This is a genomic window from Mesobacillus selenatarsenatis SF-1 (assembly GCF_000813125.1).
Taxonomy (GTDB): Bacteria; Bacillota; Bacilli; order Bacillales; family Cytobacillaceae; genus Mesobacillus; species Mesobacillus selenatarsenatis.
Genome location: NZ_BASE01000016.1, coordinates 1 through 50,278 on the forward strand (window position 1 = coordinate 1; position 50,278 = coordinate 50,278).

Below are 50,278 nucleotides of genomic sequence, written 5' to 3' on the forward strand. Positions count from 1 at the left end.
TGATTCCTCTGTTTTTTTTGACAGCTTTGATGGTGCTGAGGACAAAGCTGTCATGATTACACAGTTATTTTGACAGCTTTGATGGTGCTGAGGACAAAGCTGTCATGATTACACAGTTATTTTGACAGGTTTGATGATGCTGAGGACAAAGCTGTCATGATTCCACGGTTATTATGACAGGTTTGATGATGCTGAGGACAAAGCTGTCATGATTCTTCTGTTTTTTTGACAGGTTTGATTGATGAAGTGGACAAAGTTGTCATGATTCCTTTGTTCTCCAATGTCAAGTCGATCTATCACATCCTAATCCGTTAGTTTGTGATTTCGCTCACTGTTTCACATGATGATTTTCACAGATTATTCACAATTACCCCTCGTACCATGTGACTTAAATCACTGTGTTGACGCGTTTTCACCATTAACATAGTAAATATATCAGGTATGAACAATTTGTGAACTGTCTGAAACCGTATTTACGATTCCAAATTGTTTTGTATTATGAGAATGTACTTATCATTTATAAACGAACATTTTATACGAAGGGAGTGGACCGGAATGGCTCAGCCTGGAATCGGGAAGAAAACACAAACAAAGGTGGAAGACCAATCTTCCTTGAAAGGAACACTTGCATCCGTTTTCTTGTTAGGATTCTTTTTAATCGTTACTTGGGTAGGCGTTTATTTCTTATTTGTTGATCGTTTTTAAGAGAGACCAAAAGGGGAGAAAGAAGCTATGCACATTCATAAATTTGAAAAAATCTGGCTGATATTCGGAATTACGACCTTGATCGTATTCCTAAGTGTAATTGGGGTCAGCGCTTTCTATTTAGGCAACCAGCCACCAAGCTGTCTTGCAACAATCAATCCTGAAAAGGTAGATACTACAGCACCTTTCGATAAGCCGGGACTGAAGAAGGTTGAAGGAAAAGAATGGGATTACGAACTTGTTTTTGTAGCATCCGCATTTGCCTACAACCCTGGACAGGTAGAAGTTCCAAAAGGAGCTAAAGTAAAAGTGATTGCGACTACGAAGGATGTAATTCACGGCTTTCAGGTTGCAGGAACAAATATTAACATGATGCTTGAGCCTGGCTACATCAGTGAGTATGTCACAACGTTTGATAAAGCCGGCGATTATCTGATTGTTTGTAATGAGTATTGTGGTGTCGGCCACCACATGATGTCGTCTAAAATCGAGGTGGTAGAATAATGAATACAGAATCAGTAAAGACAGTTGTTGACCGCCGAGACGGCAAATTGGCAATGGCCCACTTTTATGTCGCTTTCATCGCTCTTGCAATCGGTGGTCTTGCAGGGTTGCTCCAGACACTTGTCCGCTCTGGGAAATTCGAATTACCTTCATGGACAGGATACTACCAAATCCTGACCATCCATGGTGTCGTACTTGGACTCGTGCTTACAACATTTTTCATTATGGGATTCCAGCTCTCTCTTGTGAGCAAAACATCCGGAACATTAACTGATAAACAGCGAAAGACTGGCTGGATTGGTTTCTGGACGATGACGATCGGTACTGTAATGGCTGCTATCATGATCCTGACAAACCAGGCTTCTGTTCTTTATACATTCTACGCACCATTACAAGCCCACGCACTCTTTTACTTAGGACTTACACTTGTAATCGTCGGAAGCTGGATTGACGGTGCCGCAATCATCATGGCTTACTCTTCATGGAGAAAAGCTAATCCTGGAAAGCCTAGCCCGCTGCTGACTTTCATGTCACTTGTCAACACGCTTATGTGGATCGTAGCAACGATCGGTGTTGCTGCAACAGTACTATTCCAATTGCTTCCTTGGTCACTGGGCCTTGTAGAGCGTGTAGATGTTCTCGTTAGCCGTACATTGTTCTGGTATTTCGGCCACCCTCTTGTGTACTTCTGGCTATTACCTGCATATATGGCTTGGTACGCAATCGTACCAAAAATCATTGGCGGAAAGATTTTCTCTGATTCATTAGCAAGGATGTCGTTCATCCTGTTCTTGTTGTTCTCGATTCCAGTAGGTTTCCACCACCAGTTGATGGAACCAGGTATTGACCCAGCATGGAAGTTCCTTCAGGTTATTTTGACATTCCTTGTTGTTATCCCATCATTGATGACCGCATTCTCATTGTTTGCGACATTTGAAATGTTTGGACGTTCTAAAGGTTCTACCGGCTTATTTGGTTGGGTGAAAAAGCTTCCTTGGGGTGATGCCCGATTCGCAGTGCCATTCATCGGTATGCTTGCATTTATCCCTGCTGGTGCTGGCGGACTAGTCAACGCTTCCCACCAGTTGAACCAGGTAGTACACAATACAATCTGGGTTACAGGACATTTCCATTTGACTCTTGCAACTTCTGTCATCCTGACTTTCTTCGGGATTTCTTATTGGCTAGTCCCTCACCTTACTGGAAGGGTTCTTACAAAAGCCATGAATAAACTTGCGATTATCCAGGGGATTGTTTGGGCAATCGGAATGACATTCATGTCTGGCGCAATGCACGCAGCCGGCCTGCTTGGAGCTCCACGCCGTTCATCATTCTCTACCTATGGCGGTTCAGAGCAAGCTGCTGAATGGATTCCTTACCAGATTGCACAGGCAGTCGGAGGATCAATCCTGTTCCTTGGAATCATCCTGATGCTTTACATCTTCATTAACCTTGCATTCTTCGCACCTAAAGGTGAAGAAGAGTTCCCTGTTGGAGAAGTTGCTGATCAGGCTGAGAAGACTCCGATGGTATTTGAAAACTGGAAGCTATGGCTTGGCATCACTGTTCTTTTAATCCTGTTCGCATACACAATACCGTTCATCGATATGATCGAAAATGCACCTATTGGATCGAAGGGATATAAATTCTTCTAAAAGTTCTCTTTTTGAGTCTACAATGCAAAAAATGAACCAAAACAGGGTATGAAATTGTAAAAGATTTCACACCCTGTTTTTTATTTATAGGCTCTATTAAACTTGGCTGTTGATTTTCGTTCCATGCGCTTAGCTTTACGCGGGGAAGAATTATGTAAAAGACCAACTGCCGGCTTTTACAAAGATCAAATTCTTCCTGGCAGTCGTGGGAGCCTCCTCAGCTCTTTAAGCGCCTGCGGGGTTAATTGGTCCCTCACGTGGACCATTTCAACCTAGGTCTCCCCATGACTTGCTTATCCCGCAGGACATTGATTAGCTTCCTCGAATTTTCCCCACGCACGACGGAAATGCGATAGCATTTTCGGAGGAGTCTTCGCGCCTTCTACTACACTCATCAGGAGTTGAAAAATAACATTTTTCTATAACAGAGCTTATTTATTATCAGCTTTCACCCAAAAAACAGGATGCCTCGGCATCCTGTTTTTCATTTTTACAACTATTCAATTAAAAATCAGCATTTCCTGGTGTACGAGGGAATGGAATGACATCGCGGATGTTCTTCATTCCGGTTAGATACATGACAAGTCGTTCGAACCCGATTCCATAGCCAGAGTGCTTGGTGCTGCCGTACTTTCTAAGCTCTAGATACCACCAGTAATCTTCTTCCGACATACCAAGTTCTTTAATTCGATTTGCTAGGACTTCTTCTCTTTCCTCACGCTGGCTGCCGCCGATTAACTCGCCAATACCGGGAACCAAAAGGTCTGTCGCGGCAACTGTCTTGCCATCCTCATTCGCGCGCATATAAAATGCTTTAATTTCTTTCGGATAGTCGGTTACGAAGACAGGACGCTTGTAAATTTCCTCGCTAAGGTAACGTTCATGTTCCGTTTGCAAATCCGTACCCCATTCAACAGGGTATTCAAATTCCTTGCCTGAGTTCTTTAATACTTCAACAGCTTCGCTATAAGTAACCCTTCCGAAATCTGATTCTAATGCATTCTGCAATCTTTCAATAAGCGTTTTATCAATAAAGCTGTTAAAGAATGCCATTTCTTCTGGTGCATGCTCAAAAACGTAATCAATGACATACTTGACCATTTCTTCTCCAAGATCCATGATATCCGGTAATTCTGCAAAGGCAACTTCTGGCTCGACCATCCAGAATTCTGCGGCATGTCGTGCGGTATTTGAATTTTCCGCCCTAAATGTTGGACCAAAGGTATACACATTACGGAAAGCAAGAGCAAAGCTTTCTGCATTCAATTGACCGCTCACGGTTAAGTTGGTTTCTTTGCCGAAGAAATCTGCACTTTCATTCACTTTTCCGTCTTCATTTTTTGGAAGCTGGTTCAAGTCCATTGATGTTACACGGAACATCTCCCCGGCTCCTTCAGTATCGCTTCCGGTAATAATTGGTGTATGTACATAGACAAACCCTTTGTCTTGAAAGAATTTATGAAGGGCATATGACGCAAGAGATCTTACCCTGAAAACGGCTGAGAACGCGTTGGCTCTCGGACGTAAATGAGCGATAGTTCTCAAATATTCAAGTGTATGTCTCTTTTTTTGTATAGGATAATCTGTATCCGACAATCCCTCGACCACAATTTTTGTCGCTTTAATTTCAAAAGGCTGTTTCATGTCAGGAGTAGGTACAAATTCACCTTCTATTAAAACAGAAGAGCTGATAGGCAACTTTGTAATTTCTTTGAAGTTATCAAGGGTATCTTCAAAAACAACCTGTACACTCTTAAAGAATGTTCCATCGTTCAACTCCATAAAGCCAATGGTTTTAGAATCGCGAAGAGTACGGATCCATCCTGTAATTTGAACAGTTTTGTCTTTAAAATTTTCTTGATTCCTGTATAAATCTTTTACTACCGTCTTAATCATAATTAGCCTCCTCAGAGTATTTTTTGCAATAAAAAAAGCCTTCTATCCCCAAAATAGGGACGAAAGGCTGAACTTCCGCGGTACCACCCAAATTGTCATAAAATGACCAACTTTACTACTGCTATCCCAGTCTATAACGTGCTGGAAACGTCTAAGCCTACTCAAGTTATCTCTTTCGGTTAGAACTCAAAGGTGTTCTTCATTTATGCTGCATCGCCAGGCTTCCACCGTCCCCAGCTCGCTATCGAATATAGCAAAAACTACTTTCCTTTTCATCGATTTAAAAATATGTAGTTATCAAAAGGATTTTTACTGTAATAATTTATCACAAAACATAATCCTTTGTCTAGTTGCCTCTAATTTATATGCATTTTGTCTCAAGAGATTAAATCACACAGTGAAGGGCTTTTTTTGCTTCCTGATCGGAATTGAGATATTGATCGATACTACAGATATGATAATGAGTGCTGACCCAAGCAGCTGCATACCACCCAATCTGTCACCGTACACCATCATTCCTAGTATGGTGGCAACGACGGGCTCCAGTGTAGCAACTACTGCAGCTGTACTGCTTTCCGTTCTTTCAAGGCCCCAGGAGTATGCAAAGTAAGCGAGCACAGTTGGGAATATCCCCAAGCCTAATGCATAAAGCCATATATCGCCAGTGAAAATAACTGCTGCCTTGCTAACAATTCCAGTGGTCGGCAAAAGTGCCCCGCTTGCGACAATGAATGTATATAATGTGACAGTAAAAGGATGATAACTCCTCAAGGCAACTTTACCAAAAATACTGTACAGCGCATAACCAAATCCTGCTCCAAGACCAATCAGGAGGCTGATGACAGAAAATGAAGTCCCCCCCTGCCCTGTGATTCCTGCGGCAAGTGTACAGCCAATCACCGTCAAGATAATCGCCATAAGTTTTTTTCTATTAATCTTTTCCTTCAGGAAGAAAAAAGATAAGATCGCCACGAAAGCAGGAGAAGTATACAGCAGGGCGACAGCTATTGGAATATTCATTAGATTGATGGCCGTAAAGTACGACCAGTTGAAAAAGACAATACTGAATATTCCTGTGCCAATAAAAAGATACAAATCTTTCACTTTAATCCTTAAATGATTACGATAGTTTGCTAAACCCACCAGAATCAGAATGACGGCAGCTGTCACCACTCTAATTGCCACGATTTCCATTGCACTGAATCCGGCAGTAGTAAGGCCCTTTACAAAAAAAGCAATCAGACCCCACATCGCCGCCGCAAATGCAATCATTATATAAGGTAATTTCCTGGACAATAGGTTTCACCACACAAGAAAAGATGGCAGAAATATTGCCATCTTATTTTACTAAGGCTCTTAATTTTTAAAAAGATTTATCTTAGACTAATTGATATACCTTATTGTATTTTTCGTATAGGTAATCTACCAGGTATTGGGCGTTGAGTCCCTCACCTGTTACATCTGTCAAAATTTCAAGGGGCTTTTTCATTTTTCCATGCTTATGGACGTTCTCCGTCATCCATTCTTTAACAGGCTGAAGATTTCCCTGTTCTAGCAACTCCTCATAATTCGGTAAATCTTTCAGCATGGCATTCTTGAACTGAGCGGCATACATGTAGCCTAATGCATAAGAAGGGAAATAGCCAAAGCTGCCTCCTGCCCAATGGACATCCTGTAGGACTCCCTCTGCATCATTTTCAGGCCTGATTCCGAGATACTGCTCATATTTATCATTCCAGATCCGCGGAAGATCCTTAACTTCTATTTCATCGTTGAACAAGCCTTTTTCAATCTCATATCGCACCATTACATGCAAAGGATACGTTAGCTCATCGGCCTCAATTCGGATCAAGCTTGGTTTGGACTCATTGACTGCACGATAGAAATCCTCTACTTCCACTCCGGAAAACTGACCTTCTGAATACTCCTGCAGCAAGCTGTAGTTGTGCTTCCAGAAAGAGTAATTGCGCCCAACAAAGTTCTCATAGAAGAGCGACTGTGATTCATGGATTCCCATGGATGTGCCAGAACTCAAAGGAGTGCCGACTAGCTCTTCAGAAATGTTTTGTTCATAAAGAGCGTGTCCGCCTTCATGAATTGTACCGAAAACAGCTGTCCGGAAATCTGATTCATCATATTTTGTCGTAACCCTTACATCTCCAGGGTTAAGCCCCATCGCAAACGGATGGACCGTTTCATCAAGACGTCCAGCATCAAAGTCATAACCCATTTGTTTCAGGATTTCGAGGCTGAATCCACGCTGCTTGTCTTTAGGAAAGTTCTTGAACAAGAATCCTGTTTCAGGTTTAGTTTTTGAACTGGAAATCTGCTGAACGAGTGGAACAATTTTTTCACGAAGGTCGCCAAATACCTGATCGAGGACCTCGACAGTAACACCAGGCTCATACATATCTAGCAGTGTATTGTATTTATTTCCTTCATATCCCCAGTAACCAATGAATTTCTTTGTCGTATTAACTAGTTTTTCAAGATAAGGACTGAACATTTCAAAATCGGACTCAGCCTTCGCTGCTTCCCAAACTGTTTCTGCCTTTGATTGAAGAATCACATATTCTCGATATTCATCAGCAGGGATTTTCTTATTACGGTCATAATCCTTTCTGCACTCATCCAGTGTTTTACGGGTAATTTCAGATAAACTTTGTTCATTTGAAAGACGTGCTATGTATGATGCCATTTCTTCTGAAGTTGACATGTTAAACAGCTCGGAAGAAAGTACCCCAATCACTTCTGAACGCTGCTCTGCCCCTTTTTTCGGAGCTCCTGTCCTTAAATCCCAATAAATTAATGATAGCGCCTCACCATAGGCAGCCATTTTTTTGACATAATCCAAAAATTTCTTTTCTGTCTGCTTTACATCACTCATCATTTTCACCTCATTTTTCTCTTTCCTGTTTATCTTATCATACTTTTCTGAAATTTAGGTTTGCGAAAAATAAAAACAACAGGCGAACCTGTTGTTTCAGAATCAGAGGATGTTTTTTTTCGGTTACTTCGTTTTTCCGATTGCCACACGCCATGTTTTTGGGCCTTCTTCAAGGTACTCCCATGAAAATGCTTCCGGACGCTCCATCATGAATTGGTATTGAAGCGGTCTAGGGTCATGATCATTGACGATTTGCATGAATTCTCCCTTTTTCAGAGAATCAAAGTTTTGGAATATAGTAGAATGTTTTTCCCTTGGTGCATAATCAGGTACATTAATAATAACGTTGAAAGTCATTTCCCTCTCTCCTTTATTTACTGATTTTCTTTACATTTTCATTATATAAATACTATTATCCCCTTGTAGTGAGCGTGGTCACAGTTTGACTATGACTTCTTTCATCAACAGGATAAGTAATATTTGAGAATTCATCTTTCAAAAAAGAGGAACTTATGTGATTAGAGAGAACTCTAAAATGGGAGGGGTTTTTTTTGAAAGAGTTAGTAGGGAGCTGCGATCATTGTGGAAAAGAGATTTTTTGCATGGATGGTTTTTTGAATGGTGTACATAAAGATGGGAAAGTACTTTGTTTTGAGTGTGAAAAGAAGGGGAACACAAAGCATAATAAAAACCGCAAAGCGATGACGCTTTGCGGTTTTACTATTAATCTTCATCAACAGCCAAATCTTTTACTGGCAGCTGTTCTTCTTCTTTATGTGTCACTTTTCGGAGGTTAAAGAGAGCTTTTACGCTGAATACTGCCAATGCAGCTACACCAATCAAGAAGATTGTATCTGGGATCGCTCTCAGTGTCAGCAGCATTTCAACCGTTTCCTGCTGTAAGAACTGAGATGAACGTGATGCTGCATAACCATTGAAGTATGCCTCTTTTAACTGTAGGTATCCCACTGGCAGCAATGACAGGAATACCATGCCAGCCAAGCCTACGTTCAGCATGATGACAATGAATTTAACCCACCTGTCACTCCACTTTTCAGGTTTAACAATATTGCGCAATGAGTAAACCAATACTGCCCCTGCGAACATACCGTACACACCCATCATCGCTGCGTGGCCATGGGCCGGTGTCAGGAACTGACCGTGTTCAAGGAAACTCACTGCAGGAAGGTTGATCAGGAATCCGAGTACCCCTGCACCAACCAGGTTCCAGATTGCTACAGAAATCAAGAACCAGAAAGTACCTTTGTAAGGGAAATCGACTCCCCCATCTCTCATCATTTTGTACTGCTCATATGCTTCCAGAATCAGCAAGGTCAATGGGATGACTTCAAGCGCCGAGAAAACAGATCCTAGCGCAATCCAGGCTTCGGAAGAACCATTGTAATAATAATGATGGCCGATTCCAATGACCCCTGCTCCCATCAACAAGATCAACTGAAAGTATAATGCTTTAATTGTTGATTTTTTCGTGACAAGCTTCATTTGTACCATCAGGAAGCCTATGACAACAACGGCGAAAACTTCGAAAATACCTTCAACCCAAAGATGGATGATCCACCAGCGCCAATAGTCAGCGAAGGTAAAGTGTGTACCTGGATTGATCATGAAAGCAAAGAAGTAAAAAGCTGGTACAGCAATTGCTGAGTAGAACAATAAGTGAATCAAGCCGCCTTTGTCTGATTCCCTCTTCAAACCGCTCTTGATACCGCGGAATACGATGAACAGCCAAATCAGCATTCCGGTTGCAAGAATATACTGCCAAATGCGTCCCAGCTCCAGGTATTCCCAGCCCTGGTGGCCCAACAAGAACCAATTGTTACCCAGGTAGCCGTTTGCACCAAGCCATTGGCCATTCATGCTGCCGGCGACAAGAACAACCAATGCCCAGAAAAGAATGTCAACAAGTAAACCCTGACGTTTCGGTTCATGACCGCCGACTAGCGGAGCGATGAAAATTCCCATTCCAAGCCAGGCCGTTGCAATCCACAATATCGCGAGCTGCAGATGGAAACCTTTTGTAATGTTGAATGGCAGGATATCATGGACCCATTTCATTCCAAAGAAGCTATCGGGCTCGATATAATAATGCGCAAGAAGCGCTCCGAACATTGCCTGTACAAAGAACAGCACAGATACAACCGCGAAATATTTACCTGTCTTTATCTGTGAAGAAGTAAGCGGCAGCTTCCTCAAATCAATTATAGGGAAGTTCCCGGCTGTATAAGCTTCTTGCATTCCCAGGTGATATCGATAGAAGATAAACAGGATCAAGCCCACGAACAAGATCAATATTGTCACACTCGCCCCGCTCCACCAGATTGCCGAAAATGACATTGTGTTTCCTGCGTCCTCATAATATGGCCAGTTATTGGTATAAGTAATATCATCGTTTGGTCTCTCTGTACTTGAAAGCCAGGCAGTCCAGAAAAAGAAATCAGCAATTTGTTCAATCTGATCGCCTTTCGAAACCCAGGCGCGTTCACCGTCCGGCATATGCTTTTCCTGGATTAACCCTGGTTTTAGACCCCACTGGTCACCTTCAGTAAAAATAGTATGATAGAATTCCCTTACCTTATCGTGCCCATGTATTTGTGCATCTGTCAGCACCAGCTTATCAGTATCCGGCACATAACGATTTTCACGCATTTCCTTCATGACATTGTCACGGATGATCGTTTGTTCATCACCCGATAAATCTTTGAAATCTTTACTATATTTTTCTTGTGACCTGAAGTCATGCATTCCGTCAGTATAAATCTTCAGTGCCTCTGCTGTATAATCCGGCCCCATATAGGATCCATGCCCTAACACAGTTCCATAATCCATCAAACCATATTTCTGAAAGACAGCCTGCCCTCCCATGATGTTTTCTTTTGTTAAAATTACCTCTCCCTTTTCGCTTGTGACTTCAAGCGGTCTCGGAGCCATATCTTTAAAGATCCAGTAACCTCCTGTCAGGAGTACTGTAAAGCTAAGTAATAATGTAATGATGAGTACGGATTTCAACAGTGAGTTTCTATTTTTCTTAACCACTGCCTTCGTGGATGTTCCATGCTGGATTTCCATCTACCATACATCCCCTTCCCTGTTTGATTTACAACCTAAGCATAAAGGGAAGTGGAAGTTAAGTTTGTGAAGTTCCTCATTTGTTTGGTGTGATTTTTCACACAGCAACGATAATTAATTTCATAAAAACGTCAAAATATGATTCAGGTCACTTAATGCTCCCGGATAGCTTGATACAATTCATGGTAGATAATTAATCCATTTTATTGAGGAGCAGATTAATATGCACATATCACAAATCAGGCAGCAATTAAAAGAAGTTCCTATTTTCAAAGAATTATCAGCAGATGAGATGGATCCGATTGTTGAAATCGCCCAGCCAAGATTCTTTAAAAATAAAATGTATGCTTTCATGCAAGGAGATCCGCTTGACCGGGTTTTCTTCATCTATTCAGGAAAGGTTAAAATTTATAAAACAGATTCATCAGGCAGAGAACAAATTGTTTCAGTCCTTGAATCAGGTGAAATGTTCCCTCACGCCGGCTTCTTCAGAAAAGGCCAATATCCTGCACATGCGGAAATAATGGAAGACACACAGATGATCATCGTACCTATCTCAAAATTCGAGGAAATACTTGTTGCCTACCCCGAACTTTCTATTAAGTTATTCCGTGTCCTTGGCGAGAAAATCGTCGACCTGCAGGCTAGACTCGAGGAGCAGATTCTTCATAATACGTACGAACAGATCATCATGCTGCTGCTCCGCCTATGCAAGACAAATGGAGAAAAGAGCGAACAAGGATTTAAATTAACAACCCATTTTACCAATAAAGAATTCGCCAACATGATTGGTACCTCCAGAGAAACCGTCAGCAGAACCATCAACCATTTAAAAAAGAAAGATTACTTAAGCTTGGATTCTGACGGTTACTATTTAATCGACCATGAAAAATTGCATCAGGAGTTGTTTTAGCAGGAAAAAGAGTTTTTTCTACGGTTAAGTGATGCGCATCACTGAAGAAAAGAGTGAAAATGATTATCATTTAATCATACCAACTATAGTATCGAGGAGCTGAATGATATGGAACACAAGACGATTGAATTGGATGTGCGTGAGGATATCAATAACAAGCTGGAGCCTTTCCAAAAAATCATGGAATCTATTGGCGATCTGCAATTGAATGACAGCCTGATCCTCCATGCTCCTTTTAAGCCTGTACCGCTCTATGGCGTTTTAAAAGCAAAGGGATTTGAACACGAAGTCGAAAAAATCGAGGCAAAACATTATAAAATCACTTTTACCAAAAAGGGAGGGAAATAGGATGATACTGGACAATAGAGGTCTAGAACCGCCACAGCCGATGATGAGGACGCTGGCAAAGCTTGAAGAGCTTGAGGCAGGTCAGACGCTTATCATCATCAATGACCGCCGTCCGATGTTTCTCTTCGAACAGCTGGATGAACTTGGGTTTTTATATTTGACCGAACAGCAAGAAGATGGCAGCTATCGCGTGACTATTTCCCGAAAAGCGGGGTGATTCAAATGTTTCAGCAAAGCAGTGGAAACGAAACTAATATAAAGCTTCCTTTTTCATTTATCGGCTTCAGCATGCTGGCGTTAATCCTTTCACAGCTGCTGATCCTGCTGAACGGTGACCTTCTTGTTTCCGGCGTGTTCCGATTGCCGGCAATCTGGTCTGCTGCACATCTTTTCGTGCTAGGCTGGGCCCTGATGGTAGCTATGGGGGCGATGTACCAGCTGGTGCCTGTCGCATTCCTGACACCGATTTGGAACGAAAAATTCGGCTTTTGGCAGTTTGCGGTAACGACTGCAGGTATTGTATCTTTCGCAGCGGCGCTGTACCTTCGTCCACAGGATGCCTTGATTCCTGGGATCCTGACATTGCTCGGAATTTTGATGTTCATTTTTCAGATGTTCATGACGCTTAAAAGCCAGGCAAAACCAAATATCCTGACTTTGTTCGTCGGGACTGCACTTTTTTCTCTCCTGGCTACAATTACACTTGGTATCACACTGGTCCTTAGCATGAAGACAGGTTTTGCTTCAGAATATTATCAAGCCATTTTTAAAACCCATATCCTGCTAGGTACTGTCGGCTGGTTCTCATTCCTGATCTTTGGCTTTTCTTATAAAATGGTGCCGATGTTTTCGCTTTCGCATGGTTATTCGATGAAACCTGCACCATATGTATTTGGTGTTTATGTTGTTGGAATGATTATTCTGATCTCATCATTCTTAACGGGCAGCCACCTGTTCGAAGTTTTGGGAACTCTCATGCTATTTGCCGGGTTCATGATTTTCACCTGGCATGTCAAAATGATCATCAATAAGCGTGTGAAGAAGAAGCTTGACCGTCCATTCATGTTCGCCTTATTTGCGATTGGCTGCGGGACTTTAATCCACTTTGCCACTTTTGCTGGAAGTGCCGCAAATCTTCTTGCAAAAATGGCAGGGCCGATTATTTTATTATATTTAGTATCCTGGATTGCATTCAGTATCATTGGTTATCTATATAAGATCGTTCCTTTCCTGTGGTGGACTCATAAATACAGCAAGGAAATCGGTAAAAAGAAAGTTCCTGCGTTAAAAGACATGATGGATGAGAAGCTGGCACTGCCGCTTTTCATCATGTTCACTGCCGGGACGATACTTCTTTTATTGTCATTCATTGTCAAGCTTATGCCTGTCTTTTACATCGGCCAGGGATTGATTGTTATCGGGGCTGTCCTGTTCAGCTATATTATCGCCAAAGTGGTAACTATATAAGGAGGAGTTAGAAATGACTGAATTAAAGGAAAAAATCAGAGAAAATTTAAAAACTGTGATCGATCCAGAATTGAATATTAATGTTGTGGACCTGGGCTTGATTTATGAAGTCGACGTTCCAGAACCTCGCACAGCAAAAATTTTAATGACACTCACGACTCCAGGCTGCCCTCTTCATGACAGCATCGCCAGCGGCATTAAGTATTGCGTACTAGGCATGGAAGAAATTGACCATGCAGACGTACAATTGACGTGGGAGCCAGCCTGGACTCCAGACCGCATGACGGAGGATGGAAAAAGACTGCTTCAGGGGTTTTAATTTAGACGCCCACATGCATCAAAACTTGTTAGAGTAATATATGAAGTATTCATATACCAGGGCAAAAAAAAGAAACGCTTGGGATTCAAGCGTTTCTTTACATGTTTATTTAGCGTTTGAAAGGCCAAATGACAATGCCTGACGAAAGTTGTTTTCTGCTTCCTGCAATTCTGCCAGTTGGAGTTCATCAGTCTGGAATTCATTACGCAAAGCCTCGGTACTAGTTGAAAGAGCTTTTGAGATCCGTTGGAAGTCGATAAAAGAATAATTCATTGCCATCCCTCCATTCCATAAAAAATGCAAGTATAAATGTATTTTATTCCCCTGCATCCTTATTTATTCCACGAAAATAATTGGTCGTTGTATTTAAACATGTGCCTAAAAACAAACAAAAGCCTCCTGTTCAGTGAACTGCACCCCTGATGTTAGACACATAGTCTAACATCTGGAGGTGCAGTTTTTATTATGGCTAGGTTTACTGCGGAAGAGAAGATACAAGCTGTAAAAAGGTATATAGATGGGACAGAGGGATATAAAACGATTGCGAAGGCAATCGGAGTTTCCCACGGGGTTTTCTTCAATTGGATCCAACAGTATCAACACCATGGAGAACAAGCTTTTGAAAAACGCTATACAACTTATACTGTGGAAGATAAACTGGAAGTACTTCAATATATGATCGAAAATGGGACGTCTGTTAGGGAAACAGTTGCGATTTTCAATATTCCAGCTCCTTCTACACTTACAATGTGGCATAAACAGTTTCGACTTGAAGGAATAGACGCCCTGAAACCAAAGAAAAAGGGACGTCCATCCATGAAGAAAGATAATAAGAAGAATATCCATAAACAACCTGAGGAAGGTTCTGTTGAATCACTTCAAGCTGAAGTGGAACGCCTTCGAATGGAAAACGCCTATTTAAAAAAGTTGAATGCCTTAGTTCAAAACAAGGAAAAATCACCAAACAAGACAAAACGCAAGTAGTCTATGAGCTAAGGCACGAATTTCCGGTGAAGTCACTATTGAAGCTGGCAGGAATTCCGCGCAGCACTTACTATTATTGGGTTCAACAATTGGATAAGCCTGATAAAGACGCTGAATTAAAAACGCTTATTCAAGAGATCTATGATGAGCATAAGGGCCGATATGGATACCGTCGTATAAGAGATGAATTGCGCAATCGCGGCCATATAGTAAACCATAAAAAAGTACAAAGAATCATGAAGGACCTGGGCTTGAAATGCATGGTCAGGATGAAGAAATATCGTTCCTATAAAGGGGAAGAAGGCAAGGTTGCCCCAAATATTTTAAACAGAGATTTCAAAGCAGAGCAACCTAATCAGAAGTGGGTAACGGATATAACCGAGTTCAAATTATTCGGGGAGAAGCTATACCTATCGCCGATGCTTGATTTATTTAATGGAGAGATTATCGCTTATACTCTTGGTTCACGACCGACGTATTCCCTAGTCTCAGATATGTTAGATCAATCATTCATAAGGTTAACGGAAGGCGATGAGTTGATGATCCATTCAGATCAGGGCTGGCACTACCGAATGGAGAAGTACCAACTTAAACTAAAGAAAAATAACATCACACAAAGTATGTCCCGTAAGGGCAACTGTTACGATAATGCGGTAATTGAGAACTTCTTTGGCATCTTGAAATCAGAATTTCTGTATTACACCGAATTTGATAGTATCGAGCATTTTAAGCAAGAGCTTAAGGAGTATATAGATTACTATAACCACAAAAGAATAAAGGCAAAATTAAAAGGCATGAGTCCAGTACAATATCGGACTCATGCCCTCCAAGTTGCCTAAGAAATAACCTGTCTAACATTATGGGGTCACTTCACAGCAGGAGGCTTTGTCTTTATATCTCAACTCTTGGAGGGCGTTTGCCCCAATATTGGTAGTAGTCTGTTCTGATGAATCCATTAAACAGCTTCCGTTTCTTTGTTGCCGGTTTTCCGTATACTTGTTCAAAGTCCTCATTGGATGTCAGGATATAGATAGACCATGTGTCAAGTGGAGCAAAGGCTTTGCCCATTTGGCTGTACATTTCTTCAACAGCTTTCTTCTCACCCAATCGCTCACCGTATGGTGGGTTGCCAACAATGACGCCATACTCTTTTTTAGTCGTAAAGTCCTGCACACGCATTTGTTTAAAGGAAATCAAATCGCCAAGCCCTGCTTCAAAGGCATTCTCTTCTGCGATTTTCACCATACGGTGGTCGATATCCATGCCGCTTATATCTAACGGCTGGTCATAATTTGCAAGGTCCTCTGCTTCCATCCTTACCTCGTCCCAAATAGAATCAGGAAAAATTGGCCATGCTTCTGAAACAAATTCTCTGTTAAACCCTGGTGCGATATTTTGACCGATTAACGCAGCTTCGATTGGAATTGTTCCAGAACCGCAAAACGGATCAACGAATGGTTTGTCTGGATGCCAATTTGTCAGCTTGACCAGGGCTGCTGCAAGTGTCTCCTTCAAAGGAGCCTCCCCCTGGCCAGATCTATATCCCCGCTTATGAAGACCACTGCCGCTGGTGTCGATTGTCAAAGTCACGACATCCTTTAACAAGGCAACCTCTATTTTGAACAATGGCCCGTTCTCTTCAAACCATGTAGTATTTTTATAAGACTTTCTCATACGTTCAACAATAGATTTCTTGACGATCGCCTGGCAGTCAGAAACACTGAAAAGCTTGGATTTTACAGACTTACCCGAAACAGGAAATTCAGCATTTTCCGGTAAAAATTCTTCCCATGGAAGGGCCTTCGTCTTTTCAAATAATTCGTCAAATGTATAGGCTTTGAATTCGCCAATCTTGATTTTGATTCTGTCTGCAGTACGCAGCCACATATTACTTCTAGCTATTGCCCTGGCATCACCTTTGTAAATTATCTTCCCGTTTTCTACTTGACAATCGTATCCAAGGTCACGGACTTCTTTTGCGACGATTGCTTCAAGACCCATCGCAGAGGTCGCAATTATATCAAAATTCTTCATCGTTTCACCCTTTATAATCAATATCTTATGTATCCCTTAATTAAGTTGCCCAATAGACTTAATATACATAAAAAAAGCTCTCCTGGCAAAAGGAGAGCTTTAGTAAACACTCAAACAAATCCATTAATAACGTTCTGTAAGCCATGTTTTGTACCTTTGTACTGCAAACGACCATAGGTCTCGTACTCCGGTGGTAATCATCTATCTACAGATGAGAACTCATCTGTCCTTCCCTTCGTTCAGTTCCTCCAGGAAAGTGCCCCTACCATCGTTTGGGTTTCTCGCTCGTGGGGTTTACCTCGTTCCACCCTTTCGATTTCTCGAAAGGCTCCGTCACTGTGGCACTTTTATAGGTATTCATGCCATATCGTTGCCGACTTAGGCATTTTCCCGGCCGTCAGCCGAGCGTGAGCCCGACTGCCCTGGCTTATGAATTGGCCAGGCACGAACACTACAGGCATCTCAGCCTGTGCGAGCATGGACTTTCCTCTGCAGCAGAGCTGCAGCGATTACCCGAACGTTATTAACAGCTACAAGAAACATTATATGAAATATAGGTTTGAAAAGCAATGGTAATACATTTCAAAAACTAGCAGATACTGGATTAATCGTAAAGTTTATCGCCGAAAACATGCTTTTCTAGATTCGAAAGCCTCTTAAGGATATCGAAATTCGTTGTACCAGCTGCCTGTGTGCTTGGCCGGCGCGAAGCTTCATCAAGCTGCTTTTTAAGACGAAGATTGTCCTGTTGCAGCTCTTCAATCTCCAACTGCATCACTTCATAATCCTTAATGATCATATCAAGAAATTTATCAACATCTTCTGGTTTGTAACCACGCATCGCTGTTTTGAATTCTTTTTCCAGAATATCTTTTGCAGTTAACTGTATTTTATCGGATAGCATTCCATTCACCTCATATACCCCAATCGTCACATTTATTTTTTCAAAAACAAAGCGATTTGTCAATTTTTCTTTTATTAAGCTTGTTTATGAGGTCACCGCAAGCAAAATTCATGCTTAGAAACCCTGCTGTTTCAATTGTTCCTCTTCAACAGCCATTTGTAAATCATACAATGTAATTAATCTTATATCATAATCGTTTGCTTCTTGATATTTTTTTGCTGTTTCATATATAAATTTTGGACTGCCTTCTTTTTCAGGATCATAAAGCAAGACCAACAGGTCGCTTTTTTCAATAAAAAATTGGTTCTTCAACCTGAATTGCCACGGTTTTTCGTAAGGCTTTTTAGTGATGGAATCAACATGGTCAGCTCCAGCAAGCACTGATTCATACCACTCCTTATTGGCTTCTTTCCAAGTTTCCTCCTGATTCAGGAAAGGAGTGAATACAGAAAGTTTAAGGTCGGGATATTCTTCCTGGAGCTCGAAAACTGCCTCGCCAGCCCATAATTCGACACCTAGCTGTCCGCTTATCATCACCCATTCCAGGCCTTCCTCAATTAAAGGAAGCAAGCTTTTTTTTATCGCAATTTTTATGTATTCTGCTGACGGATGATCATGCTGGAACACGCCAAGTTCAAAAGGTTTATAACCAGATATCGCAGCTACTTTTACCATATAATCTCCTTTGAAACCTTTGTTAATCAGGACTCCATATTGAAGGTATTCCCTAATAACAGTAATTATTACACATTAAAATCTTAAAAAAACAAGGGCTGCAGGAGCCCTTGTTGAAGTCATTTTATCGACCAAATCCTGGACCGCCAAATCCTGGTCCGCCAAATCCTGGACCGCCAAATCCCGGGCGCGGTCTCGGGCCAACTGGAGCCACTCCGCCTGGTACCGGACCAGGTCCGCCATAATGATTCTGGTGTGTCACCTGATTAACCGTGGACTGTGTCTGCGGGAAATAATGAACATGATCATAATTGATGTGGTTTACGTTTGTAGTATGTGTTGGATGAACATGCGGAACCACATTATTTGTAAAGTTATGGTTTGTACAGCACTTTGTAGGATGAACTACTGTTGGCAATACATGTGTCGGCTTGCAGTGCATAGTGCATAACTCCTTTCATTTAGACTTATTGTTTACATTATCAGCCTATGAAGAAGTGATGCGTCTTGTACTAATGAAAACACCTATTTTTCAAGAGAAATTGCAGTACAAGCACCTAGTGATTTAATTAAAATCACCTAAAATCATCAAATGAAATTCTTAGAGGAATGTGTAAAAGTTGTCCTTCAACCCGCTGAAAATAACAGCAATGAGGGTGATCACAACAAAATAGAGAACTAAAACCGCTTTATACATCAAACCAGCCCCGTAAAATTATATTGTTTTTAAAACACCATACAATTTTACATTTTACAACGTCGAAACCATACATACAACAGGATATTACAGGATTTAAAAGGATAAATGTTAAAATTTTGTTACAATTCAAGATTACTTGACGAAACCTAGTATAAAACTAGTTTATTTTGGCGAATTTTGCGCTTGCCCGGGAAATTCTTTTCGGGAAATCCTCTGTATCCTTTTTTCGAGCTCCTGGATAAAAATCATGTCTTTTTTTGTAGCACCCTTTTCTTCCTGATGAAGTTCCTGAGCGAGACGGCAATACTCTAGAGCCAATTCAAGCTTTTTTTCACGATGTTCGAAGTGTTTGGCCAGTTCGATACATGCCTCTTTACTCTGCATTTTAGTCCCGTTGGCTGCACTTTCTTTCCATAAAGCGACTGCCTTATCCCATTCTTTATTTTTTTTATGCTCAAAAGCAAGTGCATGCTTAGCTGAAATCTCATCTTCATTTCCACCGCCCAGAAGACCAGTGAATGCTTGCTTCGCTTTATCTGACTCACCAAGATAGGAAAACCAGCGTCCCACTTCGTAAGTTTCCCGTGATGTTCGGGTCTCGTCCCTTCCCAGAATCTGGAATGTTAAATGTGTATAGAGAGTCAATAATGACAGGATATCGGTTTCATTATGCTTAATAACACCCAGCAATCCTTCAGGGTTCTTCCTCTCAAGGAAGTCAAAATAAATCATTGGTGCCAAGAAGCCCGGAATGTCATCCTTCCTTTCAAGACCCAATATCTCCTGTTCCACTATGCTCAATTTCATCCGCTCGATCTTATGCTTCCATAATCTTCTCGCTGCATGATACAAATCAAAATGACCAAATGAAGGCAGCTTGGGCACATGGTCACGGACAAGGGTGTGCCTCGTTTTGACTTGTGGCCAATCGAATGCCTTGCCATTGTATGTAACTAATGTCGTGTAATCGGCATTCATCAAAAAGCTCTGGTAAAGAGCCACTTCTGCTCCCGGATTCGGCAGGATATGCTGTTTCAACTTCACTGTATCCCCTGATATGGACGCATGGCCAAGCAGGAAGATGGTGTTGCCAGCCCCTCCCCCAAGACCGGTTGTTTCGGTATCAAAAAACACCAGGTCCAAGGGGGTGTGGCCGGCTGCAGAGAGCGGATGCTTCGTCCCCTCCTTGTTCCAGAGCGAAACAGCCTCGAGCAAATCGCCGAATCGGTAATGCCCATGCTGGTGATCAAGCGGATAACTTACTTCCCTGACTAGACAATATTGTCCATCAAAATAGAAGGGGGAAACCTGTTCCTGCTCCCAGACCTCAAGAAACGGGATTTCTGGGGTTTTTTCAGCTTTGACCGGTTCGGCCTTTGGCTTATCGATCCCGCTTTTTATATGGGGTTTCAACCTGTTCAGTTTATTCTTGAGACTCATATTCCCCCTCCTTTCCTAAACAGTAGCTTTAAGGAATAAATCCAGTAATTTCACAACATCATTTTTAGAATGGATGGATGTAGTATCCGTTCCGATGCAAGACGGGCACCCATCGGAACACTGGCAATTCTTGACCATTTGTTTTGTTTGGTTCAGAATTTCTTCTATTCCTGAATAAATTTTTTCGCTTAATCCTATCCCCCCAGGGTAGCGATCATAAAAGAAGATGGTTGGCTTTTCATTATGTGCAGCCTTGACCTGAGGGACTACATGGACGTCAGATGGGTCGCACATCACGAATAACGGCGCAATATGCTTTAGTGCCTGAGAAGTCCCTATCAACCCTTCCTCAAGACGGTCATGGCCAAATTCGGATAACTCTTTGTTCAGTGATATCCATGATGAGCTTGTGTGAAGCTCCTCTTCCGGAAGATAAATCGGTCCAGAACCGATATTCTCATGGGTTTCAAACCTGATCTTCTTGAAAATCGTTGCCATTGCTCTAACGCTGACATCTCCAAAGCCGATTTCTGTTTCATCATTACCCCTGACCTTATCTTCCTCAAGAACGCTCAACTGAACAGCGAGATTGGCATCGGTAAAATAATCAACATCGACTTCACGGACATAAGCCTTTTTTTCCTCCCAATCAAGCTCTTCCACCTGGAATTGGATTCCTTGATGCAGATAAATCGCTTCTTCGTGCAGCAGCGTCATGGCTGAAAAAGTATCCATTTCTCCAATCACTCTGACATTGGCTACATCTGACTGGTCGATGATCACGACATTTTCCTGTGATGCCGAACGGAGGCTGATATTGTGTGCCGGGAATGCATCATTCATCCAGAACCATTTGTCTCCGTTTTGGTGAAGAATACGCTCCTCAGTCAAATATTCAAGTATCTCCTCAATTTCTGCAGCACCAAAAGTGTCTCCCTTTTTGAATGGCAATTCATAGGAAGCACACTTGATATGGTCGATCAGAATAATCAAATTATCAGGATTGATCCTTGCCGTTTCCGGACTGCGGTTGAAAAAGTAATCAGGATTCTGGATAACGTACTGATCCAGCGGACTGGAGCTGGCCACCATGATGACAACCGACTCCCCGTGGCGGCGTCCTGCCCGGCCTGCCTGCTGCCAGGCACTGGCAATCGTTCCAGGGTAACCGTTCATGATGCATACCTGAAGCTGGCCGATATCGACACCTAGTTCAAGAGCATTCGTGCTAACTACCCCATATATGTCACCTGAACGGAGGCCCTTTTCAATTTCGCGCCTTTCTGTCGGAAGGTAACCGCCCCGGTATCCTCTAATTGCTTTTGGTCCCAACTTGTGTTTGACCAAATCCTGAAGATAAGTAAGCAAGATTTCAACCCTCACCCTACTTCTTGCAAACACGATTGTCTGGATCTTATTTTTCAAAAACTCACCTGCGAGCCTTCTGGTTTCAAGTGTCGCACTCCTGCGGACATTCAGCGGGATATTGACAACTGGAGGATTATAAAATAAGAAGTGCTTCCGGCCTGAAGGTGCTCCATTATTATCGATCAGCACCATATCCTTTTCAGTCAGCCCCTCAGCCAGTTCCAACGGGTTCGCAATCGTCGCTGAAGTACAAATGAAAACGGGATCACTTCCATAATAATTGCAGATTCTCTTCAGTCTTCTAATGACATTTGCTACATGGCTGCCGAAAACTCCCCTGTAAATATGCAATTCGTCAATGACGACATACTTAAGATTCTCAAAAAGTGAAACCCATTTTGTATGGTGCGGCAATATCGCAGAATGGAGCATGTCCGGATTTGTAATAACGATATGCCCTGCCCTCCTAACCTTCTGACGGATATTGGAAGGAGTGTCCCCGTCATATGTATAGCTATTGATCGCCAGCTCCGCCTCCTGGATCAGCTCGTTGATCTCACTCTTTTGGTCCTGGGCCAGTGCTTTTGTAGGGAACATATACAGCGCTCTAGCATTCGGATCATTTATGATAGATTGAATTACTGGCAGGTTATAGCACAGTGTCTTTCCCGATGCAGTCGGTGTGACAGCCACAATGCTCTGCCCCTTCATGATTTGATCATATGAAGACTTTTGATGTGTATATAGGCGGGAAATTCCGCGTCTTTCTAATGCTCTTTTCAGAATCTCGCTTAATTCTTCTGGCATTTCTTCAGACTGTGCTTCTTTCTCATCAATCGTATGCCAGTGGACAATATTTCTCTTTACCGATTCACTAACCTTTAATTCTTGCAAAATCTCTTGCATGCTTTTCCGGACTTTCATAGCGTTCACCTCGTTATTCTTATTTTAGCGAATAAACGTTCGTTGCAAAAGATAAAAGTTCAATAAATCTAATTGCTATTTTTTGGCATACATCACTTGATATCCACAATTCAACCACCCTCGAAACAATCAGTTATGTCATTTAATACAACCTTTTGCTAAAATAGAGTGGACAAACAGCTAATAGAGGTGTTTCTTTTGGATAAAAATGAAATTAAAAGTGTCCTAGCCAGGTTTTCACTGTTCAGGGACCTTGAAGACCATGAACTTGAAAAGATTGTAGATATATCAATTTCACGAGAATGGAAAAAAAACAGCCATATTTTCATGCAGGGCGACCCGCTTGAAAATGTGTATTTTATTAATGAAGGAAAAGTGAAGATCTATAAAAGTGATGCCAATGGCCGGGAGCAAATAGTGGCTATTCTTAAAAAAGGAGAAATGTTCCCACACGTAGGTTTTTTCAGAAAAGGCGGGTATCCAGGTTATTCCGAAGTATTGGAGCAGGCAAGTCTTGTTGTCGTACCGATTTCGCAATTTGAGAAAGTTTTGGTTGATAACCCTCACTTAAGCATCAAGGTGTTCAAGGTACTTGGAGAAAAAATCGTTGACCTCCAAGAAAGGCTTGAAGCACAAATCCTGAACAACACATACGAACAGATCATAAAGCTTTTGATCAGGCTAGGTGAACTTCATGGAGAAAAACAGGAAGATGGCACGATTTTGTTAAAGGCTGATTTCACAAACAAAGACCTCGCCAGTATGATTGGGACGACCAGGGAAACGGTTAGTAGAACGCTGACCAAAATGAAAAAGGACGAACTTATTACGACTGATTCCAATGGGAACATGATATTAGACCCGGACGTATTGATGGATGAGCTTGTTTAATTTACTAGTAGATGGGCAAACCCTATAATCCTTTTACTATCAAAAAATTAAAAGAACCATAATAAAACGCCCGGAGCAAATTGCTTCGGGCGTTCCTATTTTTATTCAGTTTTGCTTAACCCCATCATTGTTTCCAAATCTTCCTGTGCAGTTGTGATCAACTTCAGGTTGAAGGTTTCCTGAAGAACTTCCATCACTCCGTCAGAAATGAATTCTGGCGGCTTAGGTCCAATGCGGATATCCTGGATGCCAAGACTGAACAAACCAAGCAGGATCGCTACAGCCTTTTGCTCGAACCAAGAAAGAACGATACTTACAGGCAACTCATTCACATCACAATCAAACGCATCAGCTAATGCCTTAGCGATTTTTACAGTAGAGACAGAGTTATTGCACTGGCCAAGATCCAAATATCTAGGGATGTTTGTTCCAGGAACCACACCATAATCTACATCATTGAAACGGAACTTTCCGCATGAAGTTGTCAGGATAACAGCTTCTGGAGGAAGCGATGTTGCTAGCTCACGATAGTATTCTCCGCCCTTTCCTGGTGCGTCGCAGCCAGCAATGACGAAGAAGCGCTTGATTTTACCAGACTTTACCGCATCGATAACTTCAGGCGCAAGCCCGATCACTGTTTCGTGGTGGAAGCCTGTCACTAATGTTTCTTCAGATTCCATATTTGCTTCAGGAAGCTCCAAAGCTTTTTCAATAAGCATTGTGAAATCATCATTTTCTATTTTTCTTACATTCTCTAGGCCTGTAACTTCATAAGTGAACATACGGTCGGCATATGAACCTTTGATTGGCATTACACAGTTTGTCGTAGCCAGGATTGCCCCTGGGAACTTTTCAAACAGGCGGCGCTGGTCGAACCAGGCTTTTCCAATGTTCCCCTTAAGGTGCGGGTACTTTTTCAATGCAGGATAACCATGGGCAGGAAGCATCTCGGAGTGAGTGTAGATGTTGATGCCTTTTCCTTCTGTTTGTTTAAGTAATTCTTCAAGCGCGAACAGATTATGTCCTGTTACAACGATACATTTTCCTTCAATCTTATTTTGGCTGACTTTTACCGGCTGAGGGATACCAAGGCGGCTCGTATGCGCTTCATCCAGAAGCTCCATCACGCGAACCGCTGATTGTCCAACTTTCATTGCCATATCGATATGTTCTTGTACATTAAAGTTAGAGTTAGTTAAAGTCATATATAATGCTTCATGGGTTGTTGCGTCAACAAAAGAATCAGTGAATCCAAGCTGGTTGGCATGCGTTCTATATGCTGCGATCCCTTTCAAAGCAAAGATCATTGTGTCCTGTAGACTTGCGATTGTTTCATCTTTTCCGCATACACCAACAACTGTACATCCTCCTGTTGGCGTTTGTTCACACTGGTAACAAAACATATGTGTATTCCCCTCTTCTGCGTTATTTACTGTAACAGCATACCGAGGATAAAATTCTGGTTATGTGACCTAAATCACACTAAAGGCATTTTTCACAAAGTGTTCAAAAATGTTAGGCGAAGTGATGACTTCTCTCTAAGGTAAAATTTACACATTCTTGAACAGGGACATTCATCCCGCCATAAGCTATTATAAGAAATTTCTGCAGAGGAGGATGTACATCGATGGCAACCAACCATCCTGACCGCCCAAAAAGGCATGAAGCCCTTGAACAATGGTTTAAATCCATGAACCAGCTGATGCAGGAAAAGCCAGTAAAAGGCATACTGCAAAGCATTGATGATTTTTTCAGACAGCCCTTTCCACATTCACACTTCAATGTTGAGGTGCATGAAACAGAAAAGGAATATATTGTGACAGCAGAATTGCCAGGAATTAAAAGAGACCAGATTTCAATTAATATTATCAATAACTCCCTGACAATACTGGTCGATCAAACTGACGTCACTTCGGAAATCAATGACATCGCCAAAACGGAGAGGCACATGGCTTCGACGCGGCGATTAAGCAGGACGATCCCCTTTTCAGTCCCTGTCAACGAGAGAAAGACCCGTGCTTCCTATCGCGACGGACTGCTTGAAATCAAAATCGCAAAAAAGCAAGGCAAAAAGATTGATATTTTAAGTGATCAAGAGTGATTTTCCGAATTCATGAAAACGAACAAAATAAACAAGCAGGCTGCCTAATGCCTGCTTGTTTTGTTTATCCTTTTGGACCCTATTTAATTAGACCTTAAACATTCCGCCGAGACCTTTGACGAGCGAAGATACCTGGGTCACGGCATTCATCATCTGTCCTGCAGTATCTACCATTTTATTGACATCCAAATTGCCATCCTGGCTTTTGAAAGAGTTCATTATGGACTGCAGGCCAGAAGGCTGCTTAGGCATGAACGCATATTGTGGATATGGGTTGAAGTTCTGATAATCCGCTTGTGGGTTATAGTACCCGTAGATTGGGTCTCCCTCAGGTTCAAGCGGGTTTTGGAAAAGCATCTTAGAATAGTCATTCTTGCTTCCAGCCATCGGGTTTGGCTGATTCCAATAAGGATTTCCTTGTTGCATATTTGGATTCATAGGGTTGCCCTGTTGCAGATATGGATTCACCGGGTTCTCCTGCTGCATATATTGGTGTTGCCAATTTCCTGGCATCGCATTCCAATATGGATTGTTATACTGTTGAGGGAGCGGTTGCTGCCGGTTCAAACCTTGGTTATTCCCATATAAAAAATTCGGATCGTGATTATATTGATATTCCCACCATTGTGGATGATTGGTATTGGTCTTATTCCTGCGGCCAAACATGGCGAACATCCTCCTCCAAGTTTTCATTACGATATTATATGTTATTGCCGCCCAGTTGGTGATAAGGCTGGAAGGTACTTCCGTTTTTGTCTAACGATGAAATATGTTGTCGGAAGTTTCAATTTTTGAAAAATAGATGACCATTCCAATTTCATGATACGATTATTTCAAATGATGGAGGAGGATGAAAAATGAACGTTCACGAACTAAAAAATCTATTTGCTGAGACAAAAGAATACACTCCGGAACATGTAAATGAATTGCTCGATTTTACTAAAAAATCGTACATTCAGAATGAAATTACCATTTTAGAATACCGGAACCTGGTTCGTGAGCTGGAATTGCAAGGAGCTTTCATTCCCGAGGATCAGAAAGAAATATCCATATAAAAAGATTGAAGCACCAGTTCTCTGGTGCTTCTTTACTTTCACTTCCTTGTTTTCTCGACGGCAATGATCATGCTGTTCAATATGAATTCAACTGACTGAATTTGATCAAGGAATCTTTTTTTGCTTGTTTCAGGAAAAAAAGCCTGGACAGAGATGACTTCCAAATAGTCCGCCGCTGTTTCAATTTGATTAGCATGAAGATTCTTTGGTCTATTTTCCCTAATCCATTGGCCTGCTGATTCTCTCCACGCATCTGATGCCAATTTCACCTCATCAGCGAATGGCTTAACTTCTGAATGAAAGTCACCCCTTACTCCCTCTTCCTTTGAAAGTTGAAATCGTTTATGAGCCGTTTCCACATCAACCAGCAGTTTTTTGGATAATGTAAGAATGTTATTTTCCATTTCCACTTTAATCACACTTTCTTTAAATCTATTTATTTTTTGTTCATGGTTATTATCTTTCTTTATGACCTTATACAAAAAAGTAGCCTTCTGTTAAGAAAGCTACTTTAAAGATGAATCCATTCTAATATAAATTAAAAACTCAATTCAAGTTTTAGAGAGGATTGCTCAGATTTTGCATGTAATTCAGATTTTATCAACTTAGGCAGCTTGCCTTCCATTCTATCTAAAAAAATGCCTGTTTCTCTTAACTGTGATGAATGTGTCAGGCACATCGTTTCCCGGACTTCCATTAAAGATTCATGCAGGTTGATATCCGTCTCTTCAAGGCTATGGGCCATATCAGTCAACATCCCTAAAATCTCTTCTTTTTCAATTCCTGGTCTCATCGGTCAATCTCTCCCAACTATAGTTATTTTAAGGTCTGTCAGTATGCACCCTGCTGAACGACAACGAATCCTCTATAAGGAAATATAGGAACTTAACTTGTAAATTCTACTTCTTGCTGAAACCTCCTTCACCGTTGACAAAACTAGAAGGAATTCGCCAAACAAAGTGCTTTTCAGCATCAATCTTTACAGCCTTCGACATTCAATTGCCGAATGAAAAAAACGCAAATGAACAAACTAATCTCGGGAGGTGTTCACATGAATAAAAAACAACAGAAAACCGCGCAGCAGCCTAATAAAACCGCTGAGAAGAAAACAGGGTATGGCGACAAAAAGCTGGAGGGACCAAACCGTCCAGCAGAGTGAGCCGTAAAGCGGAAGAGCCTCGATCAGCCGCAGCTAGACAAGCGACTCGAGGGGCTTGGTGCAGGAGCTGGTTTAAACAAAAAGCAAGGAGATCCCTTGCTTTTTTGTTTGGATCAATTTGAAGTGAATAATTCCTTCACCGATATCATCGCATGTAATTGTTTTTGCTTATTTTTGTACCATTCCGTCAAGTGAACAGGATGCTTATGGTTGAGTTCCTGGCTAAACCACTTTTTGTGAAATTTCCTCTCCTTATACCAGTCACCTTGTAGATGGAAATGATGCTGAATGATTGGATAGGTACAGCGAAGGAATGGCGTATCTCTTTTTTTATCGAAAGGAAAGTACTGTTCATAATCATGTCTTGAAGCAGTATGTTCTGTTTGGACCGCGAATTCCAGAAATAACGGATAATACCTGTGGTCAAATAATATTGACGCAAGTCGCTTTCCAAGGTTTATTCTTTTACTGACAGATTTAAATCCATTCACACTCGCCCCGTAGAGTTCTCCCTCACACGTTGGAAAAAGGACCGTACTAAAATGCAGATAATCTTCGAAGGAAAACATCAATGTGTTAAATACTCTCTTTTTATATACCGGATGCCTTATAACAGGATTATGGATCACATTCTGTTCATTGATGATCAAAGCTGTCATTAGCCTTTTTTTATCTCCCCGCTCCCAAAATACCTGCCATTCTTTTTCCATAAATGTTGATACATCAAGGAATTTCAGCAAGTGAAACATTGGTGTGCTTTTTTTCGTCGAATAAGAGTATAAAAGGAGCTGCGAAAAGGCATCGCGGAATATCAGCCAATTGGCTCTTTCATATGTGAGGAACAACCGCTGGCGTATTGGGGGATCGAGCATCTTGGGGAACCAATCTCCCTCAAGGTCGCACATATTATAGCCGCCATTCCTTGAAACCATGCTGGCCAGGAACGCCCAAATCATTTCGGGATATTCCAGATAAAAATTAAGATACGCTCTAGTTCTTGAGATGTTGTCCAAATTCAGGTCGTCAGTTTCCAGCCTTATTTTTTGTATGATCTCGGCTTCATGGTCAGACAGCAGATGAAATTGAGGATTTTGGGTTATTGACACACCTTTTCTCTTCCTTTTCTATAGGTTCTTTATAGGGTGAATTGAAATGAGGCTTTTTATTCAACCAAAAACCGTTGATATTTGGTATGATATAGAGTAGTCTGCGAGGTGGTCAGCTTGATATTCAATTATCCAAATGGGAAGAAATATACGCCAAATACAAATAAAGAGCCAGCAAAAAAAGCCAGGGTGCAAAAAAATGCAGCTTATAGTAATAGAGGAATGACATTGGAGGAGGACTTGAATGATACAAACTCCTACTATGTTGACCGGGGAATAGCAGTCATCCATAAAAAACCGACACCCGTTCAAATCGTTAATGTGGATTATCCCCGCAGGAGTGCAGCTGTTATAAAAGAGGCATACTTTAAGCAAGCTTCTACTACAGACTATAATGGAGTTTACAAGGGAAGGTACATTGATTTTGAAGCTAAAGAGACTAAATTTTCAACTTCGTTCCCGTTGAAAAACTTCCATGAACATCAGATTATCCATATGAAAGCTGTGCTTGTGCAAGGAGGAATATGTTTCGTCATCCTCCGGTTCTCCTCGGAAGAAGAGATATACTTGCTGGAAGCGAGCCATTTGCTGACTTTCTGGGAAAGAATGAAAAATGGCGGCAGGAAGTCGATCACAAAGGAAGAAGTCATTGAATTCGGCCAACAGATACCCCTTGGCCTCCACCCAAGGATTGACTATATAAAAGTTATCGATTATCTTTATAAACTTAGTTAGTTTTTTTATTGCGAGAAAGGAATGAACTATAAATGGCACAAAAACCTCAAACTAGAGAGGAGCGCCGAAGACAACAGGCAGCCAAGACTAAGAAAACAAAAGGCAAGAAAGCGAATAAAGGAATGTTCAAGAAAATTTTCCTTACGCTGATTGCCCTTGGCATCATCGGCATGTTGACCGGAATCGCTACCTTCGCATTCATGATACAGGATACACCAAAACTTGATGAGTCCTTGCTCAAAGACCCTATATCTTCTAAGATCTATGATAAAGATAAAAAGCTCGTAACAGAAGTAGGCTCGCAGAACCGGGATTATGTAGCATATGAGGATATACCAAAACTAGTGGAAAATGCCTTTTTAGCTACAGAGGATGTAAGATTCTATAAACATAATGGTATAGACGTCATCCGTCTTGGAGGAGCCGTTATAGCAAATATAACTGACGGCTTTGGATCCGAAGGTGCCTCCACCATTACGCAGCAAGTTGTCAAAAACTACTTCCTTGGCTTTGAAAAAACGATCTCAAGGAAAGCACAAGAAGCATGGCTGGCTTACCAGCTTGAACAAAAGTATACAAAGCAGCAAATCTTTGAAATGTATGTAAATAAAATTTATATGTCAGAAAATATGCACGGTGTCCTGACTGCATCAAAAACCTATTTTGGAAAAGATGATTTAAGTGAGCTTGAGCTTCATGAAGCCGCCCTGCTTGCAGGTATGCCTCAGAGCCCTAATAATTACAATCCTTTTACGAACCCTGAAAAAGCGGAGAAGCGAAGGAACACTGTATTATATCTGATGCATCAGCATGGCATCATTTCACAGGAAGAAAAAGAAAATGCACAAAAGATTCCTGTTGAATCCAGCCTTGTTAAGGAAGAAAACAGAAAGAATAAGAACGAAGAACCATTCGATGCCTTTGTTGACATGGTAATCGAGGAAGTTACAGAAAAAACCGATTTTGATATTTTTTCCGATGGACTTGAAATTTATACAACATTAGATCAAAATGCACAGAAACATGTGGAGAATATCCTGAATACAGATGCAGCTGTTCAATTCCCTAATGATGAAATGCAGGCAGGCATCACACTGCTTGATACGAAAACCGGGGAAATACGGGCGATTGGCGGCGGCCGGAACCAGCAAGTCAAGCGAGGCTTGAACTACGCAATTGATGTAACGAGACAGCCTGGGTCTACGATTAAGCCCATCCTTGACTATGGTCCTGCAATCGAGCATTTGCGCTGGGGCACCTACCATATGCTTGAAGATAAGCCTATGACCTATTCAAACGGGGATCCTATCGGAAACTGGAACGATAAGTATAACGGTATAATGACTATGAGAACTGCCCTGGCAAAATCGATCAACATCCCTGCCCTTCAGGCCTTCCAGGCTGTAGGTAATGATAAAGCGAGGGAATTCGGGATGAAGCTGGGATTAACACTAGACGATCCTTTTTATGAATCAGCTGCAATCGGTGCTAAAGAAATTGCGCCAATTGAAATGGCCGGAGCATATGCAGCATTTGGTAACAACGGTTTCTTTACAGAGCCGTACTCAGTCAAAAAGGTTGTACTACGGGACAAGACAGAAATTGATCTGACACCTGAGACAGAAGTGGTCATGAAAGATTATACCGCCTTCATGATTTCCGATATGCTGAAGACGGCGATCAAGCAAGGTACAGGAGCAACTTACGCAAACATTCCAAACCTTCACGTTGCCGGAAAAACAGGAACAACGAACTACACGGCGGAAGATATCAAAAAATGGGGAATTAAAAATGGTGGTGTCCCTGATTCCTGGTTTGTAGGCTATACAACAAGATATACAGCATCCGTCTGGACTGGTTATAGCGACAGAAAGACGGCACTGTACGGTAATGAACAAAAAATATCACAGACTCTGTTCAAGAATCTGATGACCTATGTATCTAAAGACGTAGATACACCTGACTTTACTGTTCCAAAGAGTGTTGAAAGAGTTAAAATCGAAAAAGGTACCATGCCTGCAAAGCTTGCAAGTGAATATACTCCAAAGGATGAAATCCTTTACGAGTGGGCTGTAAAGGGCAATGTTCCTAAGGAAACTTCCAAGAAGTTTGAAAAGCTTGAAACTCCTTCAAAGCTTGAAGCAAAATACGATGAATCGAAAAATGAAATCATCCTGAGCTGGGAATTCAATCAGGAGAATAAAGAGGATATCCAATTCGAGGTTACCGCTTCCCTTGATGAAGGTCCTGAGCAAACACTGACCACTACCGCAGAGACAGGCTTGAAAATCGCCAATGCAGTTCCAGGCGGAATTTATTCTTTCAAAGTCACAGCTATACGTGGTGAACAGCGTTCTGATCCAGCCACCCTTAAAGTCGAAGTTCCAGAACCACTCCTGCCAGAACCAGAAGATGGCGAGAGTGAAAATGAAGAAGAAGAGAATGAAGAAGGAAATGAAGATGGCCAAGGGAATGGGAATGGGAATGGGAACGGAAATGGAAATGGTGACGGCGACTGAAATAATAATGGGAACAACAATGGTGATGGGGATGACGACTAATCTCCCTTCCAGAAGCAAAAAGCGCAAGCGCCTTGACCAGCCCCGATAAGCGCTGGAGGGCCGACCGGTGAAGTCGTTCTTTGACTTCATTGGGCGGACCGAAGCGACTCGAGGGGCTAGGCGCTGGAGCTGGATTAAGAAAATCATATATAGTTATCCACAACGAAATTGTTTTAAAATTTCCTAGACAACGATAAAAAACAAAACGTCCTGACTCAATCAGGACGTTTGTTTTTTGCTCTATTTAAGGCCACTTGTTTAGCGAACTGCTTTTCCTGCTCAGCGAATAATTCAGCAAGTTGTTTATAAGAATGAAAAAGTTTGGGTCTTGATACGATAAAATCAAGCCTTTCCTCTACATTCACCGGCTTAATCTTACAATCTTTAACACAATACTTATCCGGACTCAGGCTATTTGAAATAATAAGGAATTGTTCAAATAATTCTATCGCCCTCTTCATCAATGGCAATGCCCTATCGCTATCTCTGTTCTTGAAGTGGATATCTAGTTCATCCTTGCACTGTCCCCATTCACTGAGGACCCTCTCCACTGCTTGTACATAATCCTGAAAGGAAATATCTGTTCTTTCCATTACGCTTTGGCTCTCATTCTTTTTTTACCCTCTCTGCATACATCCAGTAAAGGACATGTTTCACACTTGGGATTCTGGGCTTTACAATGGTATCGTCCAAAGAAAATCATCCTGTGATGCGTAATGGACCATTCTTCCTCAGGAACCTTTCTCATCAATGTCTTCTCAACCTCAAGAACTGAATCCTTCCAGCGGCAAAAAGCCAGGCGTTTGCTGACCCGCTCCACATGGGTATCAACTGCAATGGCAGGTATCCCGAAAGCGACAGAAACCACGACATTGGCTGTTTTACGCCCAACGCCAGGAAGCTTCGTCAATTCATCCCTGTCCCGTGGAACCTCACCGCCATATTCATCAATAATCATCCTGGAAAGCTTTTGGATGTTTTTCGCTTTATTGCGATATAATCCAATTGACCGGATGTCCTCCTGCAGTTCTTCCAATGAAACACTCAAAAAATCCTCAGGACTTTTGTGTTTTTGGAATAAGTTTTTGGTCACCTTATTCACCAGGGCATCAGTGCACTGAGCAGATAGGGCGACTGCAATGACCAGTTCAAAAGGATTAGAGTGAACCAGCTCGCAATGGGCATTAGGAAACATCCTTCCCATTTCATCAAGGCAAAACCGAATTTGCTGTTTATTTAACATTTATCTCACCACATTTCTAAATTTACGATTTACTATTTAAAAGACATCACGCCTCGAAAAATGCCTAAAAAAAGAGAGAATAAATGAATTCTCTCGTTACAATTACTGTTCAAGCCAGTTATAAAATGGAACAGGATTTGCAGAAACTTTAGGTTCTTCTTTTCCTGTCTTTTGAGCACTCTGGTGCTGCCTGAATTTCCTTCCATAACTTTTAGCTTGTTCGATCGTCTTGATCCCATTCTTCTTCCATTCAAAAAGAATCCGGTCTATGTACCGAAAATTCAATTTGCCAGAAATGACAGCTTCTCTTAATGCAGCTTTAATGATGATGGGGTCATGGTGATCATCATCCATCCACATTGCCAGTGACTCACATTCAAAGGGTGATAACGGCCGGCCGAATTCCCTTTCGAACGCTGTATATAAATCCGTTTCTTCCTTCTGGTTGGCCATCTCTTTTTCCTGTTTCCGGTTGAGCATAAACTGATCAAACAGCTTTTCCCAAAGCGGTTCCAGGGAATATTTTTCATATCTGATTCCGTCCGTGGAATTCCCGTCACTTATCGATATAAACCCTCTTTGAATCAGTGCTCGGAGCAAATCTGTACATTCGAAAGCCGATATCGTCATGCGGGCTGCAAGTTCGGTAGGCGTAGGAAATTCATTTCCTTTTTCAGAAAAATAGAATACATGAAGTAATAATGCTAATTCTTGTTCGTTCAATCTCATTTCTTTGTACTGCGTAAGCAATACAGCAGGAATTGTTACATTCCCCTCTTTCAGCCAATCTAACATATCTGCTTTTTTCATTCCGGACACCTCTTTTCATAGTATAGCATGAACAAGGCCGGCTGGTAATAAAATAGAAAAAGATTAAAAAGGGAAATAAGTCGAAAAATATCGATAAAGAAAACTTTATCAGACAACATAAAACAAGCTTCCCTAAAATACAACAAGGCCCGCAATGTACGGGCCATGTTGAATTTTATACGTATAGACGGTTCAGCAAACGTGGGAATGGAATCGGCTCGCGGACGTACTCTACTCCCCTGATTCCTCGTTACTGTTCTTTCAAGACCAAGCCGGAGCCCAAGTGCAGGACTCTGATGATTTAAGCCTTGCTTTCGACAAATTGATGAATTCTGCTGATTGCTTCCTCCAACTGTTCAAGGGATGTAGCGTATGACAGACGCATATAGTCTGGAGCTCCAAAACCAGAGCCAGGAACTACCGCAACATTCGCTTCTGTCAGCAATACTTCTGCAAACTCATCCACATCCTTGCAGCCCGTCATAAGAGCCGCTTCTTTTACATTTGGGAACAGGTAAAATGCTCCCTGAGGTTTTATACAGCTGATTCCTGGTATTTCATTCAGCTTGCCGTGGATGATTTCAAGTCTTTCCTCAAAAGCCTTACGCATTGTTTCTACCGCATCCTGGGACCCTGCGTAAGCTGCAATCGTTGCATACTGGGCAGGAGTCGTTGGATTTGACGTGCTATGGCTTGCCAGGTCAGTCATTGCCTTGATAATTTTACTGTCACCAGCTGCATAACCGATTCTCCAGCCTGTCATTGAATGGGACTTGGAAACGCCATTGATGATGACCGTCTGCTTTTTAAGCTCTTCTGAGAGTTCAGCAATTGAGATATGCTCAGCATTTCCATAAATTAATTTTTCATAAATCTCATCAGAGATGATCAGGAGTCCATTCTCAAGACATACATCACCAAGAGCCTTCAATTCCTCTCTGGAATATACCATTCCGGTAGGATTGCTCGGGGAATTGATGATGACCGCCTTTGTCTTGTCGGTGACCTTTTCCTTTAGTTGTTCAGGAGTGATCTTGAAGTTGTTCTGTTCAAGCCCTTCCACGTAGACCGGATTTCCTCCTGCAAGCTTCACCTGCTCAGGATAGCTGACCCAATAAGGAATCGGAATGATCACTTCGTCACCTTCATCAAGAAGCACTTGGAACAGGGTGTACAAACCATGCTTAGCGCCACTTGTTACGATGATTTCATTCAACTGATATTCAAGCCCTTGATCAACTTTTAACTTCGCTGCAATCTCCTTTTTCAACTCCGGCAGACCGCCAGATGGTGTGTACTTAGTGAACCCCTCATTCATGGACTTAACAGCAGCATCAATAATATGTTGCGGTGTATTGAAGTCAGGTTCACCCGCTCCTAGTCCAATCACGTCTTTCCCTTGCGCTTTCAATTCTTTTGCTTTTGCGGTAATTGCCAAAGTTGATGAAGGAGTGAGTGCTCCCACTCTGCTGGCTAATTGGATCTCCATCCCTTTACCTCCTATTTTTGCATGTGGCTATTATTGAATATTTAATAATATCATATTGTCCAACAACTTCTTGAATCAAAAATTTGCCTAATGAAATCACAAATTATCAATGGCTCTCAGTTTCTCACCTGTATCAAAATCGACATAATAATAATTTATCGTGTCGTTGTTGTTTCGGTAAAAAATTTCCCATGCCGGCCTGTCCGTCTTTTGGATTCTGGCCATACCGAGCCTTACTTCAATAATTTCATTCGGATTTTTTTCCTGATATAGTTTATTTAAAGCTTCTTTTTTCGTGATACCATTTTTCGTATTTCTCGTGATAACTTCGCTGTTTTTTTCATTGATCCAAACATAAACATCTTCCTGTTTGGCATTTTTCCCCGTCATCACATAGTAAGTTTCTTCGCCACTATACAAACTGAAGTTTGTAAAATCTGAAAGGTTAGTTTCTTCTGATGCAATTTGGACAGCCTCTTTTTCTGCTGCCTTCACTGGCTCAACCGCGTTTAAGTATACATTTACCAGAATCCCCACAATTGTAACAACAATGAGGATGCTGAAAAATAGCCATTTTTTCACATGTATCCCCTTCTTTATGTATGCTCAATGCACTGCTTTTACATATATTAATCAATACAGCAGCTTAATTAATCAAGTGCGATAAATGGTAAAAATCGCTTTTTCTTTATCATCCTGATCCAGTGCAAGACCGAACATGAGGTCATCACGCTTCAAAGTCCTGTTTAGTGCATCTACAATTTTATACAAATCAGGACTATTCTGGACCTTTACTGTCGATACTACTTCAATTTTGCTTTCCATGCCCGCTTCCTCTCCTCTCACACAATTTTTGTCATTTATATATGAGCGTTCAGCTGGCAACAATACAATTAACACCACCCATTATATCAGGAGATGGTCCTCACTGGTAAGAGTATTGCTGACACACAAAAAACTTTTCTAGTCCAAACACTAAAAATGGCTGCGCAGATTATGCGCAGTTTTTTCTTTAGCCCGTTTTATGATTTTCTGTACCTACATCCACTCAATTATTACTCTTCACTCAAGATTGTAATGACATCATAGGTTGAATCGGTAAGCTTAATTGTAACAGTACCATGCTGCTTTGTGAAATAAACATCAATCCAGGCTTCATGTAGCATCTCCACTAAATCCGGATCAGGTTTGACTGAATTTGATTTGAATATGACTGCTAGCTGAGGGTCAAGATGCTCAATCAGCAAATCTGAAAAAGAACCTTTTGCAGCAAAAAACGGCAATTTGACAATATTGACATTCTTCAATGGTTCTGCAAGAAATGCTTGTTCGGAAGCATGACTAGCTGAACTAACATAAAAAATTTGATGATGAAAAAATTGAAAAGAAATATCTGTGCCTTCATTCTCTTCACTGCCATCGAAAATGACTTCTGCAGTCAATCCTGGCATTAGCTTTAACAAATCTCCCTGCTTCCAGCTTTGAACTTTCACTTCAGTCGGGATTGAGGCTCCTGCCAAAACCTGATTACCAGCTTTCCCCGTAAATATCCTGCGGACATTATATTTCTGGATTAGTTGATCGAGGTTTTCCTGCCCAGCATTCGAAGTCAAAATAATCGTCGATAAATCATTTACATGAAAAAGAGCAAGCAGCCGTTCAAGCTCTTTGAATGTGCCAGTACCACCAGTATTCACTAGTATATTCTCGCCATTAGCATGCTGAATCAGTGCGGCCTCTCCATTGCTTATTGCTAAGAATGTAAAAGCCAATTCGTTTCTTTTCAGATTGACATCTACCCCTTCAACCTCAACGGGAGCAGAAGGAGATTCATAGGGGAAATAATACCAATTCATAAATGCCAGGATTGCTAATAACAGCTTCATGTACACTCCTCCAATTACTTCTAGCTTTAGAGTGCGTCATTTAGCTGAAATTATAAAAAGCTTTTTTTAAAAAAGGCTGTTTTCGTAAAGTTTGTTGTTAAAATCCTAATGCCGATTTTAACGTAATGCATACCCATTTTGCAGGTCGATATTAAGTGTGCATGCTCTTTTCTCATAAGAAGCGTCAACTTTAGGAAGGGTTATAGGTGATTCAATTCAATTTTGTTTTCAATAACAACAAAGTTTGAGAAAAGAGCGTAAAAAAAGAAGTTCAATGTTGGTCTTTCGCGCAACAGTACTACAGCCAATCATGAATCATATCGACTATTTCTGTAATAGATCCTTTTTCAACTGGAACGTCAGGTACCGATTGTAAAAAAGCACCTCCGTATGATGTGGTAACAAGCCTTCGATCAAAGATTAGAATCAGGCCTCTATCATTTGATGTACGGATTAGTCTGCCAAACCCTTGTTTAAATCTCAGGACGGCTTCAGGGAGGGACAATTCAGAGAAAGGGCTGCCACCGTTTTCCTTGATCAAAGCACACTTTGCAGCTGTTATTGGTTCATCTGGTGGTGTAAATGGAAGCCTCACGATTATTAAGCATGATAGATCCTCACCAGGAATATCAACACCCTCCCAGAAACTGCTGGTCCCGAATAGAATCGCTTTATCGAACCGTTTGAAGTTCCTGGTCAGTCTTGTCCTGCTGCCTGCAGTAATCCCCTGGGCAATTAAAATGAACTCTTCAAGCAGGCCGCTCTCCTTGATTAGCTCATAAGCCTTTTTCAGCATTTCATGCGATGTGAACAAAATCAGCATCCGGCCATTAGTTGCTTCTGCAATCGAGATGATATGTTCCGTAATAGCCGCGACATAGTCATCATTAGATACAGACTTAATTTCCGGCAAGTCATCAGGCACAATGAGCTTGACCTGAGACTCATAGGAAAATGGCGATGGAATTTGCTTTTCCATCAGTGTAGTTCGCAGTCCCAATTCCTTTTTGATAAACGTGAAGGAATTATTAACAGAGAGGGTTGCAGATGTAACAACAACACTTCTTTTTTCGTGAAAAATTGTTCTGTCAAATAATCAGATACATAAACAGGGCGTGAAAAAATTGTCGTTGAATTTTGCAAAGCCCTCATATCTGCCTCAATCCATCTCACATAACCGCTTTCGTCCATAAAAAGGGTTCTGGCCGTAATACGGATTTTTTCCAAATCTTCTGTAACCGAAACAACCTCTTCAAGGATTGATTGCTGCACACCTGTATAGCGATGAGGACTTTTTCCCGCCTCATCCAGCCTTCCTTCCAGAGCGGTGATTAAATCCTTTAAGTGGAAATAAAACCTTTCTGCGGTTGTTTTCAATGCAGTCCAAATCCGGTTGTCTCTGTCCGGAATCATGCTTGCATTCAATTTACTTCCATAAGATTTATTCTTCGTCGCTTTTCTTGCATAAGTTCCTGCAAGCTTGAAGAGTTCTTCTGTTTCATATACTAAATCAGATATCAACTGATTGATTTGAAACGTATGAAGCCTGCTGCTTCCCAGATCGCCGTTATTATTGTTAAGCAATGTCTCCAACTTATAGAACAACTGGTTTTGGTCATATAAACCAAGCTGATTAAGTACTAGCCTGACAGCCAGATAATCAAGTGACTTGCCAAAATACTTTCCTGCCGCCTTTTCGAATTGGTGACCTTCATCAAGTACTGCATAGTCATAATTCGGTAACGGACCTTTTTCTGCAACAAGGTCGGCAAGCAGCATTGAATGGTTAGTGATCAAAATATCCGCATTATGCGCTTTTTCGATTGCCCTTTGATAAAAATCATAATCCTCCCAGTGCTTCGTCTTGAGGAAAAGCGCGCGTTCATTTTTCACTTTACTCCAGAAGAGCATGCCCCCGCTAGACAAATTGAGTTCATCAAAGTCTCCAGTTTCTGTTTGCGTAAGCCAAACAAGGATCTGCATTTTAGTAAGGGCTGTATCGTAATTCTCCTCTACCTCCCTCAGGGAGTGCTCAAACCGGGCCATGCTGATATAATTGTTCCTGCCTTTAATCAACGATGCATTTATGGTTGTTCCCAATACCTGACCCAGTTTTGGAATGTCATTGAATAACAGCTGTTCCTGGAGCTGTGTTGTGTAGGTACTGATTACAACCGGATTATTACTCTCCAATGCAAAGATTGCTGCTGGGATCAAATAACCAAGGGACTTTCCTACACCCGTTCCCGCTTCAACCAAAGCATGGCCATTCTTTGAGAATGCTTCACGAACGCAGTCCATCATCTCGAACTGTCCATGCCTGATCTCATAGCCAGTAAATGCCTTTTGAAGTAAAGACATCTTTTCCTCCACTGATTCCGGATACGCAATAGCACTTTGGTTAATTTTGCGGATCACCGCTCTCTTTTTCAGGGCTAACCCACGGTAGATTTCAATATGTTCAGGTAAGATTTCCAGTCTGCTCTCCTTCACACTCAAAACATCATCAAAAATTAAGTGAAGGTCACTCTTAAGCCCCTCTGAGAGCTTAGCCAGTTCTTTGACTGTGACCAAAGGTAACGCTTTTATATCCTCAAGCATTATCAGAAGCAACTCTGCAGTCACTTGCGCATCACTGTCAGCCTGGTGAGGGCGGTCATGATGCAAACTCTCCCTTGCGGCCAAATCAGTCAGTTTATAACTGTCAGCCGTTGGATACAGGATTCTTGCCATTTCCACGGTATCTATAACAGGACCATATAAACCTTCCTGTCCTGAATTTAATAATTCTTCTTGTAAAAATGAAAGATCAAATAAGACATTATGAGCCACAAAATAAGCATCTTCAAGCATATCAGAAACCTGCGGAGCGATTTCCTCAAATAATGGAGCATCCTTTACCATTGAATCAGAAATTCCTGTCAGCTCTTCAATGAATGCAGGAATCTCCTGCAATGGATTGACAAGCGAGGAAAATCGGCCAGTAATCTTCCCATCCTCAATGATCACTGCTCCAAATTGTATAATACGGTCACCCTTTTTAGGGGAATTGCCCGTTGTTTCTAAATCTACAACCACAAATTTTTGGCTCATTCTTCAATACACCTCTAACATTCAGTCAAACAAAACCGTATCATAAAAAATATGAAAGTGAAAGCGGGACAGTGCCTGTATCGTCCCATCTAGAAGATTCAATACTTATAGACCCACTTATATTATTGCCATTTTAAAAACTTTTGGATATCTTTTTGTCGTTGTTTATCCTTTTGTGTACACATTCTTACACCAAAGAACGTTCTTGAGATTTGCTTAAAAACTGTATGAAAAAACTCCCGATGATCCGGGAGTTTTCTGGCTCTATAGGAAAACCGTTCTTTCAGGTTCAGCATGGAGCATTTCTACTATACGGTTATTCTCATCCATCAACGCTACTTTTGGCTGGTGAGACGGAACCTTCTCTTCAGGGACAAGTGCATAGGAAATGATGATCACAACGTCACCCTCATGTACTAGACGGGCTGCTGCACCATTCAGGCAAACTACTCCGCTCCCTCTTTGCCCCGGAATAATATAAGTTTCGAAACGGGCGCCATTATTATTATTGACAATTTGAACCTTTTCATTAGCTACCATTCCGACTGCATCCAGAATATCGCTGTCGATTGTGATGCTGCCGACATAGTTCAAATTGGCTTCAGTTACTCTTGCTCGATGTATTTTAGCATTCATCATGGTGCGGAACATGGAATATAATCCCCCTAAAATGAGTTATTTTACCTCTAAATCTATAATGGTATTGTCAATCAGTCTTGCTTTCGAGAACTTCACCGCAAGGGCAATGATCACTTTACCCTTCAATGTTTCTAACTCTTTCAGCTCTGGATAAGAATAGATTTCAACATAATCGACTATACCTGATGTATTCTCATGGATATGATTTTTCATCATTCCAACAAGTTCTTCAGGATTTCTTTCGCCTCTCTCAATGGCGTGTCTCGCCATCTCCAGGCTTCTGCTAAGTTCAACTGCCTGCTGTCTTTCATCTTCACTTAAATAAACATTTCTCGAACTTTTTGCAAGCCCATCTTCTTCACGTACTGTTTCAACTGGAATCAATTCTATCGGAAAATTAAAATCCTTGATCAGGCCATCGACCACTGCGACCTGCTGGGCATCCTTGAGGCCAAAATATGCCCTCGTTGGCTGGATGATATTGAACAGCTTGATTAAAACAGTTGCTACTCCGTCAAAATGCCCTGGTCTTGATTTGCCACAAAGGACATTTGTCCGGTCAACAACAGAAACTTTTACCGAAGCACTATCTGGATACATTTCTTCAGCAGAAGGATAGAAGATAAAATCTACTCCCTGATCCTCCGCAATCTTATGGTCACGTTCAAAATCACGCGGATAGGCATCCAAATCCTCCGTAGGGCCGAATTGGAGGGGATTCACGAAAATACTCAGGACAACAACGTCATTTTCCGGACGGGCGTTCTTCATCAAAGATATATGGCCTTCATGCAGAAAACCCATGGTTGGTACATAACCAATGGATTTACCATTAGATTTTAATTTTTGCATCTGTTCCTGCATCTCGATGATTGTTCTAATGATTTTCATTCTTTTCCCCCGTACAATGCCTGCAATTCTTCTTCCTTCATGGTAAAGCTATGTTTATCTTCTGGGAAAGCCTTATGCCTTACTTCTGAAACATAGGCACTGAGCCCGGAAGAGATTTGTTCATTTACATTCGTATATTGTTTCACGAACTTCGGTACCCTGTCCACACCATAGGTGATTATATCGTGATATACAAGTACCTGTCCGTCAACCTCTGCTCCAGCTCCGATACCAATCGTAGGGATTGTGAGGGCCAGGCTGACCTGCTCAGCAAGCTGTTTAGGGACACATTCCAGCACAACAGCAAAGGCACCTGCCTGTTCGCATTTTTTTGCGTCATCAATTAATTTCTTTGCCGCATCAGCGCTTTTTCCCTGGACTTTATATCCACCAAGTACCCCGACAGACTGCGGAGTGAGGCCAAGATGTGCTACTACGGGAACTCCTGACTTCGTCAGTGCGTTTATATGGTCAATGACCTCATCAGCACCTTCTAATTTCACAGCGTTTGCCCCTGTTTCCTGCATGATTCTCGCACTGTTTATAAGAGTGTCCTTAATCGACAGATGATAACTCATAAATGGCAAATCGACAACGATGAATGTATTGCCTGCTCCTCGCCTGACAGCTTTCGAATGGTGGATCATGTCCTCCATTGTTACTGGTATAGTCGAGTCATAGCCGAGCACGACCATCCCAAGGGAATCGCCTACAAGGATCATATCAGCTTCAGCCTGTTCGGCATGCTTGGCTGAAGGATAATCATAGGCTGTCACCATGACGATCTTGTTGCCTGTTTGCTTCATTTTCAAGAAATCAGTTGTTTGTTTCATTTTCGTTCCTCCCTTTTTCTGAAGAGGAGATAAAACAATCCATCAATGCCAGACACTAAAAAAGGGCCCATCTATGCCAGAAGGACCCTTTGAAGCCTGTACTTGTTTCATCCCTCTGTCCCAGTCCGCTACCGGATCCAGGCAGAACTATTTTTTTATAAAATAAATCAACAAGGTGCAGTTCTTTCGATACCGCCCAGATTGATTATAGCAAATGACTGCTTTTTTGGCTACATTACTGAATTAACCTTCTATCTGGATATCCGCGGAGTAAATGTTATGAATTTCCCCTGCTAAATCCTCAATCAAAAGAACTCCGTCTTCAGTAATCCCGGTGGCTTTACCTTTTATCTCCCCAGTTAGGGTCCTTGCAGTGATCTGTTTACCGATGCTTATAGCGTAGCTTTCCCACATCAGCTTTATCGGAAAAAAGCCTTTTTCGAGATAAAGTAAATACAGTTTTTCTAATTTTTCAAGTATCGTCCTGATCAACTTTTCCCTGTCTATGATTTTTTCAGATTCAATGGCGAGCGACGAAGCGATTGTTCGGATATCTTCAGGGAAATCTTCTATGCCTGTATTGACATTGATGCCGATTCCAATAATGATTGAATTAATCCGATCTGATTCAGCCTGAAGCTCGGTAAGGATTCCAGTGATTTTCTTGCCGTTAATAAGAATATCATTCGGCCATTTTATTTCAGGCAATAAGCCTGTTACTTCCTCTATAGCCTGCACCACACCGACTGCAGTGATCAATGTCAGCTGCGGAGCCTTCGGTATAGGAATTTTCGGCCTGAGGATGAGGCTCATCCATATACCTGTATATTTTGGGGAATGCCACTTCCGGTCCATCCTCCCTCTGCCTGCAGTTTGCTCCTCGGCAATCACCACAGTTCCCTCTTCAGCATTATCATAAGCCAGTTTATACGCATTTTTTTGAGTGGATTCTACGCTGTCATGATAGTGCAGATTCCTTCCTAGGAATTCAGTGTTTAAACCAAGGGTGATTTTATCTGCAGACATATTGTCAGGGATTGAAATAATTTTGTATCCTTTTCTTCTGACCGCCTCAAATTCAAAGCCTTCCTTGCGAAGCTCCTCGATATGCTTCCACACCGCCGTACGTGTGCAGCCCGCAATGTCAGCCAGATGTTGGCCTGATAGATATTCAGTTTCATTCCTCGTAAAAGCATCTATCAATTTTTTTCTGATCTCAGATTGGACGCGTTCAGCCATTCCTTTATTTTCTCCTTCTCATTTGGCACGATGCCATAGATTACAGAACGTTCAATTTCCTCAAGATACTCGCGCAGCCAGGGACCAGGCTGTTTATCCAGCCAGTCCATAACATCATTCCCCGTGACGTTCAATTCTTTTCGATGCTTGATCGGAAGCACCTCATGCAATTCCCTGATTTTTTCGGTGCTGGTATCAATATCTTGCAGGGACGCAAACACTATTTCAGCGCTAATTGCAACTTCCAATCCTGCGTTATAAACCAATTCCGGATTCCATTCATTTTTAAGGCGATGCAATAACAAAGCATGAATATGTTTGATTCGTTTAATTTTTTGGACTGGAAGCTTCCATTCTCTCAGGAATTCTTCAATTTCTTTATCTTTCAAACCTAATTCAAATACCAGCAGGACCCAAGATTCCGCCAGTTGGAAATTCCCTCTTAGATGCGTTGAAAAGCGTATTACTTCATCACGATGCCCTTTTAACCCTGGCAAATATTGAATCATGCCACTATTGGCCAGTAATTGGACTGCTTCGCTAAGGCCTGGTCCCATCAGCAATTTCTCGAACTCAACAGTTTTGCGCTCGACCGCTATGTTCTCAAGCAGATGACAGTTTGCTGCAAGCGATACTAAAGTCTGCTTTCCAATCGAAAAAGATAATTGTGACTGGAATCTAACAGCCCTCAGCATCCTCAATGCATCTTCACCGAATCGTTCATCTGGATTGCCTACTGTCACAATTTCTTTTTTGTTTATCGCTTCTTTGCCCGCAAAAGGATCGATAATGTTCCCTTCTTTATCCATTGCCATTGCATTCATCGTGAAGTCACGCCGCTGTAGATCATCATTTAATGACCTAATGAAAGAAACCTTATCTGGCCTGCGGAAATCTGTGTAGTTTTCTTCGGAACGGAATGTCGTTATTTCATAATGTTCGCCTTTATAATGGACGAGAATCGTTCCATGTTCAATTCCCACATCATTGGTTTTAGGAAAAATCCGTTTTAACTCCTCAGGTAAGGCTGAGGTTGCGATATCAACATCGGATATTTCGCGGCCGAGGATATGATCCCTGACAGAGCCGCCGACAAAGTACGCTTCGAACCCGGCATCCTCAATTAATTGAAGGACAGGCACTGCCTGTATGAATGGCTGACCAATCATTGTGCATCCTGCCCGACGATACTATAGTAGATACTTTCGTATTCAGATACGATTTGTTCAGCGCTGAAACTTTTTTCTGCCCTTTCTACCGATTTCTCAGCAAAACGCTTGTGGATTTCAGGGCTTGAGAGTATATTAACAGCTTTTTCCGTTATCTCTTCGATATTTCCTAATTCGCATATGTAACCCGTCTCTCCGTCCACAATCACTTCCGGAATCCCTCCTACATCTGTACCGATACATGGTACCCCGCAAGCCATTGCTTCTAAAGCTACCAATCCAAAGCTTTCCTTTTCTGAGAGAAGAAGCATCAAATCACTTAATGAATATAGCTCCTCTACCCTCTCCTGTTTTCCAAGCAGCAGGACTTTGTCGCGGATCCCCAGCTCACTTGCAAGATTGCATACAATCTTCATTTCCGGTCCATCTCCAACAAGCAAAAGCTTGGCCGGCATTTTTTCTGCGATGCCTGCGAATGCTTTGATCACATCCGGAACTCTTTTAACAGGGCGGAAATTGGATACATGGATGACCACTTTTTCTTCAGGAAGGATTCCATATTCCTTCCTGAGATCAGAAGAATCAATGCGTTTATTGACACGAGTGTCTATGAAGTTGTACACACAGCCAATTTCCTTGTCCGGTTTGATCAAGTCATAAGTCTGCTGGATAAGCGAATTGGAAACAGCTGTAACGTAATCAGATTTTTCAATGCCGAACCGTATGGCATCAGTGAGTGACGGATCGTATCCAAGTACAGTAATATCTGTACCATGAAGCGTTGTGACAATCTTCAAATCACGCCCGCTCATCTGGCGAGCCAGTATAGCACAGACAGCATGAGGAATGGCATAATGGACGTGAAGTACATCTAAATTTTCCAAAACTGCGACCTCTGCAATCTTGCTGGCCAAAGCAATATCATATGGAGGGTATTGAAAGACAGAATATTGATTGACCTCAACTTCATGAGAATAAATATTTCGGTACATTTTTTTCAGGCGGAAGGGAAGGCTCGAGGAAATGAAATGAATCTCATGACCTTTCTCCGCCAGCAGCTTCCCGAGTTCTGTTGCGACAACACCAGAACCACCTACCGTCGGGTAGCAAGTGATGCCTATTTTAAGTTTCTTCATTTTCCTTCCCCTAACAAATCCTTATGGATTAACAATGGTTTTTTGGACATAAAGCCTTCGGCATAAGCGACGCCAGCTTCCTTGCCAAATAATTTCTCGCGTGCTTCGACTGTTTCAATGTAGCCGTTCACAAGCGGGGTGTCAAAAGTTCCTGCCCCTTTCATGAATTGGCTTTCGTAAGCATTTAATGCATTGATTTTTAAATGGATATAATCCGATACATCAACTAGAAAATCAGGTTTGTGGAATCCATTGATCATATAAAAATATAAAGCTTTTGCCCTGTGTGGCTTCAGCCCGTCCTCTTCATCATATTTTCTTACTGCTGCCGAAAAGACCGCCTCCTCAACAAGGCGGGCACAGCTGCCATGGTCAGGATGACGGTCATCAAAATAAGGTGCAAAAACTATGTCCGGAGTATTTCGCCTGATCACTCTAACAATTTCCCTTATGTATTCTTCCTTTAAAAATAAGCCTCTGTCAGGCAAGTCAAGTGATTCCCTCATCTTCACTCCAAGAATACCGGCTGCTTCTTTTGCTTCTCGGCTCCTTATCTCTACCGTTCCGTTTGAAGACATCTCTGCTTTGGTCAAATCACAAATCCCGATAGATTTTCCTTCAGCAGCATATTTCGCGATTGTACCGCCCATCCCGATTTCAACGTCATCAGCATGGGCACCAAACGCCAGTATATCAAGCTTCATTGCTTCCATGTTCATCACCAGTTTCTTCTTTTACTATATTTCGCCAATCAAGGTCTCCTCTTTCAATCCCTTTAACGAGAATCTCAGCTGTTCCCATATTGGTCGCCAGCGGAACAGAATATACATCACATAAACGAACGAGGGCAGTCACGTCAGGTTCATGCGGCTGAGCAGTCAATGGATCCCTGAAAAAAAACACTGCATCCATAAGGTTATTGGCAATCCGTGCGCCAATTTCCTGGTCACCGCCAAGCGGACCGGATTGAAACCTTGTCACTTCCAAACCCGTTGCTTCAATAATCCTCAACCCTGTTGTGCCGGTTGCGAATAATGTATGCTCTTTAAAAATCTCCTTATAAGCGACAGCGAAACCCACCAGATCATCTTTCTTCTTATCATGTGCAATTAAGGCAATGTTCATGGTTTCTCCCCTATTCTATGATATTCTCTAATCCGTAAACAAAAGCATCCATTTTCATGACTGTATCAACCGCAAGCTTTACTCCAGACATAAAGGAGCTTCGATTGTATGAATCATGGCGGATCGTCAATGTTTGTCCGTCAGCGCCGAATAATACCTGCTGGTGGGCAATCAGTCCAGGAAGCCTTACTGAATGTATGTGCATACCTTCATAATCCGCACCGCGGGCACCTTGAATTGTTTCCTTTTCGTCAGTATGTCCCTGTGTTTTCGGTTCGCGTACATCAGCTATCATTTCTGCCGTTTTCACTGCTGTACCCGATGGCGCATCAAGCTTCTGATCGTGGTGCAGTTCAATGATCTCAACGTCATTGAAATACTTCGCAGCCATTTGCGAGAATTTCATCATCAAAACCGCTCCGACTGCAAAGTTTGGAGCGATGATACACCCTGTTTCCTGTTCAGCGCACAGCTGTTCAAGTTCATCAAGGTCTTCCTTACTGAACCCTGTAGTCCCTACCACCGGGCGAACTTTATATTTCAATGCGGTCTTTGTATGGAACATGCCTACTTCAGGTGTCGTCAGGTCAATAAGTACATCTGGCTCAACTTCCTGGAGACATTTCTCGAAATCTGTATAAATTAAGGCATCACTCGCTGGAAAGCCCTCGAGCTCACCAACTTTCATTCCTTCATATTTCCTGTCAACAACTCCCACGAGTTCATATGTATCCGTCCCGAGCACCAGATCGACAGCCTCTTTACCCATTCTTCCTCTTGGTCCTGCAATAACAATCTTTACTTTTTCCATATATTTAGTCTCCTTTAGCTGTCTTTCCTTGTCCAGCGGTCTTTGTCCCTAGTATTGAACTTTTCCATAACCATGTTATGTGCTTCTTCAAGGTCTATATTTAAAGAGTTGGCAAAACAAATCATCACAAAAAGCATATCTCCCAGCTCTTCTTCAATTGTCTTTTCTTTTTCATCATTTTTCTTTGGCTTTTCGCCATAATAGTGGTTTACCTCACGAGCCAGTTCCCCTAGCTCCTCGGTCATGCGTGCTGTCAAAGCAAGCGGACTGAAGTAGCCTTCTTTAAATTGGCTTATATATGTATCCACTTCCTGCTGGAGTTCTTTCATCGTTTTCTTTCCACTCAAGAAACTCACCCAACCTTTTTATGTATGTTTATCTATATCGATGTTAGCTTAATGAAGGTACTTTGACAAATATTTTTATTTCAAACTAATTCTAGGCAATCACTAATAGAGCTTTTTTCAACCTAATACTCTCATCACAATACAGAACTTCGAACATGGAATATTGCGACTCTTTATGCCCCTCCTGTAAAAGATTGCCCTTGTTGGTTATATTTTATATAATATAAGCGCTTTATCAGGTAATTTTTAGTCGTACTAATTAGGAGGAATTCATCGTGCTTAACGGCTTAAAAATCAAAAACATCTTTTTCATTTTGCTTGGTGCGGCTATTTTCTCATTCGGCCTCGTTCATTTCAATATGCAGAATAACCTCGCAGAAGGTGGTTTCACCGGAATTACCCTTTTGCTTTATTTCGTATTTGGCTGGTCTCCTTCCATTACTAACCTATTATTGAACTTGCCGCTTTTTTTCATAGGCTGGAAGCTGCTTGGCCGGAATGTATTTATTTATACAATCATAGGAACAGTAGGAGTCTCCATCTTTCTGGCTATATTTCAAAAATATCAAATCGAGATGCCCTTATATGAGGACTTGTTTTTAGCGGCCCTGTTTGCGGGAGTGTTCATCGGGATCGGCCTTGGGATTATCTTCCGTTACGGAGGAACTACGGGCGGAGTCGACATTATCGCAAGGCTGGCGCAAAAGTATGTTGGTTGGACAATGGGCAGGACAATGTTCATGTTTGACTTTGGTGTCATTACACTTTCGCTTATTACATATTTGAATTATCGGGAAGCCATGTATACACTTGTGGTCGTCTTTGTAGGGGCCAGGGTGATCGACTTTATGCAGGAAGGTTCATACGCTGCTAGAGGAGCTATGATCATCTCGGAGAAAAACGAGGATATCGCAGCCAAAATCATGAAAGAAATGGACCGCGGGGTCACCAGCCTGAAAGCGGTAGGCTCTTATACTAAATCAGAAAGAGATGTTTTATATTGCGTGGTCGCCAAGAATGAAATCGTCCGATTGAAAAGTGTCATTAATTCGGTAGACCCCCACGCATTTGTATCGGTAACCGTTGTACATGATGTACTGGGTGAAGGATTTACGCTTGATGAAAATAAACTGCCTTTGGAAAGATAAA

Annotated in this window: 51 protein-coding genes, 1 other RNA gene and 1 other annotated feature; of the genes, 15 read left to right on the forward strand and 37 right to left on the reverse strand. The window is 41.8% G+C overall.

What is annotated here, in order from left to right:
* The first annotated feature begins 555 nt into the window (after positions 1 to 555).
* From TY49_RS03435 to TY49_RS03445, 3 genes are read left to right on the forward strand one after another with little or no spacing between them, the layout of a single operon-like run.
* Positions 556 to 705, forward strand: coding sequence for a hypothetical protein (locus TY49_RS03435; RefSeq protein WP_041964509.1), 150 nt, complete (start codon positions 556 to 558; stop codon positions 703 to 705).
* Between the two features lie 27 nt (positions 706 to 732).
* Entirely contained in the window at positions 733 to 1,209 is a 477-nt protein-coding gene (locus TY49_RS03440; RefSeq protein ID WP_041964510.1) for a cytochrome c oxidase subunit II, read from the forward strand.
* Entirely contained in the window at positions 1,209 to 2,864 is a 1,656-nt protein-coding gene (locus TY49_RS03445) for a b(o/a)3-type cytochrome-c oxidase subunit 1 (RefSeq protein ID WP_041964511.1), read from the forward strand. Before TY49_RS03440 ends, TY49_RS03445 begins: the two co-directional genes overlap by 1 nt.
* Before the next feature lie 504 nt (positions 2,865 to 3,368).
* Here TY49_RS03445 and asnS read toward each other — a convergent pair.
* The 5 genes from asnS to TY49_RS03470 all read right to left on the reverse strand — a co-directional run bounded on the left by asnS (position 3,369) and on the right by TY49_RS03470 (position 10,734).
* A complete protein-coding gene (gene asnS, locus TY49_RS03450) occupies positions 3,369 to 4,760 on the reverse strand; it encodes an asparagine--tRNA ligase (protein WP_041964512.1) in 1,392 nt (463 codons plus the stop codon).
* Positions 4,761 to 4,812: 52 nt separating this feature from the next.
* Positions 4,813 to 5,045: a binding site (T-box leader), on the reverse strand.
* Between the two features lie 105 nt (positions 5,046 to 5,150).
* Positions 5,151 to 6,056 (reverse strand): DMT family transporter, encoded by a 906-nt coding sequence (locus TY49_RS03455; RefSeq protein ID WP_041964513.1) that lies wholly within the window; start codon positions 6,054 to 6,056, stop codon positions 5,151 to 5,153.
* An 82-nt stretch (positions 6,057 to 6,138) separates the two neighbouring features.
* Positions 6,139 to 7,650 carry a carboxypeptidase M32 gene (locus TY49_RS03460; protein WP_041964547.1) on the reverse strand — a complete coding sequence of 504 codons (1,512 nt, stop codon included), beginning with the start codon at positions 7,648 to 7,650 and terminating at the stop codon, positions 6,139 to 6,141.
* A gap of 120 nt (positions 7,651 to 7,770) precedes the next feature.
* Positions 7,771 to 8,004: a DUF2249 domain-containing protein gene (locus TY49_RS03465; protein WP_041964514.1), complete on the reverse strand. Its 234-nt coding sequence runs from the start codon at positions 8,002 to 8,004 to the stop codon at positions 7,771 to 7,773.
* 366 nt (positions 8,005 to 8,370) lie between these two features.
* Entirely contained in the window at positions 8,371 to 10,734 is a 2,364-nt protein-coding gene (locus TY49_RS03470) for a nitric-oxide reductase large subunit (RefSeq protein WP_041964515.1), read from the reverse strand.
* A 223-nt stretch (positions 10,735 to 10,957) separates the two neighbouring features.
* Here TY49_RS03470 and TY49_RS03475 point away from each other — a divergent pair, with 223 nt between their 5' ends.
* The 5 genes from TY49_RS03475 (at position 10,958) to TY49_RS03495 (ending at position 13,781) form a co-directional block, all read left to right on the forward strand.
* Complete coding sequence (locus TY49_RS03475) at positions 10,958 to 11,647, forward strand: Crp/Fnr family transcriptional regulator (protein WP_041964516.1); 690 nt, start codon at positions 10,958 to 10,960, stop codon at positions 11,645 to 11,647.
* Positions 11,648 to 11,755: 108 nt separating this feature from the next.
* Positions 11,756 to 11,995, forward strand: coding sequence for a DUF2249 domain-containing protein (locus tag TY49_RS03480; protein ID WP_041964517.1), 240 nt, complete (start codon positions 11,756 to 11,758; stop codon positions 11,993 to 11,995).
* A 1-nt stretch (position 11,996) separates the two neighbouring features.
* Positions 11,997 to 12,212, forward strand: coding sequence for a DUF2249 domain-containing protein (locus TY49_RS03485; protein WP_041964518.1), 216 nt, complete (start codon positions 11,997 to 11,999; stop codon positions 12,210 to 12,212).
* Positions 12,213 to 12,217: 5 nt separating this feature from the next.
* Complete coding sequence (locus TY49_RS03490; protein ID WP_041964519.1) at positions 12,218 to 13,462, forward strand: membrane protein; 1,245 nt, start codon at positions 12,218 to 12,220, stop codon at positions 13,460 to 13,462.
* Positions 13,463 to 13,475: 13 nt separating this feature from the next.
* Positions 13,476 to 13,781, forward strand: coding sequence for a metal-sulfur cluster assembly factor (locus tag TY49_RS03495; protein ID WP_041964520.1), 306 nt, complete (start codon positions 13,476 to 13,478; stop codon positions 13,779 to 13,781).
* Positions 13,782 to 13,886: 105 nt separating this feature from the next.
* On the opposite strand, the gene TY49_RS24515 is transcribed toward TY49_RS03495, so the two are convergent.
* A complete protein-coding gene (locus TY49_RS24515; RefSeq protein WP_156972597.1) occupies positions 13,887 to 14,054 on the reverse strand; it encodes a hypothetical protein in 168 nt (55 codons plus the stop codon).
* Between the two features lie 192 nt (positions 14,055 to 14,246).
* Here TY49_RS24515 and TY49_RS24100 point away from each other — a divergent pair.
* A protein-coding gene (locus tag TY49_RS24100) for an IS3 family transposase (RefSeq protein WP_156972598.1) occupies positions 14,247 to 15,604 on the forward strand; the annotation gives its coding sequence in 2 pieces (ribosomal slippage) (positions 14,247 to 14,700 and positions 14,700 to 15,604; 1,359 coding nt in all).
* 52 nt (positions 15,605 to 15,656) lie between these two features.
* Here the strand turns inward: TY49_RS24100 and TY49_RS03510 are convergent.
* The 7 genes from TY49_RS03510 to TY49_RS03530 all read right to left on the reverse strand — a co-directional run bounded on the left by TY49_RS03510 (position 15,657) and on the right by TY49_RS03530 (position 22,810).
* Positions 15,657 to 16,799, reverse strand: a complete 1,143-nt coding sequence (locus TY49_RS03510) for a THUMP domain-containing class I SAM-dependent RNA methyltransferase (RefSeq protein ID WP_041964523.1) — start codon at positions 16,797 to 16,799, stop codon at positions 15,657 to 15,659.
* A 132-nt stretch (positions 16,800 to 16,931) separates the two neighbouring features.
* Positions 16,932 to 17,320: RNase P RNA component class B (rnpB, locus tag TY49_RS24105), an RNA gene on the reverse strand.
* 83 nt (positions 17,321 to 17,403) lie between these two features.
* The gene (gpsB, locus tag TY49_RS03515; RefSeq protein ID WP_041964548.1) at positions 17,404 to 17,703 is read right to left on the reverse strand and encodes a cell division regulator GpsB; all 300 of its coding nucleotides are present in this window, start codon (positions 17,701 to 17,703) and stop codon (positions 17,404 to 17,406) included.
* A 114-nt stretch (positions 17,704 to 17,817) separates the two neighbouring features.
* On the reverse strand, positions 17,818 to 18,378 hold the full coding sequence (locus tag TY49_RS03520) for an SLOG family protein (protein WP_041964524.1): 561 nt from the start codon (positions 18,376 to 18,378) through the stop codon (positions 17,818 to 17,820).
* Positions 18,379 to 18,502: 124 nt separating this feature from the next.
* Entirely contained in the window at positions 18,503 to 18,820 is a 318-nt protein-coding gene (locus tag TY49_RS24110) for a CotD family spore coat protein (RefSeq protein ID WP_084135366.1), read from the reverse strand.
* Positions 18,821 to 19,240: 420 nt separating this feature from the next.
* Positions 19,241 to 20,518 (reverse strand): ribonuclease H-like domain-containing protein, encoded by a 1,278-nt coding sequence (locus tag TY49_RS03525; protein ID WP_041964525.1) that lies wholly within the window; start codon positions 20,516 to 20,518, stop codon positions 19,241 to 19,243.
* A gap of 15 nt (positions 20,519 to 20,533) precedes the next feature.
* Positions 20,534 to 22,810, reverse strand: coding sequence for a DEAD/DEAH box helicase (locus TY49_RS03530; protein ID WP_041964526.1), 2,277 nt, complete (start codon positions 22,808 to 22,810; stop codon positions 20,534 to 20,536).
* A 198-nt stretch (positions 22,811 to 23,008) separates the two neighbouring features.
* On the opposite strand from TY49_RS03530, the gene TY49_RS03535 reads away from it, so the two are divergent.
* The gene (locus TY49_RS03535; RefSeq protein ID WP_041964527.1) at positions 23,009 to 23,701 is read left to right on the forward strand and encodes a Crp/Fnr family transcriptional regulator; all 693 of its coding nucleotides are present in this window, start codon (positions 23,009 to 23,011) and stop codon (positions 23,699 to 23,701) included.
* Positions 23,702 to 23,802: 101 nt separating this feature from the next.
* Here the strand turns inward: TY49_RS03535 and hcp are convergent, their stop codons facing one another.
* Positions 23,803 to 25,104, reverse strand: coding sequence for a hydroxylamine reductase (gene hcp / locus TY49_RS03540; protein WP_041964528.1), 1,302 nt, complete (start codon positions 25,102 to 25,104; stop codon positions 23,803 to 23,805).
* A gap of 224 nt (positions 25,105 to 25,328) precedes the next feature.
* Between hcp and TY49_RS03545 the strand changes: the two genes are divergently transcribed.
* Positions 25,329 to 25,802 carry an Hsp20/alpha crystallin family protein gene (locus TY49_RS03545; protein WP_041964529.1) on the forward strand — a complete coding sequence of 158 codons (474 nt, stop codon included), beginning with the start codon at positions 25,329 to 25,331 and terminating at the stop codon, positions 25,800 to 25,802.
* 87 nt (positions 25,803 to 25,889) lie between these two features.
* Here TY49_RS03545 and TY49_RS25170 read toward each other — a convergent pair whose 3' ends face one another.
* Entirely contained in the window at positions 25,890 to 26,468 is a 579-nt protein-coding gene (locus TY49_RS25170; protein WP_052442076.1) for a YppG family protein, read from the reverse strand.
* A gap of 191 nt (positions 26,469 to 26,659) precedes the next feature.
* Here TY49_RS25170 and TY49_RS03555 point away from each other — a divergent pair, with 191 nt between their 5' ends.
* Complete coding sequence (locus tag TY49_RS03555; RefSeq protein ID WP_041964530.1) at positions 26,660 to 26,857, forward strand: YppF family protein; 198 nt, start codon at positions 26,660 to 26,662, stop codon at positions 26,855 to 26,857.
* 38 nt (positions 26,858 to 26,895) lie between these two features.
* On the opposite strand, the gene TY49_RS03560 is transcribed toward TY49_RS03555, so the two are convergent.
* From TY49_RS03560 to TY49_RS03570, 3 genes are all read right to left on the reverse strand, one after another.
* Positions 26,896 to 27,339 carry a YppE family protein gene (locus TY49_RS03560; RefSeq protein ID WP_052442077.1) on the reverse strand — a complete coding sequence of 148 codons (444 nt, stop codon included), beginning with the start codon at positions 27,337 to 27,339 and terminating at the stop codon, positions 26,896 to 26,898.
* Positions 27,340 to 27,395: 56 nt separating this feature from the next.
* Entirely contained in the window at positions 27,396 to 27,650 is a 255-nt protein-coding gene (locus tag TY49_RS03565; RefSeq protein WP_041964531.1) for a hypothetical protein, read from the reverse strand.
* Between the two features lie 479 nt (positions 27,651 to 28,129).
* Positions 28,130 to 29,116, reverse strand: coding sequence for a DUF2515 domain-containing protein (locus tag TY49_RS03570; RefSeq protein WP_041964551.1), 987 nt, complete (start codon positions 29,114 to 29,116; stop codon positions 28,130 to 28,132).
* A 123-nt stretch (positions 29,117 to 29,239) separates the two neighbouring features.
* Between TY49_RS03570 and recU the strand changes: the two genes are divergently transcribed.
* Together recU and TY49_RS03580 are read left to right on the forward strand one after the other, a co-directional pair.
* Positions 29,240 to 29,857: a Holliday junction resolvase RecU gene (gene recU / locus TY49_RS03575; protein ID WP_041964532.1), complete on the forward strand. Its 618-nt coding sequence runs from the start codon at positions 29,240 to 29,242 to the stop codon at positions 29,855 to 29,857.
* 32 nt (positions 29,858 to 29,889) lie between these two features.
* Positions 29,890 to 32,376 carry a penicillin-binding protein 1A gene (locus TY49_RS03580; protein ID WP_041964533.1) on the forward strand — a complete coding sequence of 829 codons (2,487 nt, stop codon included), beginning with the start codon at positions 29,890 to 29,892 and terminating at the stop codon, positions 32,374 to 32,376.
* Positions 32,377 to 32,633: 257 nt separating this feature from the next.
* Here TY49_RS03580 and TY49_RS03585 read toward each other — a convergent pair whose 3' ends face one another.
* From TY49_RS03585 to TY49_RS03665, 19 genes are all read right to left on the reverse strand, one after another.
* On the reverse strand, positions 32,634 to 33,011 hold the full coding sequence (locus TY49_RS03585) for a YpoC family protein (RefSeq protein ID WP_052442078.1): 378 nt from the start codon (positions 33,009 to 33,011) through the stop codon (positions 32,634 to 32,636).
* Positions 33,011 to 33,661 carry an endonuclease III gene (gene nth / locus TY49_RS03590; RefSeq protein ID WP_041964534.1) on the reverse strand — a complete coding sequence of 217 codons (651 nt, stop codon included), beginning with the start codon at positions 33,659 to 33,661 and terminating at the stop codon, positions 33,011 to 33,013. Before nth ends, TY49_RS03585 begins: the two co-directional genes overlap by 1 nt.
* A 102-nt stretch (positions 33,662 to 33,763) precedes the next feature.
* On the reverse strand, positions 33,764 to 34,471 hold the full coding sequence (locus TY49_RS03595) for a DnaD domain-containing protein (RefSeq protein ID WP_041964535.1): 708 nt from the start codon (positions 34,469 to 34,471) through the stop codon (positions 33,764 to 33,766).
* A 301-nt stretch (positions 34,472 to 34,772) separates the two neighbouring features.
* Positions 34,773 to 35,954, reverse strand: coding sequence for a pyridoxal phosphate-dependent aminotransferase (locus TY49_RS03600; protein WP_041964553.1), 1,182 nt, complete (start codon positions 35,952 to 35,954; stop codon positions 34,773 to 34,775).
* Positions 35,955 to 36,056: 102 nt separating this feature from the next.
* A complete protein-coding gene (locus TY49_RS03605; protein ID WP_041964536.1) occupies positions 36,057 to 36,542 on the reverse strand; it encodes a cell wall elongation regulator TseB-like domain-containing protein in 486 nt (161 codons plus the stop codon).
* A gap of 72 nt (positions 36,543 to 36,614) precedes the next feature.
* Positions 36,615 to 36,785 carry a YpmA family protein gene (locus TY49_RS24115; RefSeq protein ID WP_084135367.1) on the reverse strand — a complete coding sequence of 57 codons (171 nt, stop codon included), beginning with the start codon at positions 36,783 to 36,785 and terminating at the stop codon, positions 36,615 to 36,617.
* A gap of 230 nt (positions 36,786 to 37,015) precedes the next feature.
* Positions 37,016 to 37,846 carry a ComEC/Rec2 family competence protein gene (locus TY49_RS03610; RefSeq protein WP_041964537.1) on the reverse strand — a complete coding sequence of 277 codons (831 nt, stop codon included), beginning with the start codon at positions 37,844 to 37,846 and terminating at the stop codon, positions 37,016 to 37,018.
* A 298-nt stretch (positions 37,847 to 38,144) separates the two neighbouring features.
* Complete coding sequence (locus TY49_RS25535) at positions 38,145 to 38,825, reverse strand: helicase C-terminal domain-containing protein (protein WP_369389212.1); 681 nt, start codon at positions 38,823 to 38,825, stop codon at positions 38,145 to 38,147.
* Positions 38,825 to 40,939 (reverse strand): exonuclease domain-containing protein, encoded by a 2,115-nt coding sequence (locus TY49_RS03615; protein WP_369389214.1) that lies wholly within the window; start codon positions 40,937 to 40,939, stop codon positions 38,825 to 38,827. The genes TY49_RS25535 and TY49_RS03615 overlap by 1 nt, the downstream gene beginning before the upstream one ends.
* A gap of 264 nt (positions 40,940 to 41,203) precedes the next feature.
* Positions 41,204 to 41,590, reverse strand: coding sequence for an aspartate 1-decarboxylase (gene panD / locus TY49_RS03620; protein ID WP_041964538.1), 387 nt, complete (start codon positions 41,588 to 41,590; stop codon positions 41,204 to 41,206).
* A gap of 24 nt (positions 41,591 to 41,614) precedes the next feature.
* Complete coding sequence (gene panC / locus TY49_RS03625) at positions 41,615 to 42,469, reverse strand: pantoate--beta-alanine ligase (RefSeq protein ID WP_041964539.1); 855 nt, start codon at positions 42,467 to 42,469, stop codon at positions 41,615 to 41,617.
* Positions 42,466 to 43,302: a 3-methyl-2-oxobutanoate hydroxymethyltransferase gene (gene panB, locus TY49_RS03630; protein WP_041964540.1), complete on the reverse strand. Its 837-nt coding sequence runs from the start codon at positions 43,300 to 43,302 to the stop codon at positions 42,466 to 42,468. The genes panC and panB overlap by 4 nt, the downstream gene beginning before the upstream one ends.
* Before the next feature lie 243 nt (positions 43,303 to 43,545).
* Positions 43,546 to 44,541 carry a biotin--[acetyl-CoA-carboxylase] ligase gene (locus TY49_RS03635; protein WP_041964541.1) on the reverse strand — a complete coding sequence of 332 codons (996 nt, stop codon included), beginning with the start codon at positions 44,539 to 44,541 and terminating at the stop codon, positions 43,546 to 43,548.
* Complete coding sequence (locus TY49_RS03640) at positions 44,502 to 45,710, reverse strand: CCA tRNA nucleotidyltransferase (RefSeq protein ID WP_369389218.1); 1,209 nt, start codon at positions 45,708 to 45,710, stop codon at positions 44,502 to 44,504. Before TY49_RS03640 ends, TY49_RS03635 begins: the two co-directional genes overlap by 40 nt.
* The gene (gene bshA, locus TY49_RS03645) at positions 45,707 to 46,846 is read right to left on the reverse strand and encodes an N-acetyl-alpha-D-glucosaminyl L-malate synthase BshA (protein WP_041964542.1); all 1,140 of its coding nucleotides are present in this window, start codon (positions 46,844 to 46,846) and stop codon (positions 45,707 to 45,709) included. The genes TY49_RS03640 and bshA overlap by 4 nt, the downstream gene beginning before the upstream one ends.
* Positions 46,843 to 47,559: a bacillithiol biosynthesis deacetylase BshB1 gene (gene bshB1, locus TY49_RS03650; RefSeq protein ID WP_439646151.1), complete on the reverse strand. Its 717-nt coding sequence runs from the start codon at positions 47,557 to 47,559 to the stop codon at positions 46,843 to 46,845. Before bshB1 ends, bshA begins: the two co-directional genes overlap by 4 nt.
* Positions 47,540 to 47,971 (reverse strand): methylglyoxal synthase, encoded by a 432-nt coding sequence (gene mgsA / locus TY49_RS03655; protein ID WP_041964544.1) that lies wholly within the window; start codon positions 47,969 to 47,971, stop codon positions 47,540 to 47,542. The genes bshB1 and mgsA overlap by 20 nt, the downstream gene beginning before the upstream one ends.
* 10 nt (positions 47,972 to 47,981) lie before the next feature.
* A complete protein-coding gene (gene dapB / locus TY49_RS03660; protein ID WP_041964545.1) occupies positions 47,982 to 48,782 on the reverse strand; it encodes a 4-hydroxy-tetrahydrodipicolinate reductase in 801 nt (266 codons plus the stop codon).
* 14 nt (positions 48,783 to 48,796) lie between these two features.
* A complete protein-coding gene (locus TY49_RS03665; RefSeq protein WP_041964555.1) occupies positions 48,797 to 49,111 on the reverse strand; it encodes a nucleotide pyrophosphohydrolase in 315 nt (104 codons plus the stop codon).
* Positions 49,112 to 49,404: 293 nt separating this feature from the next.
* On the opposite strand from TY49_RS03665, the gene TY49_RS03670 reads away from it, so the two are divergent.
* The gene (locus tag TY49_RS03670) at positions 49,405 to 50,277 is read left to right on the forward strand and encodes a YitT family protein (RefSeq protein ID WP_041964546.1); all 873 of its coding nucleotides are present in this window, start codon (positions 49,405 to 49,407) and stop codon (positions 50,275 to 50,277) included.
* Position 50,278: the final 1 nt, after the last annotated feature.

Coding starts and splice junctions, on each gene's coding strand:
- TY49_RS03530 (WP_041964526.1), bottom strand. CDS start 22,810: ATGAAAGTCCGGAAAAGCATGCAAGAGATTTTGCAAGAATTAAAGGTT.
- nth (WP_041964534.1), bottom strand. CDS start 33,661: ATGTTAAATAAACAGCAAATTCGGTTTTGCCTTGATGAAATGGGAAGG.
- TY49_RS03490 (WP_041964519.1), top strand. CDS start 12,218: ATGTTTCAGCAAAGCAGTGGAAACGAAACTAATATAAAGCTTCCTTTT.
- TY49_RS25535 (WP_369389212.1), bottom strand. CDS start 38,825: ATGGAAAAGCAAATTCCATCGCCATTTTCCTATGAGTCTCAGGTCAAG.
- hcp (WP_041964528.1), bottom strand. CDS start 25,104: ATGTTTTGTTACCAGTGTGAACAAACGCCAACAGGAGGATGTACAGTT.
- TY49_RS03510 (WP_041964523.1), bottom strand. CDS start 16,799: ATGAAGAATTTTGATATAATTGCGACCTCTGCGATGGGTCTTGAAGCA.
- panB (WP_041964540.1), bottom strand. CDS start 43,302: ATGAAACAAACAACTGATTTCTTGAAAATGAAGCAAACAGGCAACAAG.
- gpsB (WP_041964548.1), bottom strand. CDS start 17,703: ATGCTATCCGATAAAATACAGTTAACTGCAAAAGATATTCTGGAAAAA.
- TY49_RS24515 (WP_156972597.1), bottom strand. CDS start 14,054: ATGAATTATTCTTTTATCGACTTCCAACGGATCTCAAAAGCTCTTTCA.
- bshB1 (WP_439646151.1), bottom strand. CDS start 47,559: ATGGAAGCAATGAAGCTTGATATACTGGCGTTTGGTGCCCATGCTGAT.
- TY49_RS03640 (WP_369389218.1), bottom strand. CDS start 45,710: ATGATTGGTCAGCCATTCATACAGGCAGTGCCTGTCCTTCAATTAATT.
- TY49_RS03480 (WP_041964517.1), top strand. CDS start 11,756: ATGGAACACAAGACGATTGAATTGGATGTGCGTGAGGATATCAATAAC.
- TY49_RS03445 (WP_041964511.1), top strand. CDS start 1,209: ATGAATACAGAATCAGTAAAGACAGTTGTTGACCGCCGAGACGGCAAA.
- TY49_RS24115 (WP_084135367.1), bottom strand. CDS start 36,785: ATGGAAAGCAAAATTGAAGTAGTATCGACAGTAAAGGTCCAGAATAGT.
- TY49_RS03635 (WP_041964541.1), bottom strand. CDS start 44,541: ATGGCTGAACGCGTCCAATCTGAGATCAGAAAAAAATTGATAGATGCT.
- TY49_RS03435 (WP_041964509.1), top strand. CDS start 556: ATGGCTCAGCCTGGAATCGGGAAGAAAACACAAACAAAGGTGGAAGAC.
- TY49_RS03580 (WP_041964533.1), top strand. CDS start 29,890: ATGGCACAAAAACCTCAAACTAGAGAGGAGCGCCGAAGACAACAGGCA.
- TY49_RS03595 (WP_041964535.1), bottom strand. CDS start 34,471: ATGAAAAAAGCAGATATGTTAGATTGGCTGAAAGAGGGGAATGTAACA.
- TY49_RS03485 (WP_041964518.1), top strand. CDS start 11,997: ATGATACTGGACAATAGAGGTCTAGAACCGCCACAGCCGATGATGAGG.
- TY49_RS03565 (WP_041964531.1), bottom strand. CDS start 27,650: ATGAGACCAGGAATTGAAAAAGAAGAGATTTTAGGGATGTTGACTGAT.
- TY49_RS03495 (WP_041964520.1), top strand. CDS start 13,476: ATGACTGAATTAAAGGAAAAAATCAGAGAAAATTTAAAAACTGTGATC.
- mgsA (WP_041964544.1), bottom strand. CDS start 47,971: ATGAACATTGCCTTAATTGCACATGATAAGAAGAAAGATGATCTGGTG.
- dapB (WP_041964545.1), bottom strand. CDS start 48,782: ATGGAAAAAGTAAAGATTGTTATTGCAGGACCAAGAGGAAGAATGGGT.
- asnS (WP_041964512.1), bottom strand. CDS start 4,760: ATGATTAAGACGGTAGTAAAAGATTTATACAGGAATCAAGAAAATTTT.
- TY49_RS03520 (WP_041964524.1), bottom strand. CDS start 18,378: ATGGTAAAAGTAGCTGCGATATCTGGTTATAAACCTTTTGAACTTGGC.
- TY49_RS03545 (WP_041964529.1), top strand. CDS start 25,329: ATGGCAACCAACCATCCTGACCGCCCAAAAAGGCATGAAGCCCTTGAA.
- TY49_RS24110 (WP_084135366.1), bottom strand. CDS start 18,820: ATGCACTGCAAGCCGACACATGTATTGCCAACAGTAGTTCATCCTACA.
- panC (WP_041964539.1), bottom strand. CDS start 42,469: ATGAAAATCATTAGAACAATCATCGAGATGCAGGAACAGATGCAAAAA.
- TY49_RS03525 (WP_041964525.1), bottom strand. CDS start 20,518: ATGAGTCTCAAGAATAAACTGAACAGGTTGAAACCCCATATAAAAAGC.
- TY49_RS03440 (WP_041964510.1), top strand. CDS start 733: ATGCACATTCATAAATTTGAAAAAATCTGGCTGATATTCGGAATTACG.
- TY49_RS03665 (WP_041964555.1), bottom strand. CDS start 49,111: ATGAAAGAACTCCAGCAGGAAGTGGATACATATATAAGCCAATTTAAA.
- TY49_RS25170 (WP_052442076.1), bottom strand. CDS start 26,468: ATGTTTGGCCGCAGGAATAAGACCAATACCAATCATCCACAATGGTGG.
- TY49_RS03585 (WP_052442078.1), bottom strand. CDS start 33,011: ATGGAAAGAACAGATATTTCCTTTCAGGATTATGTACAAGCAGTGGAG.
- TY49_RS03615 (WP_369389214.1), bottom strand. CDS start 40,939: ATGAGCCAAAAATTTGTGGTTGTAGATTTAGAAACAACGGGCAATTCC.
- TY49_RS03475 (WP_041964516.1), top strand. CDS start 10,958: ATGCACATATCACAAATCAGGCAGCAATTAAAAGAAGTTCCTATTTTC.
- TY49_RS03465 (WP_041964514.1), bottom strand. CDS start 8,004: ATGACTTTCAACGTTATTATTAATGTACCTGATTATGCACCAAGGGAA.
- TY49_RS03610 (WP_041964537.1), bottom strand. CDS start 37,846: ATGAAGCTGTTATTAGCAATCCTGGCATTTATGAATTGGTATTATTTC.
- TY49_RS03470 (WP_041964515.1), bottom strand. CDS start 10,734: ATGGAAATCCAGCATGGAACATCCACGAAGGCAGTGGTTAAGAAAAAT.
- bshA (WP_041964542.1), bottom strand. CDS start 46,846: ATGAAGAAACTTAAAATAGGCATCACTTGCTACCCGACGGTAGGTGGT.
- panD (WP_041964538.1), bottom strand. CDS start 41,590: ATGTTCCGCACCATGATGAATGCTAAAATACATCGAGCAAGAGTAACT.
- TY49_RS03555 (WP_041964530.1), top strand. CDS start 26,660: ATGAACGTTCACGAACTAAAAAATCTATTTGCTGAGACAAAAGAATAC.
- TY49_RS03460 (WP_041964547.1), bottom strand. CDS start 7,650: ATGATGAGTGATGTAAAGCAGACAGAAAAGAAATTTTTGGATTATGTC.